Source organism: Oerskovia sp. NPDC056781 (genome assembly GCF_042789955.1).
Taxonomy (GTDB): Bacteria; Actinomycetota; Actinomycetes; order Actinomycetales; family Cellulomonadaceae; genus Oerskovia; species Oerskovia rustica.
This window is the reverse complement of sequence record NZ_JBHUAD010000005.1, coordinates 1-42,996: the sequence shown is the minus strand read 5'-3', so window position 1 is coordinate 42,996 and position 42,996 is coordinate 1. Positions and strand designations below refer to the sequence as shown.

36 protein-coding genes are annotated in these 42,996 nt (G+C 73.4%); 18 read left to right on the top strand and 18 right to left on the bottom strand.

Translation table 11 applies throughout. The features are described from left to right. Positions 1-34: 34 nt before the first annotated feature. The 4 genes from ACFRCR_RS01165 to ACFRCR_RS01150 all read right to left on the bottom strand — a co-directional run bounded on the left by ACFRCR_RS01165 (position 35) and on the right by ACFRCR_RS01150 (position 4,833). Entirely contained in the window at positions 35-955 is a 921-nt protein-coding gene (locus ACFRCR_RS01165) for a glycine betaine ABC transporter substrate-binding protein (RefSeq protein ID WP_377674780.1), read from the bottom strand. A gap of 136 nt (positions 956-1,091) precedes the next feature. Continuing rightward, positions 1,092-1,967 (bottom strand): ABC transporter permease, encoded by an 876-nt coding sequence (locus ACFRCR_RS01160; protein ID WP_377674778.1) that lies wholly within the window; start codon positions 1,965-1,967, stop codon positions 1,092-1,094. After that, a complete protein-coding gene (locus ACFRCR_RS01155) occupies positions 1,964-3,370 on the bottom strand; it encodes a glycine betaine/L-proline ABC transporter ATP-binding protein (RefSeq protein ID WP_377674776.1) in 1,407 nt (468 codons plus the stop codon). Before ACFRCR_RS01155 ends, ACFRCR_RS01160 begins: the two co-directional genes overlap by 4 nt. Before the next feature lie 584 nt (positions 3,371-3,954). Next, a complete protein-coding gene (locus tag ACFRCR_RS01150; protein ID WP_377674774.1) occupies positions 3,955-4,833 on the bottom strand; it encodes a hypothetical protein in 879 nt (292 codons plus the stop codon). Positions 4,834-5,180: 347 nt separating this feature from the next. Between ACFRCR_RS01150 and ahcY the strand changes: the two genes are divergently transcribed. From ahcY to ACFRCR_RS01125, 5 genes are all read left to right on the top strand, one after another. Further along, positions 5,181-6,704 (top strand): adenosylhomocysteinase, encoded by a 1,524-nt coding sequence (gene ahcY, locus ACFRCR_RS01145; RefSeq protein WP_377674772.1) that lies wholly within the window; start codon positions 5,181-5,183, stop codon positions 6,702-6,704. Between the two features lie 253 nt (positions 6,705-6,957). Beyond that, positions 6,958-8,391, top strand: coding sequence for a hypothetical protein (locus ACFRCR_RS01140; protein WP_377674771.1), 1,434 nt, complete (start codon positions 6,958-6,960; stop codon positions 8,389-8,391). A gap of 127 nt (positions 8,392-8,518) precedes the next feature. Then, a complete protein-coding gene (locus tag ACFRCR_RS01135) occupies positions 8,519-9,985 on the top strand; it encodes a sensor histidine kinase (RefSeq protein WP_377674769.1) in 1,467 nt (488 codons plus the stop codon). Between the two features lie 80 nt (positions 9,986-10,065). Beyond that, the gene (locus ACFRCR_RS01130; protein ID WP_377674767.1) at positions 10,066-10,725 is read left to right on the top strand and encodes a response regulator transcription factor; all 660 of its coding nucleotides are present in this window, start codon (positions 10,066-10,068) and stop codon (positions 10,723-10,725) included. Between the two features lie 304 nt (positions 10,726-11,029). Next, the gene (locus ACFRCR_RS01125) at positions 11,030-12,271 is read left to right on the top strand and encodes an acyltransferase family protein (protein ID WP_377674765.1); all 1,242 of its coding nucleotides are present in this window, start codon (positions 11,030-11,032) and stop codon (positions 12,269-12,271) included. Here ACFRCR_RS01125 and ACFRCR_RS01120 read toward each other — a convergent pair. Then, a complete protein-coding gene (locus ACFRCR_RS01120; protein ID WP_377674763.1) occupies positions 12,183-13,004 on the bottom strand; it encodes an RDD family protein in 822 nt (273 codons plus the stop codon). The genes ACFRCR_RS01125 and ACFRCR_RS01120 overlap by 89 nt on opposite strands. A 117-nt stretch (positions 13,005-13,121) precedes the next feature. On the opposite strand from ACFRCR_RS01120, the gene ACFRCR_RS01115 reads away from it, so the two are divergent. After that, positions 13,122-14,111 (top strand): stage II sporulation protein M, encoded by a 990-nt coding sequence (locus ACFRCR_RS01115; RefSeq protein ID WP_377674761.1) that lies wholly within the window; start codon positions 13,122-13,124, stop codon positions 14,109-14,111. 52 nt (positions 14,112-14,163) lie between these two features. On the opposite strand, the gene ACFRCR_RS01110 is transcribed toward ACFRCR_RS01115, so the two are convergent. After that, positions 14,164-15,342: a winged helix DNA-binding domain-containing protein gene (locus tag ACFRCR_RS01110; protein WP_377674759.1), complete on the bottom strand. Its 1,179-nt coding sequence runs from the start codon at positions 15,340-15,342 to the stop codon at positions 14,164-14,166. Between the two features lie 290 nt (positions 15,343-15,632). On the opposite strand from ACFRCR_RS01110, the gene ACFRCR_RS01105 reads away from it, so the two are divergent. Further along, positions 15,633-15,959 (top strand): hypothetical protein, encoded by a 327-nt coding sequence (locus ACFRCR_RS01105; RefSeq protein ID WP_377674757.1) that lies wholly within the window; start codon positions 15,633-15,635, stop codon positions 15,957-15,959. Positions 15,960-16,294: 335 nt separating this feature from the next. Here the strand turns inward: ACFRCR_RS01105 and ACFRCR_RS01100 are convergent, their stop codons facing one another. The 5 genes from ACFRCR_RS01100 to ACFRCR_RS01080 form a co-directional block, all read right to left on the bottom strand. Next, positions 16,295-17,587, bottom strand: a complete 1,293-nt coding sequence (locus ACFRCR_RS01100; RefSeq protein WP_377674755.1) for a DUF58 domain-containing protein — start codon at positions 17,585-17,587, stop codon at positions 16,295-16,297. 24 nt (positions 17,588-17,611) lie between these two features. Then, the gene (locus tag ACFRCR_RS01095) at positions 17,612-18,553 is read right to left on the bottom strand and encodes an AAA family ATPase (RefSeq protein WP_377674784.1); all 942 of its coding nucleotides are present in this window, start codon (positions 18,551-18,553) and stop codon (positions 17,612-17,614) included. A 236-nt stretch (positions 18,554-18,789) separates the two neighbouring features. Beyond that, positions 18,790-20,049 carry a DUF4350 domain-containing protein gene (locus ACFRCR_RS01090; RefSeq protein WP_377674753.1) on the bottom strand — a complete coding sequence of 420 codons (1,260 nt, stop codon included), beginning with the start codon at positions 20,047-20,049 and terminating at the stop codon, positions 18,790-18,792. Next, entirely contained in the window at positions 20,046-20,801 is a 756-nt protein-coding gene (locus tag ACFRCR_RS01085; protein ID WP_377674751.1) for a DUF4129 domain-containing protein, read from the bottom strand. The genes ACFRCR_RS01090 and ACFRCR_RS01085 overlap by 4 nt, the downstream gene beginning before the upstream one ends. Next, the gene (locus ACFRCR_RS01080) at positions 20,798-22,105 is read right to left on the bottom strand and encodes a hypothetical protein (RefSeq protein ID WP_377674749.1); all 1,308 of its coding nucleotides are present in this window, start codon (positions 22,103-22,105) and stop codon (positions 20,798-20,800) included. The genes ACFRCR_RS01085 and ACFRCR_RS01080 overlap by 4 nt, the downstream gene beginning before the upstream one ends. Before the next feature lie 208 nt (positions 22,106-22,313). On the opposite strand from ACFRCR_RS01080, the gene mtrA reads away from it, so the two are divergent. From mtrA to secA, 7 genes are all read left to right on the top strand, one after another. After that, on the top strand, positions 22,314-22,997 hold the full coding sequence (gene mtrA, locus ACFRCR_RS01075; RefSeq protein WP_138823451.1) for an MtrAB system response regulator MtrA: 684 nt from the start codon (positions 22,314-22,316) through the stop codon (positions 22,995-22,997). Continuing rightward, complete coding sequence (mtrB, locus tag ACFRCR_RS01070) at positions 22,994-24,793, top strand: MtrAB system histidine kinase MtrB (protein ID WP_377674747.1); 1,800 nt, start codon at positions 22,994-22,996, stop codon at positions 24,791-24,793. Before mtrA ends, mtrB begins: the two co-directional genes overlap by 4 nt. Beyond that, the gene (locus tag ACFRCR_RS01065) at positions 24,790-26,532 is read left to right on the top strand and encodes an LpqB family beta-propeller domain-containing protein (RefSeq protein WP_377674745.1); all 1,743 of its coding nucleotides are present in this window, start codon (positions 24,790-24,792) and stop codon (positions 26,530-26,532) included. The genes mtrB and ACFRCR_RS01065 overlap by 4 nt, the downstream gene beginning before the upstream one ends. Positions 26,533-26,651: 119 nt before the next feature. Continuing rightward, entirely contained in the window at positions 26,652-27,620 is a 969-nt protein-coding gene (locus tag ACFRCR_RS01060) for a ComF family protein (RefSeq protein WP_377674782.1), read from the top strand. Between the two features lie 97 nt (positions 27,621-27,717). Continuing rightward, complete coding sequence (gene hpf, locus ACFRCR_RS01055) at positions 27,718-28,365, top strand: ribosome hibernation-promoting factor, HPF/YfiA family (RefSeq protein WP_377674743.1); 648 nt, start codon at positions 27,718-27,720, stop codon at positions 28,363-28,365. Positions 28,366-28,470: 105 nt separating this feature from the next. Further along, positions 28,471-29,742, top strand: coding sequence for a winged helix-turn-helix domain-containing protein (locus ACFRCR_RS01050; RefSeq protein WP_377674741.1), 1,272 nt, complete (start codon positions 28,471-28,473; stop codon positions 29,740-29,742). A 186-nt stretch (positions 29,743-29,928) separates the two neighbouring features. Then, complete coding sequence (gene secA / locus ACFRCR_RS01045) at positions 29,929-32,943, top strand: preprotein translocase subunit SecA (RefSeq protein WP_377674739.1); 3,015 nt, start codon at positions 29,929-29,931, stop codon at positions 32,941-32,943. 31 nt (positions 32,944-32,974) lie between these two features. Here the strand turns inward: secA and ACFRCR_RS01040 are convergent, their stop codons facing one another. After that, complete coding sequence (locus ACFRCR_RS01040; RefSeq protein ID WP_377674737.1) at positions 32,975-33,505, bottom strand: Rv3235 family protein; 531 nt, start codon at positions 33,503-33,505, stop codon at positions 32,975-32,977. 91 nt (positions 33,506-33,596) lie between these two features. Beyond that, positions 33,597-34,721, bottom strand: a complete 1,125-nt coding sequence (locus ACFRCR_RS01035) for a hypothetical protein (protein WP_377674735.1) — start codon at positions 34,719-34,721, stop codon at positions 33,597-33,599. Between the two features lie 172 nt (positions 34,722-34,893). Between ACFRCR_RS01035 and ACFRCR_RS01030 the strand changes: the two genes are divergently transcribed. Continuing rightward, positions 34,894-35,418 carry a hypothetical protein gene (locus tag ACFRCR_RS01030; RefSeq protein WP_377674733.1) on the top strand — a complete coding sequence of 175 codons (525 nt, stop codon included), beginning with the start codon at positions 34,894-34,896 and terminating at the stop codon, positions 35,416-35,418. A gap of 91 nt (positions 35,419-35,509) precedes the next feature. Here ACFRCR_RS01030 and ACFRCR_RS01025 read toward each other — a convergent pair whose 3' ends face one another. Then, positions 35,510-35,725, bottom strand: a complete 216-nt coding sequence (locus ACFRCR_RS01025) for a helix-turn-helix domain-containing protein (RefSeq protein ID WP_138823467.1) — start codon at positions 35,723-35,725, stop codon at positions 35,510-35,512. Positions 35,726-35,902: 177 nt separating this feature from the next. Between ACFRCR_RS01025 and ACFRCR_RS01020 the strand changes: the two genes are divergently transcribed. The 3 genes from ACFRCR_RS01020 to ACFRCR_RS01010 are packed head-to-tail and all read left to right on the top strand — an operon-like array spanning position 35,903 to position 38,524. Next, a complete protein-coding gene (locus ACFRCR_RS01020; RefSeq protein WP_377674731.1) occupies positions 35,903-36,589 on the top strand; it encodes a hypothetical protein in 687 nt (228 codons plus the stop codon). Further along, positions 36,586-37,995 (top strand): CpaE family protein, encoded by a 1,410-nt coding sequence (locus ACFRCR_RS01015; RefSeq protein WP_377674729.1) that lies wholly within the window; start codon positions 36,586-36,588, stop codon positions 37,993-37,995. Before ACFRCR_RS01020 ends, ACFRCR_RS01015 begins: the two co-directional genes overlap by 4 nt. 4 nt (positions 37,996-37,999) lie before the next feature. Further along, positions 38,000-38,524 (top strand): DUF6912 family protein, encoded by a 525-nt coding sequence (locus tag ACFRCR_RS01010; protein ID WP_377674727.1) that lies wholly within the window; start codon positions 38,000-38,002, stop codon positions 38,522-38,524. Positions 38,525-38,631: 107 nt separating this feature from the next. On the opposite strand, the gene hisN is transcribed toward ACFRCR_RS01010, so the two are convergent. From hisN to ACFRCR_RS00990, 4 genes are all read right to left on the bottom strand, one after another. Further along, on the bottom strand, positions 38,632-39,411 hold the full coding sequence (gene hisN, locus ACFRCR_RS01005) for a histidinol-phosphatase (RefSeq protein ID WP_191790823.1): 780 nt from the start codon (positions 39,409-39,411) through the stop codon (positions 38,632-38,634). A 3-nt stretch (positions 39,412-39,414) separates the two neighbouring features. Next, positions 39,415-40,578: a ribosome small subunit-dependent GTPase A gene (locus ACFRCR_RS01000; RefSeq protein WP_377674725.1), complete on the bottom strand. Its 1,164-nt coding sequence runs from the start codon at positions 40,576-40,578 to the stop codon at positions 39,415-39,417. After that, positions 40,578-41,921 carry a 3-phosphoshikimate 1-carboxyvinyltransferase gene (aroA, locus tag ACFRCR_RS00995; protein ID WP_377674723.1) on the bottom strand — a complete coding sequence of 448 codons (1,344 nt, stop codon included), beginning with the start codon at positions 41,919-41,921 and terminating at the stop codon, positions 40,578-40,580. The genes ACFRCR_RS01000 and aroA overlap by 1 nt, the downstream gene beginning before the upstream one ends. A gap of 193 nt (positions 41,922-42,114) precedes the next feature. Beyond that, positions 42,115-42,729, bottom strand: a complete 615-nt coding sequence (locus ACFRCR_RS00990) for a DoxX family protein (protein ID WP_377674721.1) — start codon at positions 42,727-42,729, stop codon at positions 42,115-42,117. Positions 42,730-42,996: the final 267 nt, after the last annotated feature.

Genomic DNA, 42,996 nt, shown 5'->3' with positions numbered 1-42,996 from the left:
CCCGTAGGGTGCCGGCCCGTCGCGTCGCGGGGGGTCAGGCCTCCGCAGCGGCCTTGAGGTCGTCGACGAACGTCGGGTTGGCCTCGAGCCACTCGCGCACCGACGCGTCGTTGTCCGCGCCCTCGTTCTCGTTGAACATGATGTTCTCGAGCGAGAAGAGCTGCTCGTCGCTCAGCGTGAGCGCGGAGATCCACGACGCGACGTCGGGGTGGTCCTCGGTGAAGCCGGTGCGGGCGACCGAGTGGATCTTCTCGGCCTCGCCCATGGCACCCTTCGGGTCCTCGAGGTCCTTGACGGGGAAGGCGTCGTAGGCCCAGTGCGGACGCCACAGCGTGACGGCGACGTTCTCGCCCGCGTCCGTCGCGCCCTTGAGCTCGGCGAGCATGGCCGGGGTCGAGGAGATGACGAAGTCCATGCCCTCCAGGCCGTAGGCCGGGATGGCCTCGTCCTGCGTGATGCGGGTCAGGCCCGCACCCGACTCGATGCCCACGATGCGGTTGTCGAACAGGTCGGCGTTCGCGGCGAGCTCGTCGATGCTGTCGATCGGCGCGTCCTCGTTGACCGCGATGGTCAGCTTGGCGTCGTCGTACCAGTAGCCGAGGTCCTCGAGGTCGTCGCCGTACTGCTTCTTGTAGTCGGCGTGCGTGAGAGGCAGCCACATGTCGAAGTTGACGTCGAAGTCGCCTCCGGCCATGCCCGTGTAGACGACGCCGGGGTCGGCCGTCTCGGTGCGGACCGTGTAGCCCTCGTCCTCGAGGATGGCCTTGAAGAGGTGCGACACCGCGATGCCCTCGTCCCAGCCCGAGTGGATCGCGATCGTGATGTCCTTGTCGGCCTCGCCTCCGGAGCCGGCGTCTGTGCCCGAGGCGCAGGCCGAGAGGCCGAGCCCGAGGGCGAGCGACGACGCGACGATCGCGGTGCGACGACGAGCCTGGTGGTGACGTGCGGGAGACATGGTGTCCTTCCTTCGGTGGGCAGGCCGCAGGTGCGGCGGTGCCCGCCTGGGTTGGTGGTGGTACGGGAAAGCGCTTGGGCGTGCAGGCCGCCCGGTGGTGTCGGGGCCGGGCGATGCCGACCCCGACCGGGGTGCCTCAGACCGCGGTGGCCGCCAGGGCCTTGGCGACGGGCGAGCGGGTGCTGAGCGCCGAGGTCACGCGATCGAGGAAGATCGCGAGGATCACGACCGACAGACCCGCCTCGAAGCCGAGCGAGATGTTGACCCGCTGGAGGGCCGCGACGACGTCGCGTCCCAGGCCGGCCGCGCCGACCATGCCGGAGATCACGACCATCGAGAGCGAGAGCATGATGACCTGGTTGACGCCCGCCATGATGGTCGGCATCGCGAGGGGGAGCTGGATCTGGCGCAGGATGCGACCCGGCGTCGAGCCGAACGCGTGCCCGGCCTCGACGACCTCCCGGTCGACCTGGCGGATGCCCAGCTCGGTGAAGCGGACACCCGGGGCGAGCGCGAACACGACGGTCGCGACGATGCCCGGGACGGCGCCCGTGAGGAAGATGATGACCGTGGGGATGAGGTACACGAACGCGGGCATGGTCTGCATGAAGTCGAGCACGGGGCGCAGGACTCGCGAGACGGTGTCGTTGCGCGCGGCCCAGATGCCCAGCGGGATGCCGATCAGCAGTGCGATCGCGCTCGCGACGAGCACGAGCGCCAGGGTGTCCATGGCGTTGTCCCACTGGTCGACGCTCGCGATCACGACGAACCCGACGAGGGCCGTGACGCCCAGCTTCCAGCCCTTGGCGAAGAACGCCAGGGCCGCGAGCACGAGTGCGACGACGAGGAAGGGCGGGCCCTGGAGCACTGCGGCCAGGGCGTCGTAGCAGGTCAGCAGGACGTCCTTGACGACCGCGAAGAACGGCTTGAAGGTCGCGGTCAACCATTCGACGAAGACGGCGACCCAGTCACCGAGGGGCAGGCGGGGGACGAACGTGTCGGTGGTGCTCACGCGTCTGCTCCTTCCGTCGAGGGGGTGTCGTGCGGGGCGGGCACGTCCTGGGTCGTGTCCTCGTCGGGCCCGACGACGTCGGGCTCCTCGAGCGTGGGCGGCACCATGGCCTCGAGCAGGGTCACGCGCGGAATGACCCCGACCAGGCGGTTCTTGTCGTCCGTCACGGCGACTGGCAGGGGTGACTCGGCCGCCGGGGCGAAGAGCTCCGCGAGGGGGGTGTCGACGCTCACGGGAGCGACGCCGTCGTGCACGATCGACTCGATGCTCGTGGCGTGGTCGCCGCTCGACTTGAGCAGCGCGACCGCGTCCGCGTCGCGGACGACGCCGCGCAGGACGCGCTGACGGTCGACGACGTAGGCCGCCGACACCTGCGCCTCGCGCATGGTGCGGCTCGCGACGCGCGGGCCGCCGCCGAGCGGGACGACCGCGGTCGGGCGGACCATGACCGACGCGGCGGTCAGGACGCGGGTGCGGTCGACGTCGGCGACGAACTGCGCGACGTAGTCGTTCGCGGGGTCGGAGAGGATCTCCTCGGCCGTGCCGATCTGGACCGTGCGGCCGTCACGCATGACGGCGATGCGGTCGCCCAGGTGCATGGCCTCGTTGAGGTCGTGCGTGATGAAGATGATGGTCTTGCCGAGCGTCTGCTGCAGGTCGAGGAGCTGCTCCTGCATCTCACGCCGGATGAGCGGGTCGAGCGCGGAGAACGCCTCGTCCATGAGCAGCACGTCGGTGTCCGCGGCGAGCGCACGGGCGAGCCCCACGCGCTGGCGCATGCCGCCCGAGAGCTGCGAGGGCAGCGAGTCCTGCCAGCCGCCCAGGCCCACGAGGTCGAGCGCCTGCTGCGCCTTCTCGCGGCGCTCGGCCCTGCCCATGCCCTGGATCTCGAGCGGGTACGCCGCGTTGTCCAGGACCGTGCGGTGGGGGAGCAGGGCGAAGTGCTGGAACACCATGCTCACGCGGCTGCGTCGCAGGGCCCGCAGCTGCTTGGCGTTCACGGTCGCGAGGTCGTCGTCGCCCAGGAGGACGTGGCCGGCCGTGGGCTTCCACAGGCCGTTGAGCATGCGGATGAGCGTCGACTTGCCCGAGCCCGACAGGCCCATCACGACGAAGATCTCGCCCTGCTTGACGTCGAAGCTCGCGTCGATGACGGCGGCCGTTCCCAGGGACTTGACGTCGGCGCGGCCCGCACCGTCCTTGAGGCGCCGGACGGCCTCCTGCGGGCGGCGGCCGAAGACCTTGTAGACGCCCTGGACGCTCACGGCCACGGGCCGGTCGTCCGGTAGGGGGTCGGTGCCGTGGGCGCCGGGGAAGGGCTCGGTCTCCACGGGGAGGAGGACGGGGGCGGTGCTCGTAGGTGGCTCGGTGCTCGTACTCGTGCTGGTGCTGCTTGCGGTCATGCTGGCGGGTCTCGCCACCTTCCAGGTGTCGTGGCGGGTCCGGAACGCTCCGCGGAGGGCGCCAGGGTGACCTGGCTGCGACCTCCCGGTGCGCTCAGCGCCGCGAGGCGCGTCACGGTCCACCGGATCGAGGCCCGCCGCCGGGGGCCACCCGGGTGGGTGGCCGCCGCGAGGCGCAGCGGGCGCTGACCTGTCGTGGGGCCGGCGCGAGCCGGTCCTGGACAGGTCGATCTGTCTCCAGCACCCTGCCCGATCCCAGGGCGAATTGCTACCGAGTGGCCAGTGTGTATGGCGGTTTCGAGGGAGATGCTTGACCGTACAATCGTTGAAAGCGCGCGGCTTTGACCATTCACGGGATCGTTATCGCTTCGTGACCTTGATATGGTCAAGCAGATTTGTTATCGCGCGCGGGCGCGAACTGTTGATCTGGTGCGGACGCCGAGGGTGACGCTCCTGCCCGCCGAGGGTGACGCTCTGGTGCGCCGACGGTGACGCTCCGGTGCGCCGACGGTGACGTGCTGGTGCGCCGACGGTGACGGTGAGGGACGCCGTCGGGCCGACGGCCGCCGCGCGAGAGCCCACCCTCACCACCGAGGGCGCCGCGCCTGCTCGAACAGCGCGGCCACCGCCGCGAACAGGGCCTCGCGCCGGGCGAACAGCGCGTTGTCCACGACCAGCAGCCCCCACCCGTTCGCACGCACCCGATCACCGCGCGCACGGTCCCTTGCCGCCTGGTCGGGACTGAGGTGATAGGCGCCGTCGTACTCGACGCCGACGCGGAGCTCGGGGTTCGCCAGGTCGAGCCGCGCCACGAACGCCCCGGCCGCGTCGTGGAGCTCGTGCTGCGCGACGAGACGCGGGAAGCCCTCCAGGGCGAGGAGCACCCGCAGCATCGACTCGCGCACCGACTCGGCGCCGGCGTCGACGAGGTCGAACGCGCGGGGAACCATGGTGATCCAGCGGGCTCCCGGGTTGCGTTCGACGACGGGCCAGACGTCGGCGACGCCCAGAGCGGTCGCCCGGACGAGCGCGTCCAGCCGCGGGACCGACCGCAGGAGCACGGGGTCGCGGGCGAGGTCGTACGCCGTACGAGCAGGTGTCGTGACGAGCCCCCAGGGAGACTCCTGCACGTCGTCGGGGTGGAACGAACGGCCCCGAGAGGTGCGGCCGTCGGCGGACCGGACCCGTCTGTCGTGGCGGGCGCCGACCTCGACCGGGTGTGCAGCGCTCGCCTGGTCCACGCCGTGGATCCACGCGGCCGTCGTCCCGCACAGGACGGCGTCCGTCGGCAGCGCGAGCCGGGTCGCGCGGACCCGGTCGCCGTAGGTGAGGGAGTGCCGCGCGGGTGCGACCACGTCTCGTGCGACGCGTCGCAGGAGCGGGCCGCCCAGACGTGCTGGGACGAGGTCTTGGGCGTCGGTCGTGCGCAGGAGGAGGTGTCCGTGGTCATCGATGCTTCGCATGGCTGGATGGTGCCGAACGTGTCGCCGTGGCGTGCGGGACGCGGAGTCGGCCGTGGGCGGTGCTCCGTGGGCGTGGCCTGTGCACGGGGAGGCGCCTACGGGGCGGGGGCACCGCTCGGCGTCCTCTCGCACCCGGCGTCCGGCTCGGGATCGCGCCCGGGGCGTGTCGCCGTCGACGCGGGTGCCGGTCACCGCCGCCGGCGGGGTGCGTCGCCCTCGGCGGCCGCGTCCGTCACCGTCAGCGGCGGTGTGCGTCACCCTGGCGCCCACGGTGGTCACCCTCGGCGCGCGGCGAGCCGCCCCCGGTAGTCTGGAGCGACACCGTCAGAACCGTCGTTCGGAGCACCATGTCTTCTGCCACGCCCGCCGCCCAGGCCTCGTTCGACGAGGTCCCCGGCCGCTACAAGGTCCGAGACCTGTCCCTCGCCGAAGCGGGACGCCACCAGATTCGCCTCGCCGAGCACGAGATGCCCGGCCTCATGGCGCTGCGGGCCGAGTTCGGCGCGTCGCAGCCGCTCGCGGGCGCGCGCATCGCGGGCTCGCTCCACATGACGGTCCAGACGGCCGTCCTCATCGAGACCCTCGTCGCGCTCGGCGCTCAGGTGCGCTGGGCCAGCTGCAACATCTTCTCGACGCAGGACGAGGCCGCTGCGGCGATCGTCGTCGGCCCGCACGGCACGCCCGAGGACCCCCAGGGCGTCCCGGTCTTCGCGTGGAAGGGCGAGAGCCTCGAGGAGTACTGGGACTGCACCGAGCAGATCCTGCTGTGGCCGGGGGAGCAGGGCGCCAACCTCATCCTCGACGACGGCGGCGACGCGACCATGCTCGTCCACCTGGGGCTGCAGTACGAACGCCTGGGCACCGTCCCCCCGGACACCCTGCCGGGCGAGCCCGACCACACGCACGAGATGAACGTCGTGCGCTCGGTCCTGCGCCGGGCGCTCGCGGCCGACCCCCTGCGCTGGACCGGCATCGCGGACCAGCTGCTCGGCGTGACGGAGGAGACGACCACGGGCGTGCACCGCCTGTACCAGCTCGCCGAGTCGGGCGAGCTGCTGTTCCCGGCGATCAACGTCAACGACTCGGTCACCAAGTCGAAGTTCGACAACAAGTACGGCATCCGCCACTCGCTGCCGGACGGCATCAACCGCGCGACGGACGTCCTCATGGGCGGCAAGGTCGCGTTCGTCGCGGGCTACGGCGACGTGGGCAAGGGTGCGGCCGAGGCCTTCCGCGGCCAGGGCGCACGCGTCATCGTGTCCGAGGTCGACCCGATCTGCGCGCTCCAGGCCGCGATGGACGGCTACCAGGTCGCGCGCATCGAGGACGTCCTGGGCGAGGCCGACTTCTTCATCACGACCACGGGCAACAAGGACGTGGTCACGGCCGAGCACATGACGGGGATGAAGAACAAGGCGATCGTCGGGAACATCGGTCACTTCGACAACGAGATCGACATGGCCGGCCTGGCCCAGGTCCCGGGGGTCACGCGCACCGAGATCAAGCCGCAGGTGCACGAGTGGACGTTCCCGGCGGCCGACGGCGAGGAGCCCCGCTCGATCATCGTCCTGTCGGAGGGGCGCCTGCTGAACCTGGGCAACGCGACGGGCCACCCGTCGTTCGTGATGAGCAACTCGTTCTCGAACCAGGTCATCGGCCAGATCGAGCTCTTCGAGGATGCTCAGCGTGCGGAGGACGAGCGTACGTACGAGCGCCAGGTCTACCGTCTGCCCAAGGTCCTCGACGAGAAGGTCGCGCGCCTGCACCTCGACGCGCTGGGCGTGCGCCTGACCGAGCTCTCGAAGAGCCAGGCGGACTACCTCGGCATCCCGGTCGAGGGGCCGTACAAGCCGGAGCACTACCGCTACTGAGCGGTCGCGCACGCCCCTGAGCAGGGGCCCGACGGCGCAGGGCCGGGTTCCAGGAGGAGCCCGGCCTTTCGCGTGCGGTCACCCTGGGCGGGGCGATGCGTCACTCTCGGCGTGGCCACGTCACCCTCGGGGGTCGGGGACGTCTCCCTCGGCGGGTGGGCACGTCACCGTCGGCGGGCGAGCACGCCACCGTGGGCGCTTCCGGCACTCCTGCGCAAGGATGGTCCCAGCAGCGCGCCGACAGGAGAAGACGATGGCGACGACCCCGAGCGAGCCCACGATCAGCGACTCCGAACGAGCAGAGCTCGAGGCGCTGCGTGCGGAGGTCCATCGCCTGCGTGCCGAGCGCGCCGCCCCGCCCTCCGGGGCGGTCGTCGCCGCGGCGCCCCGCCGCGGCGGGTGGCTCCGCTGGACCGCCGTCACGGTGCTCCTGGTGCTCGCGGGCGTCCTCATGCTGGGCTCGGTCGTCGCGCGGTACGTGCGCGGCGAGATCCTCGACACGGACCACTACGTCGCGACCGTGACACCGCTGGGCTCGGACCCCGCGATCCAGGCCGAGATCAGCACCAAGGTCTCGGACGCGATCCTCGAGCGGATCGACCTCGAGACCGTGACGACGCAGGCGCTCGCGACGCTCACGCAGAACGTCGACCAGGTCCCACCTCAGGTTCAGGGCCTGGCGCCGCTCCTCGCGAGCCAGGGCGAGTCGTTCGTCCGCTCGACGGTGGACCGCATGGTCACGTCGCCGAGGTTCGAGGAGCTGTGGATCGTCGCGAACCGCCAGGCTCACAAGAACCTCGTCTCGGTCCTCACGGGCGAGGGCGGCACGGCGGTCACGGCCGACGCGAACGGTCAGGTCACGCTCTCGCTCGGGCCCATGATCGACGAGGTCACTCAGCGGCTGTCGGCGCGGGGCTTCACGTTCGTCGAGAACCTGCCGTCGATCAACCCGCAGTTCGTGCTGTTCACCTCGGACGACGTCGTGACGGCGCAGCGTGTGGTGGCTGCCCTGAGCAAGGCGGCGAACGTCCTGCCGTGGCTCTCGCTCCTGGTCGCGGTCGGTGCGGTGTGGGCGGCCCCGCGCGGTCGGCGTCGCCGGGCCGTGATCCTCGCGGGGGTCACGTACGTCGTCGCGATGGCGATCCTCGCGATCGGGATCACGGTCGGCCGGTCGCTGTACCTGAGCGCCGTGCCGTCGGAGACCCTGTCGCCCGCGGCGGCGACGGCCTTGATCGACGCGGTGCTGGTCCCGCTGCGCACGTCGCTGCGTGCGGTGTTCGCGTTCGGGGTGGTCGTCGTGCTCGCCGCCTACCTCACGGGTCCCAGCCGGTCGGCGGTCGCGGTCCGCCGAGGCTTCAACTGGCTCGTGCGCGCCGCCAGCCGCGGCCATGCCGGGGACAGCGGACGGGCTCCGCACCCCTTCGAGGTCTGGGTCGCCCGGCTGCGCTGGCCGTTGATCGCGCTCGTCCTGGCCGGGGCGCTCGCTGTCCTGGTGTTCTCGCGCTACCCGAGCGGGAGCACGATCCTGGTCATCGCGCTGGTCGCGGCCGTCCTGGTGGTCGCGATCCAGGTGGTGTCCGCGCCGGCCCGCGGTGCAGCCGAGGCGAGCGGACCGCGGGAGCCGGGCGGCGCCGTCGGGCAGGAGGGCTCCGCCGAGCAGGGGGCCGGGACGCCCCTCGCGCGCTGAGCACGCCGCAGAGGGGGGACATCCCCCCTGCACGACGGCGGAGCGCACCCTGGGCGCGCGGGCCACGGTCGGCAAGACTGGTGGTACCGCTCGAACCAGACCCAGGAGTCCTGCCACCATGTCTGCTGTGACATCCCCCCAGCCGCCGCTCGGCGACGCCGCGCCCGACGGCGAGCCCACGCCCGGGTACGCGCCGCCGACCGAGCAGGTCCCGTCCTTCGAGACCGGGCCGGTCGCACCCGCGGGCGACCTGCGGCACGCCCCCGACGGGCTCGACCCGCGCTACGTGGACCTGCGCGAGCCGGTCGGTTTCCTGGCCGCGCCGTTCGCGCGCCAGACCTGGCGCGAGTTCGGCTACCTGTGGCTGTCGCTGTTCGTCGCACCCTTCGCGTTCACGTACGTGATGTTCACCGTGAGCTTCACGGCGGGGATCCTCGTGACGGTCGTGGGGCTCGTGGTCTCGGGCGGCCTGGTCCTCGGGGCGCGCGGCTGGGGCGGCATGTACCGCTCGATGGCGCGCTCGATGCTGTCGGTCGACGTGCTGCCGCCCACGCCGCACACGCCGCGCCGCGGGTTCTGGCGCATGCTCTGGTCGAACCTGTCGGACGGTCCCGGGTGGCGGGCCATGACGTTCATGTTCGTGAGCTTCTTCCTGGCGCTCGTCGCCTTCGTCGTGACCGTGACGTTCTTCTTCGTCTCGCTGGGGGCTGCGACGCACTGGTTCTGGTCGCAGTTCCTGCCCGCGCAGATGGCCGCCGACGGTACGTGGCACCGCGGTGCGCAGATGGGGACCGACTGGTACGTCGACACCCCGCTGCGCCAGTCGGCGCTCGCGGCCGTGGGCATCGCGCTGTGGTGGCTGTGGCCGCAGCTCGTGCGCGGGTTCGCGCAGCTCTTCCGCCTCCTGTCGGTCAACCTGCTCGGCCCCACCCGGGCGAGCCTGCGCGTGGCCGACCTCGAGAAGTCCCGCGGCAAGACCGTCGAGGACGCGGACGCCAAGCTGCGCCGCATCGAGCGCGACCTGCACGACGGCACCCAGGCCCGGCTCGTCGCGGTGGCGATGCAGCTCGGCGAGGCCAAGGAGCAGCTCGCGGCGGGCGGCGACGCGTCCGAGGCGCTCGAGCTCGTCGACAACGCGCACGCGTCGACCAAGGAGGCGCTCGTCGAGCTCCGTGAGCTCGCCCGGGGCATCCACCCGCCCGCGCTCGACAACGGCCTCGCGGTCGCCCTCGAGACGCTCGCGGCAAGGTCCCCGCTGCCCGTGACGGTCGACGTGGACCCGGGCATCGCGCCGTCGCCGGCCGTCGAGACCATCGCGTACTTCTGCGTCGCCGAGCTCGTGACGAACGCCGCCAAGCACGCGCGCGCCTCGGGCGTGTACGTGCTCGTCGAGGAGCAGGGCTCGCGGCTGCGCCTGCGCGTGCGCGACGACGGGCAGGGCGGTGCGCGCATCTCGACGCCCGACGCGCGCGGTCACCGGTCGGGGCTCGCGGGCCTCGAGGAGCGGGTTCGTTCGGTCGACGGCACGTTGGACCTCGTCAGCCCGGTCGGTGGGCCTACCGTGGTCACGGTCGTCCTGCCGAGCAGGGTGTAGCCGGCCCCACCCGCGGAGCGGCCCGGACGTCTCGAACCGAGGCGCCCGGGCCGTCCCATCGACACAGAAGAGGTACCACCGTGCGGCTCGTGATCGCCGAGGACTCCGTCATCCTGCGCGACGGGCTCGTCGCCCTGCTCACCCGTCGTGGCCACGACGTCGTCGCGGCCGTGGGCGACGGCGACGCGCTCGTCGCGGAGGTCGCGCGCCTGGCCACGCTCGGCGAGCTGCCGGACGTCGTCATCATCGACATCCGCATGCCTCCGACGTTCACCGACGAGGGGCTGCGCGCGGCGCTCACCCTGCGCGCCGCGTCGCCGGGGCTGGGGGTGCTGCTGTTCTCGCAGTACGTCGAGACGCGGTTCGTGAGCGAGCTGCTCACGGGCGGCGCCGAGGGGGTCGGGTACCTCCTCAAGGACCGTGTCGCGGACGTGAGCGAGTTCCTCGACGCCCTGACGCGCATCGCCGCGGGGCAGACGGTGCTCGACCCCGAGGTCGTGAGCCAGCTCATGGGCGCCTCACGCTCGGACGACGGCCTGGCGCGCCTCACGCCCCGCGAGCGCGAGGTGCTCGAGCTCATGGCGCAGGGGCGCTCGAACACCGCGATCGCGGAGAACCTGTTCCTGTCCTACGGGGCCGTGGAGAAGAACGTCACGGCGATCTTCGGCAAGCTCGGGCTGCCGCAGGACGCGGGGGACCACCGCCGGGTGCTCGCGGTGCTCAGGTACCTGCGGGACTGAGCACGGCGGTGCCTGCGGGGGACATCCCCCGCGGAGGTGACCGGACCGCCGCCGGGGCCTCGGGGGAGGCTCCCATTCCGGGACGTACCAGGATTTTCGAGACTGGTGGGGAACCTTTTCCCTCCGTCCCGAGGAGCATCCTGTGGCCGTCGTCGACGTCCCTCGTCTTCCCTTCCGGCCCGCTCGGACCCCCCGTCCGTCCCGGCCCGCCGGCTCGTCCTCGCCCGCCACGGCTCTCGCGGCCCGACGCCCGGAGCCGGGGCCCCGGCGCCCCGCCGTCGCCGGTGCCCCCGCCCGTCGAGACGTGTTCGTCGACGCGGTGCGCGCGCTCGCGACCCTCGCGGTCCTGAGCGTCCACTGGCTCATGCCCGAGGTCACGTGGGACGGCGAGCGCCTCGGGATCGGCAACGCCCTGGCCCACGGCGGGGCGTGGACGATCACGTGGGTCCTGCAGGTCCTGCCGCTGCTGTTCTTCGCGGCCGGGGCGTCGGCGGCGTACCAGCTCTGGCGCCCGGGCACGGCGAGCAGGCCCGACGGCGCCGCTCGCCTCCCGGTGGCAGGTCGCCAGGGCGCCGCGCAGGGCCTCGTCGCGGCCGGCTGGGACGTCGTGCGGCGCAGGATGCCGCGCATCTGGAAGCCGGTGGCGGCCTTCGTCGGGGCGTGGGCCGTGGCCGCCGTCGTGCTGGTCGCCGTGGGCGTGCCGCAGACGGCCGTGCTGCAGGTCGCCCGGATCGCGCCGCAGCTCCTGTGGTTCCTCGGGGTGTACCTGCTGCTGCTCGCGGTCACCCCGGCCCTGCTGCGGGCCTACCGGGCGTGGGGCCGGCGCATGGTCGTGGTCGTCGTCGCCGCGCCGTTCGTCGTGGACGTGCTGCGCTTCGCGGCGGGAGTCGAGCACGTGGCGGTCGCGAACGTCCTGCTCGGCTGGGCCGTGCCCTACGTCCTGGGGATCGTCTACGTCGACCTCGTCCGGCGTGGCTCGCTGCCCTCCCGGCGCACGCTCGCCCTCGTGGCCACCGGTGCGCTCGCCGCGATGGTTGGCCTCGTCGTCGTCGGCCCCTACCCGCCGAGCCTCATCGGGATGCCGGGCGACGCGATCTCCAACCTCGGGCCGCCCACGGCCCTCGCCGTGACCCATGCGGTGCTCCAGGTGAGCGTGGCGCTCGCGGTGCGCGACGTCGTCGTGCGCTGGGCGCAGGGGCGCGGAGCGGCCCTCGTGGGGTGGGTCGCGGGGCGGTCCATGACGCTGTACCTGTGGCACCTGACCGCGATGTTCGTGGTGCTCGGGGTGGTCCTGCTGGGGCTCGGCACCCCTCTGCCCGCGTCGTGGAGCGCCGACTGGTGGGCGAGCCGACCCCTGTGGTTCGGTGCGGCCGCGCTCGTGCTCGGTGCGCTCGTGCGGGCGTTCGGTCGCTTCGAGGCGGGGGCTCCGCGCCGCACGGTGGCGCGGGGCGTGCCCGTCAGCTCCGGGGGTCGGGCACCGAGTACGGCAGACGGTGCAGCATCTCGCCCTGCTCCTGCGCGAGCACGCGTCCCCGCTGGGCGCTGACCCAGTCCCGGCTGCGTCGCTCGGCGAGGACCGCGCACAGGAAGTCCTCGGGCGGCGTCCCGGGCGGCGGACCGGGGGCCACGTACTGCTCGATCCGGCCCGCGAGGTCCTGACCGATCCGGACACGCGAGGCCGGGTTGAGCCCGGCGGCGCGCCCGAGGAACTGGCGGACCGCGAGGGCCAGGCCGTCCGGGAGCCTGCGCATGTCGGCGTGCGCGGCCCACCCCGCCAGGTGGGGCGGCATCGCGATCGCCGCGTACGTCGGCTTCCCGCCGCGCACCCGGATCGCGTACGTCCCGGCGAGCATGTCCCCGACCCGCTTGCCCTTGTCGTTCGACAGCGACGCGACGATCGCGACCGAGCCGAACGTCATCCACAGCTCGCCCACCCCCACGAGCGCACGGATGAAGGCGTGCCGGAAGCGGACGGGGCCGCCGTCGTCGCGCACGACCCGGATGCCCGTCGCGAGCTTGCCGAGCGACCGGCCCCGCGAGAGGGTCTCGACAGTCGTCGGGATGCCGACCATGACCAGGACCAGGAGGACGATCCACACCGCGGGCGCGAAGTCGATGCTGACGGCGTTGAGCGCCGCGCCCGCCACCGCGACGAGCACCAGCACGAGGAAGGTCCCGAGCGCGACCAGGTCGATCACGGCCCCCAGGGCGCGTGTCACGAAGGACGCCGGCCGGGCGTCGAGGACCACGCCCTCGCCGGTCAGGATGCCGTCTCGCACGCGTGCTCCTCCAGGGTCGTCGACACAGGTCGAGGGGTCGTCGCCGCTCCCGGACGGTGGCCGGTGACGACGAGGGGGTCCGGCCCACTGTAGGGCAAGGTGTGGCAGGGTAGCCGCGTGGACCTCGATGCCTTCAGCGCCGTGCACAGCGACGAGTGGTCGCGGCTCGCCGAGCTGACCAGGAAGCGCTCGCTCGACGGTGCCGAGGCGGACGAGCTCGTCCGCCTCTACCAGTCGGTCGCGACGCACCTGTCGACGATCCGCTCGTCAGCCCCCGACCCCGTGCTCATCACGCGGCTCTCCGACCTCCTCGGGCGCGCGCGGGGACGTCTCGCGGGGGCGCACGAGCCTGCCTGGCGCGACGTGACACGCTTCGCCACCGTCTCGGTGCCGGCCGCGCTGTACCGGATCCGGTGGTGGACCGTGACGGTCATGGTGCTGTTCCTCCTCGTCGCCGTCGTCGCGGGCTGGTGGGTCGCGACGACTCCCGACGCGCTCGCGTCGATGGGCACGCCCAGCGAGCGCGAGGCCTACGTCAACGAGGCCTTCGCGAGCTACTACGACCCGGGCGCGGACTTCGCGACGGTGGTCTGGACGAACAACGCCTGGATCGCCGCGCAGTGCATCGCCCTGGGGATCTCGGGCGTCTTCCCGGCGTACGTCCTGTTCGCCAACGCCGTGGGCGTCGGGTCCACGGGCGGCATGATGGCGTACTACGGCGAGCTCGACACGTTCCTCACGCTCATCGCCCCGCACGGCCTGCTCGAGCTCACCGCGATCTTCGTCGCAGGGGCCGCGGGGCTGCGCCTGTTCTGGACCATGGTCGACCCGGGGCCGCGGACTCGTCTCCGGGCCCTGGCGGAGGAAGGGCGCGCGCTCTTCACGGTCGCGGTCGGGCTCGTGGTCGTCCTGGGTGTCTCGGGCCTCATCGAGGGGTTCGTCACCGGGTCGGGGATGGCGTGGTGGCTCAAGATCGTCATCGGCGCGATCGCGCTCGCGGCCTTCTGGGCCTACACGATCGTGCTCGGCCGGCGGGCCGTGCGCGCGGGGGAGACGGGCGACCTCTCGGCCGACCACGCGGGGGACGTCGCGCCGGTCGCGGGCTGAGCGGTCCCGGCCCGGTGCGGGCCGCACCACCGGACCGCGTCGTCCGCCCCCGCTACGAGGCCGTGACGGTGACGACGTGCTCCGACGCCTCGGGTGCGACGAACCGCAGCAGGTCGGTGCCGCGCGCGTCGAGGGCGGCTCGCTGGGCGCGCGTGAACGTGCGGCCGAGCGGGGAGACGTCGAGGTGCGCGACGGCGTCGGGCGTCGTGGTCGCCCGCGCCCCGCGGCGCACCTTCCACGTCGCCGCCACGTAGCCGTCCACGAGGACCGTCCCGGGCACCTGCCCGTTGACGGTCGTGATCGCCTTGCGCCGCACGTCGTCGACGACGCGCGTGCGGTCCGCATGGCCCAGCACCAGGTTGTCGAACTCCGCCACGAGCACCAGGGGAGCGGGGGCGTCCGCGCCGGGGCGCGGGGCGTCGGGCAGGTCGAGGTACTCCTTGCCGTCGGGGCCGGTGAAGGTCACGAGCTCGGGCCGCAGCTGCCCGACGGCGTCGCGCAGGCCCGTCAGCCCGGACCACCGCTGGGCGTCCATGACCGTGGCGGGGCCGAACGCCGCGAGGTAGCGGCGGACGAGGCGCACGAGCGCCGCGGAACGCTCGTCGGGGTCGAGGAGCGCGCGGCTCGGCCGTCCGAACCAGGCGTCGGCCGTGGTCCAGGTCGTCGTCGTGCCGGGGCCGTTGGCGCCCCACAGCCCGCGGGGCGTGACCTGGACGAGGGGGAGGAAGCAGCGGGCCGTGTAGGCCAGGTGCTGGGGACGGACGTCGGGCCAGCGCTCGCCGAGCAGACGCCCCAGGTCGCCCGAGGTCAGGGGGGACTCGGTCAGGAGGTCGCGCGCTGCGGCGGCGACGTCGTCGAGGTTCGTCCCCGTCAGCGCCTTGGCGTGCGTGCTGCCCGTCCGCACCCCCGCCTCGAGCAGGGGGCGCAGTACCCCGGGCAGCTCGAGGGCGTCGTCGGCCGTGACGAGGTGGACCGTGCCGCGCATGGCCGCGATGCGGGTGACCGAGCGGTCGAGGAAGCGCTGCGAGAGGTCGTCGGTCCGGAAACCGTCGAGGCGCGACCACAGCCCCGGGTAGGGGCTCGTCGGTGCCTGCGACTGGAGGCCCACGAGGTGGTCGACCTCCGCGACGGGCGTCGAGGAGGCGGGGGAGAGCAGGTGCTGGCGGGCCAGCAGCGCCCGGTTGAGGGCGTCGAGGGTGAGGCTGGGCCCGTGGCGGCCGACGGCGGTCATGGAGTCATCCTGCCGCGAGGAGGGCGACCGTGCCGGGGCTCGACGCCGACGGTGCGGTCGGTCGACGCCGACCGTGGGGTGGGCTCTGGGCAGCGGCCGGGGCACGGGCGACAGGGTTGACCCAGTCTTGACGTTCTGATTCGGTAGGTCGGATGAGAAGCAAAGTTCTGCTTGACCCGTCGCGCGCGCCCCTCGGGCGCCGTGGAGCGTTCTGCGGTGCGGCGGTGGCCGTGGTCCTGGCCGGTGCCCTCGCTGGGTGCAGCCCGACCCCGGGCTGCGCACCGTCACAGGTGTTCGCGACCGCACCGGGGCCGCACGACGCCGTCGGCGCAGGCTCCACGGACGTGACCGTCGACGAGCTCGGTCAGACCCGGCTCCTGCACGCGCAGGACGACCTCTCCGTCTACCTGGCCGAGTGGCCCTCGCAGGACGCGGACGTGTGCGTGTGGGTCGAGCGCGACGGTGACTTCGTCGGCAGCGGGTGCGCCGGCGGGTGGGTGCAGGCGAGCTTCCTGGACGCAGGGGTGAGCGTGCTCTACGACTCCCACGGGGACGTCGCCGAGCGCGCTCCGCGCGGCTGGGCGAGCGTCGGCGAATGCCTCGCGATCGGGCCCTAGCGAGCGAACCGCGAGGTCCCTGGTCGGTTCCCTTCCGGCACCCGTCAGAGTGCCGGAAGGGAACCTGTCAGAAGATGAGGAATCCCAGCGCCGGGATGACGAAGGTCGCGGACAGCGCGAAGATCACGATGATCGCGACCCGTCGGTTGCGGGCTTCACGGTCGCGCGGGGTGGCCGGTCGGGTCACGGTGCTGCTCCTCGGGAGTCGGGGTCTCTGCCACCAGCCTAGGCCGTGGGGTGGAGGCATCTCGCCGGGACCGTGTGACGGTGGGGTGAGAACGGACGAGCCGTCAGGCCGAGAGGACCCGGAGGGCGCGCTCGTCCTGACGGCGTCGTCAGAGGCGTCCCGCGGCCTTGAGCGCGAGGTAGGTGTCGGCGAGCCGCGGGGCGAGCTCCTCGGGCAGCCCTTCGACGACCTCGACCCCCTTGCGGGACAGCACGGTACGCACCGCGGTGCGTTCGAGCTCGACACGCGCGGCGGCCGCGGCGTCGTAGACCTCGGCGCTCGAGTCGCGTGCGTCGCGCAGGGCCGCCACCTCGGGGTCCGCCACCGAGGCGACGACCACCTGGTGCTTGGCCGTGAGCTGACCGACGACGGGCAGCAGGCCCGTCTCGACCGCGGCCGGGTCGAGGGTCGTGAGCAGCACGACGAGCGCGCGCTGCGAGAGCCGCTGGTGCACCGAGCCGACGAGCCCCGGCCAGTCGGTCTCGAGCAGCACGGGCTGGACGGGGGCGAGCGCGTCCGCCAGGGCGGGCATGAGCCGAGGACCGGCCGCGCCCGCGACACGTGCCCGCACGCCGCGGTCGTACGCGAACAGCTCGACCCGGTCGCCCGCGCGCCCTGCGAGGGCCGAGAGCAGCAGCGCCGCCTCGATGCTCGCGTCGAGGCGTGGCTCGTCGCCGATGCGCGCGGCGGACGTCCGGGAGGTGTCGAGGACGATCAGGACGCGGCGGTCGCGTTCGGGACGCCATGTCCGCACGACCATGTCCGCGCGGCGGGCCGAGGCCCGCCAGTCGATCGAGCGGACGTCGTCACCGATCACGTACTCCCGCAACGAGTCGAACTCGGTCCCCTCGCCGCGCACCTGGACGGCCGAGCGGCCGTCCATCTCGCGAAGCCGCGCGAGCCGGCTCGGCAGGTGACGGCGAGAGGCGAACTCGGGCAGCACGCGCAGCCGCCCCGGTACATCGAGCGAGACCTGGCGGGCCGCGAGGCCGAGCGGTCCCGAGGAGCGGATCGTGACGGCCCCCGCCGCACGGTCACCGCGCCGGGTCGGGACGAGCACGGTCGCCAGGCGCGCCGACTCCCCGGGGGGCAGGTCGACGGGGTGCCGGTTGTCGCGCGCGCCGGCGGAAGGGGCCCAGGCGTCGCGCACCACGGCCCGCAACCGCCGCCCGGTCATGTTCGTCACGACGAGCTGCGACGTCGCCCGCCCCGTGAGGCGCACCGAGCCCGGCACGCGCCGTTCGACGGCGACCTGGCGCGGGGAGGCCGCGAGGGTCACGTCGAGGGCGCACAGGGCCACCACGACGAGCGCCCAGAGCAGCACCGTGCCGTACGAGGGCACCACGAGGACCGCCACCACGCCGAGGGCCGCCAGCGCGACGGCGCGCCACGTCAGAGCCATGTCATCCCTTCAGGCACGCGGCGCTCAGCGCGGGACCGGCACGGAGGCCAGCACCGTGTCGAGCACGCTCTCGGCGGTCACACCCTCGAGCTCGGCCTCGGGCCGGAGCTGGACGCGGTGGCGAAGCGTCGGGTGGGCCAAGGCCTTGACGTCGTCGGGCGTGACGTACCCGCGACCGGACAGCCAGGCCCACGCACGAGACGTCGCGAGCAGGGCCGTGGCGCCTCGCGGCGAGACGCCGAGCGACAGCGACGGCGAGTGGCGCGTGGCGCGGCACAGGTCGACGGCGTAGCCGAGGACCTCGCGCGACACCTGCACCCGGGCCACCTCGGCGCGTGCACGGTCCAGGACGTCGCGGCCCGCGACGGGTCGCACGCCCGCCGCGGCCAGGTCGCGCGGGTTAAAACCGGCGGCGTGCCGTGCGAGGACCTCGATCTCCTGGTCACGCTCGGGCAGCGGCAGGACGAGCTTGAGCAGGAAGCGGTCGAGCTGGGCCTCGGGGAGGGGGTAGGTCCCCTCGTACTCGACGGGGTTCTGCGTCGCGATGACGAGGAACGGGTCCGGCAGCGGGCGGGGCGTGCCGTCGACCGAGACCTGGCGCTCCTCCATGGCCTCGAGCAGCGAGGCCTGGGTCTTGGGGGGCGTGCGGTTGATCTCGTCGGCGAGCAGCAGGTTCGTGAAGACGGGGCCCTCGCGGAAGCTGAACTCGGCCGTGCGCGCGTCGTACACGAGCGAGCCCGTGACGTCGCCCGGCATGAGGTCGGGCGTGAACTGGACGCGCTTGGTGTCCAGGTCGAGCGACGCCGCGAGCGTGCGCACGAGCAGCGTCTTGGCCACCCCGGGCACGCCCTCGAGGAGCACGTGGCCCTTGCAGAGCATCGCGATGAGCAGGCTCGTGACCGCGGCGTCCTGGCCGACCACGGCCTTGCCGACCTCGGTCCGCACCGCGGCCAGGGCCGCGCGCAGCTCGTGCGAGGGGCCCGACGGCGCAGCCTGGGCGGGTGCGTCGTCGACGGCGTGCGGGGCGGGGGCAGCGGGCGCCGGAGGGACGGGGGCGCCGTACGCGGGCGGCTGCGCCGGGGGCTCGGCCTGGCCCTGGGGGTGGGTGGGCGCAGGCTGTGCGGGCTGCGGTGGCTGGGCCTGCGGTGGCGCGTAGCGGTCCGCGGGCTGCTGATAGGGGTTCGACCCCTCGGGGTGGTGCGTCACGGGTGGAAGACCTCGCTCTCCAACTGGTCAAGGTGACGTGCGAGCTCGAGCAGCGCTGCGTCGTCGGCGGGTGGTGGGCCGTACAGGAGGTGCGCGACCTGCTCGGCCGGGCGGTGCGTGGCGCGGACGACCGCGTCGATCAGCGCGGGGGCGGCTGCGGACCGGGGCAGGCCCAGGCGTGAGGCCATGCGATCGGCGCTGTGAGCCCGCAGACCTGCTGCGGCGTGGCCGCGTGAGCGGGACCGGCGGTACAGGCGCCCGCGGCCACGTGTCGTCTCCGACGCGCGGACGACGACCGGGAGGTCCTCGGTCACGAGCGGACCGAGGCGGCGCCCGCGCCAGAGCGCCGCGAACAGGGCGACCACGAGGAGCTGGACGAGGACGATCGGCACCCACGGTGGCAGCGTGGCCGCCCCCGCGACGGAGGTGTCCGTGGACGAGGTGTCCAGGAGGTCGGGGACGAACCAGGTCAGGGTCTCGTGCCGGCCGAGCGAGCGCAGCGCGAGGGCCGCGTTGCCGTCCTGGTCGATCCGGGAGTTGGTGATCAGCCCCGCGTCGTCGAGCGCGACGACGCGGCGATCGCCCTCGTGGACCAGGTAGGCGCCGGTGTCGGGCGGGCTGTCGTCGCCGGGGAAGCAGACGACCGACCCGGGGCCGGTCGAGGTGAAGCCGAAGCCCGTGCTGCGGATCTCCTCGGCGGCGGTCGCGTCGGGGTCGGTGCACTGCGGGCTCCGTAGGGCGTCGGGCGACGTCCAGTCGTCGCCCAGGGTCGCGGCCCCGTCGGTCGCGCCCTCGAGCAGGTCGTACCCCGGCTCGAGGAGCACCAGGTCGGCCTCGGTCGCCAGGATCGCGTCGACCTGCTCGGGCAGGAGGTTGAGGTCGGAGGTCACGAGGAGCGTCGTCCCGGCGTCGGCACGGGAGACCGCGTCCGCGGTCGTGGTCACGTGCTCGACGTCGACGCCCTGGTCGCCCAGCACCTGGGCAAGGGCCCGGGCGCCGTTCGGCCCGGCGTTGTCCGGGGCGAACGGGGTGCTCGAGACGGCGGGTCGCGACAGTGCGGCGAGCCCCGCGACGATCGCGATCAGGAGCAGCACGGCGAGCGGCCAGCGCGCGGCCCGCCACCGGCGTGCGGCTCGGGAGCCGGTCGTGGTGCCGTCGCCCATCACGCGCACAGGGACGTAGGCCGTGGTGACGGCCGCAGCCGACGTGTCGGGCGCCGAGACCGGGGGAGGCGGTGAATCGAGACCAGTCGTCACCAGGAGCCTCCGGAGGGGGTGGGCGCCGGCGCGGGGGAGTCGGGCTCCAGGCCGCCGAGCAGGTGGGCGGGCGGCGTCGGCGCCGTGGCGAGGGTCGCGGCGTCGAGCTCCCGCAGCGCCTGGTCGGCGGCAGGGCCGACCGACACCTTGCCGTACCGGACGTCGTCGAACAGGCGTGCGCCGGCCGTGAGCCGGTCGGCGAGCGCCGGGAGGCGCAGGGCGGCGTCGTCCGCGGCCTCGTGGGCCGTGCGACCGGGGCGCGGGTCCAGGATCACGCGCTCCTCGAGCGAGCGCACGACGGCGCGGTAGCGCTCCACGACGGCGGTCGGCCAGTCGCCCGCCGAGGCGGCGGCGTCGGCCGCGGCCCGGAGGTCCTTGGCCGAGCGCTCGTCGTCGTCGAACACCGCGACCGACGAACGGGCCTTGCGGGACAGGCGGACCGGGCCCGTGACCACGTAGGCGACCACCGCCACGACGAGGACGAGCCCGACGATCACGAGCGAGGCCACGACGGGGTTCACGTCGAGGACACGGACGTCGGTGAACAGGCCGGTCAGCCAGTCGACGAAGCGCGACAGGAGCGATGGCTGGTCCACGTACACGGGGTCGAGGAGCTCCTCCTTCAGCCACTGCCGCGCGGTGTCGGCGTCGGGGACGACCGGGACGTCCCACCGGGCACCCTGCGCAAGGCCGAGGTGCGCCGGGGCTGCCGCCTGCCAGGCGGCGAGCGACGCAGGGAGCGCGCCGGTCACGCCGGTCCGTGGCCCGTGTGCTCTTCGGCCGCGGCCGTGAGCTCGACGTCCAGCCCCTCGCGGCGCATGCGGACGTCGATGTAGAGCAGCGAGACGACGCCCGCGAGGAACACCGCGCTGATGACCCCCGTGACGATCGACCCCACGGCCACGATCGCGTACATCGCGAACATGCTCATGAGCGAGACCATGCCGCCGATGATCCCGAACGGCTGCGAGACGAGCCAGGTGATGGTGCCGACCGCGACGGAGGCCAGGAGGTAGATCCCGAGCAGCCGCCAGAACGAGCCGCGAGAGACGGTCCAGCCGCGCTTCACGCCGCTCGCGAAGCCCTGGCCCTCGAGGACCATGGCCGGCGGGACGAGGAGCGTGCGGACGAGGAACCAGCAGCCGAACACGGCAAGACCCAGCAGCCCGAGGAGCGCGACGGCGATGCCGAGGCCGACGTCCGCCGTGAACGCGAGGACCGTGAGGAGCAGGTAGACGAACCAGACGGCCCCGAGGGCGACCGACCAGAGGATCGAGAAGCCCAGCAGGGGGCAGATCTTCGACTTCGCCTGGGCCCAGACCTCGCTCGCGCTCGCCTTGCGACCGATCACGGACTGGCCCACCGAGGTGATGAGCAGGCCGTTGACGACGGGCATCGCGAGGGCGAGCACGACCGACGACACCATCGAGGCGCCGAGGAGGGGGAACATCTCCGTGAGGCCCGTGGCGTCGGCGCCCATCTCGACGCTCAGCTCGGCCTCGATCTGGGCGAGCTGGGGCGAGAAGATCCCGCTGATCAGCACGCCCAGCCCGAGGCCGAGGACCGTCGCGATCGCGATCACGGTCGCGCTCATCCCGAGCATCACCTTGGGGTTGGCGCGGATCGCACCGAACGCGCCGTCGAAGATCTCGCCGAGGCTCAGCGGGCGCAGCGGGATGATGCCGGGCTTGTTCGCGGGCGGGGCGTAGGGCTTGCCCGCGAAGGACGGCGGACCGTAGCCGGGCTGCGGGGGTCCGCCGTACTGCGGTGCGCCGTACTGGCCGGGCTGGCCGTACTGCGGCGCACCGTACTGGCCGGGCTCGCCCGAGGGCTGGCCGTACTGGCCCTGCTGCCCGTACTGCGGCTGCCCCCACGCGTTCGACGTGGGCTGGGCCGGCGCAGGCTGGCCGGGCTGTGCCGGGGGGCCGTACCGACCGGGCTGCGCGGGCGGCCCGCCGACGGGCGGTGTCGGGGCCGCCGGTGGCTGCGGGGCGCGCTGGCCGTACCGCGGGGTGTCGTCCGGTGCTGGCGTGCCGGCGTCGTCGGGCGTCGTCATCTGCTCTGCTGTCCCCGCTCGGTTCTGTCGGGCCCCGAGGGCTCGTCCTGATGAGGCCGTGCACGACGCCACGACGGCGTCCGGCCCGGTAGCGGACCACCCTAGTACGGGGGACCGGCCGACGCGGCGGCCAGGCCGTTCGGGTGAACACCGGCCGCCCCACGGTGGGTCGGACCGACGAGCCCGCGGTCGATGGCAAAATGGGGCCATGAAGGTACGTGTGCTTGTGGTCGACGACGACACCGCTCTCGCCGAGATGATCGGCATCGTGCTGCGGTCCGAGGGGTTCGACCCGGTGTTCTGCGCGGACGGGGACCTCGCTCTGGCCGCGTTCCGCAGCACCCAGCCGGACCTCGTCCTGCTGGACCTCATGCTGCCCGGCAAGGACGGCACCGAGGTGTGCCGTCTGATCCGTGCGGAGTCGGGGGTGCCCATCATCATGCTCACGGCCAAGAGCGACACGGTCGACGTCGTGCTCGGCCTGGAGTCCGGCGCGGACGACTACATCTCCAAGCCGTTCAAGCCCAAGGAGCTCGTCGCGCGGATCCGGGCACGCCTGCGCCGCTCGGACGAGCCCGCCCCCGAGCACCTCGCGATCGGCGACGTCGAGATCGACGTGACCGGGCACCGGGTCACGCGCGACGGCCGCCCCATCGCGCTCACGCCCCTCGAGTTCGACCTCCTGGTCGCGCTCGCCCGCAAGCCCTGGCAGGTCTTCACGCGCGAGGTCCTCCTCGAGAAGGTCTGGGGCTACCGTCACGCGGCGGACACGCGCCTGGTCAACGTCCACGTGCAGCGCCTGCGGTCGAAGGTCGAGCACGACCCGGAGAACCCGGAGATCGTCCTGACCGTGCGCGGCGTCGGGTACAAGGCGGGCGCGGCGCGCGGGTGAGCGCTCCGTCGCTGCGCGTGCGGGTGGGGCGGTCGTTCCGTCGCGCCCGACGGCGCGTGCGGGCCACGGTCGGTCGGCTCACCTGGCGGGCCCGGTCGTCGATGCAGCTCCGCGTGGTCGGGACCGCGCTCGTCGTCGGGGTGATCACGGTCGCGGCCCTCGGCGCGTACCTGTCGAGCACGATGCGCGACGGCCTGTTCGACCAGCGTCTCGAGCAGATCAACGTCGAGAGCGCCAACTCGATCCAGCAGGCCCAGAGCCTGTTCACGGCCTCGGTGTCCAAGACCAAGGACTCCGAGATCCAGACGCTGCTGCTCGACGTGCACAACACGCTGCGCACGAGCGGCAGCCCCGACCGCAAGATCTTCCTCATGCGGCCCGAGGGGGCGCCGTCGCGCCTCAACGACGTGAGCACCGACAACCAGCTCGCGAGCCTGGTCTCGGACGAGCTCCGGGCCGCGGTCATGGAGAGCGACGGCCGCGAGCTCCAGTCGGTCGCGATCCCGCGCGACCCGTCCGACCCGCACTCGCCCGTGGACCCCGGGGTCCTCGTGGGGTCGAAGGTCCAGGTGCCGACCGTCGGTGTCTACGAGCTCTACTTCCTGTACACGCTCGCGCCCGAGCAGGAGACCCTCTCGTTCCTGCAGGGGACCCTGGTCGTCGGTGCGGTGTTCGTCGTGGGCATCCTGGGCCTCATCACCTGGGTCGTGACCCGTCAGGCGGTCCAGCCGGTCCGCAACGCCGCGGGGGTCGCGGAGCGGCTCGCCGACGGGCACCTGAACGAACGTCTCCCCGTCAAGGGCCACGACGAGCTCGCGACGCTCGCCCGGTCGTTCAACGAGATGGCGGAGAGCCTGCAGCTCCAGATCGGCCGGATGGAGGAGCTGTCCCTGCTGCAGCGGCGCTTCGTGTCGGACGTGTCGCACGAGCTGCGCACACCCCTCACGACGATCCGGATGGCGGGCGAGGTCCTGCACGCCTCGCGCGACGACTTCGACCCGGCGTCCAAGCGGTCGGCCGAGCTCCTGCAGACCCAGCTCGACCGGTTCGAGGACCTCCTGGCCGACCTGCTGGAGATCAGCCGGTTCGACGCTGGGGCCGCGCAGCTCGACGCCGAGCGCCGCGACGTGCGGGACGTGGTCAACGCGGCCGTCGAGCTCGCCGCGCCGCTCGCGGAACGCAAGGGCGTGTGGATGTCGGTGCACCTCCCGGACGAGGCCGTGACCGCGGACGTGGACCCTCGTCGGGTCGAGCGGATCGTGCGCAACCTCGTGGTCAACGCGATCGAGCACGCCGAGGAGAAGCCGGTCGAGATCACGGTGGCCCACGACCGGTACGCGGTCGCGGTGGTGGTCCGGGACCACGGCGTCGGGATGACCCAGGACGAGGCGCTGCACGTGTTCGACCGCTTCTGGCGGGCCGACCCGGCGCGCGCCCGCACGACCGGGGGGACGGGGCTCGGCCTCGCGATCTCGCTCGAGGACGCGCACCTGCACGGCGGGTGGCTCGAGGTCTGGGGGCGCCCCGGCCAGGGAGCCGCCTTCCGGCTCACGCTCCCGCTGCGCGCCGGGATCCGGCTCGAGGCGTCGCCGCTTCCCCTGGTGCCGCAGGAGCCGACCCACGGACGCGGTCTGCGCCCGCCGACGGGACAGATCGAGCGTGTCGAGGACCCCACGGAGGGGACCACGAGTCCCTCGGCGCTGCCCGTCCTTCCCGACGAGAACCTCACGTTCGTCCGTCAGGGCGTCGTCACCGAACGACCCGGCACGTCCGTCGACGAGGAGCAGGCACGATGACCGACCGACGACCCGGCAGGCCGGCGAGCGCCCTCGGAGCAGGGCTCGTCGCGGCGGCGCTCGCGCTGTCCGGCTGCGCGTCGATCCCCACCTCGGGTCCGGTGATCCGCGGCAGCGACGTGGTGCAGGGGTTCAACGCACCGGGGCTGCGCGCGCGGGGACCGGTCGCGGGGGACGACCCGGTGCGGATCGTGTCGGGCTTCCTGACAGCGCAGGCGGCCGGCCCCGCCGGTGACTTCGACGTCGCCCAGGAGTTCCTCACGGACGCCGAGGCCTGGAGCTGGGACTCCCAGGTCCTGGTCTTCGACGGCGACCTCGACCTGACGATGGACGAGGAGGCCGTGAAGACGGGGCAGGTGACGGTCACGGGCAGTGCGACGGTCGTCGGGGCCCTGGACAAGCGGGGCGTCTACACCGAGGACGTCCCCGGCGGGGAGGGAGCCGTCCCGGTGTCGTTCGGGCTGGTCCGCCAGGTCGACGGGCAGTGGCGGATCGAGACGGCCGAGGACGGGCTGCTGCTGTCCGAGAGCAGCTTCCAGGCAGCCTTCCGCCAGACCCGCCTGTACTTCCCGTCGGCCGATCGCGAGGTGCTCGTCCCCGACGACCGCTGGTTCCCCAACCGGGGGTGGCAGACGAGCGCCGTGACGGAGATCCTGATCGGGCCGGTCGAGTGGCTGAGGGGCGCGACGGCGCCCGTGGTCCCCGAGGGAACTCGTCTGAGCATCGACGCGGTGCCGAGCGAGGGCGGCGTCACCGAGGTCCGGCTGACGGACACGATCTCGCTCGCGCCACCCGAGGACCGCGCGCTCCTCAAGGCCCAGCTCGCGGCGACGCTCTTCGACGCGTTGCCGCTCACCGTCAACCTCTACCGCGGGGAGGACCTGCTGAGCACCCCCACGGGCGGGACGGTGCCGACGAAGGCGGTGACGGAGGGCAGCGAGGTCGTCGCGGCGGAGGGCGAGGTCAAGGCGCTCGACGGGGGCGCGGACGAGGCGACCTCCTTGTCCCCGGCGGTCTCGCTCGCCGGGACCACCGCCACCGCGCTGGCGCAGGGCAGCAACGCGCGCCCGCTCGTGGTCCGCGACGGCACGGACGGGCTCGTCCGGCTCGCGACCAAGAACCTGCCGCAGGTCCCGCTCCTGACGGGTGAGGACCTGCTCGCACCGAGCGTCGACCGGTTCGGCGGGGTGTGGTCGGGTCCCCGGGCGCAGTCGGGCGCGCTGCAGGTCGTCCGTGCGGACCTCGCGGAGGCGGGTGAACCCGTCACGGTCGCCGCGCCGTGGTTGGCGGGGCGCACCGTGCAGTCGATCCGCGTCGCGCACGACGGCGCCCGGATCGCGGTGGTCAGCTCGGACGGTGCAGGTGCCGGTGCCGGTGCCCGGGTGGACGTCGCCGGGATCGTCCGCGACGAGAAGGACGTCCCGACGGGGCTCTCGGAGCCGTTCCGGGTCGGTGCCCCCATCACCTCGGCCTCGCAGGTCGTCTGGGCCGACGAGACGACGCTCGCGGTCCTGGGCACCGACGACACGGAGGCCGCCCCGACGGTCCATCTCGTCCTGGTCGGTGGCGAGACCACGCGGCTCTCACCGGTGGCGGGTGCGACGGCGATCAGCGCGGGCGACGGCGACCGGACGGTCCAGGTCCTCACCCAGGACGGGACGCTGTTCGGGCGCAGCAGGTCGGGCGCCGTCTGGGAGAAGAGGATCGAGAACGTCGCGCTGCCGGCGTTCCCGGGCTGAGGCCGGGGCGCCTGTGGCGAGGTGACCGGGAGTAGGCCGTTCACAGGCCCGTGCCCGGCGCACCTGTCCACAGGCGCGTGCCCGACGACGAGAACGTTGCCGAGCAGTCCTGCACGATCATGGCCGTGCACCACCGCCCCCAGCAGCCCGAGCCCGCCCGCCTCCCCGGCCCCCTCGCCGCCCTGAACAGGTGGGTGCGCACTCTCTCGCGACTGCTCCTCCCTGTCGAGTGCCCCGGCTGCGGTGCGCTGGACGTCCCGCTCTGCTCGGCGTGCGCCCAGGTCCTGGACCGCCCCCCGACCCGACGCGAGGCCGACGCTCCGCGGCTCGACCGGATGGACGGGACCCCACTGCTGCCGGTGTGGGTTCTCGCACCGTACGCCGGCCCGCTCCGGGGCATCGTGGTGTCGTGGAAGGACAAGGGGCGTCACGACCTCTCGACGGCAGTCGAGAGGGCCGCGTACCGCGCGGGGCGTGCCGTCGCACCCTGGGTGCGCGACGCCGTCGGGCCGGGGGAGAGTGCCCGGTCCGGCGCACCGGTGCGCGTCCTGGTCGTGCCTGCGCCGTCGTCCGCCGCGGCGCGCCGCGCACGCGGCTCCGAGCCCGTCCAGGGGCTCGCCAAGGCGCTCGCCCGCGGCCTCGCGGACGCCGGGGTCGACGCGGTCGCGGCGCCCGTCCTGGCGCAGCGGGGACGGCGGGGGCGGGACCAGGTCGGCCTGGGTTCGAGGAGCCGTGGCGCACGCCTCCGGGGCGTCCGCGTCGCCCGTCGAGCCGCGCGCAGAGGGCTCCCGCCGCCTGGTACCGCCTGCCTCCTGGTGGACGACGTGCTCACCACCGGGGCCACGCTCGCGGCGTGCGAGCGGGCGCTGGAGGACGCCGGAGCCCGGGTCCTCGGCGCGGTCGCGCTCGCTGCGACACCCCCTCCGCGGCGAGGTGACGCGCCACCTGAAGTTCATCTGCCGAAGATGCTGCCTTTACCAACCGGGAGGGTTAACCTAGGGACCAGTCGTCACGGGGAACGGTTGGTAGGGGACCCGTGCGGCCACAGAGCGATCGACCCGAGGCAAGGTCCTCGGGCAGGGAGGTGATAGGTACTCCGGATCCCCCTCGGGGGAGCCAGACCCAGGACCACACGGGACGCTCTGGAAGTACCGAGAGCGTCCGAGACCCTTTGCGGAGGCTCACATGGAGATCGTTGTCGTCGGCAGGCACACGGAAGTGGCTGACCGCTTCCGCCGACACGTGGAAGAAAAGCTCGCGAAGTTCGAGCAGCTCGCACCGACCGCCCAGCGGATCGACGTCGAGGTCACCCACGAGAACAACCCCCGACTGTCCGAGGTGCGCGAGAGGGTCGAGCTGACCGTCCGCGCCAAGGGACCCGTCGTGCGCGCCGAGGCGGCAGCAGACGACCGGTTCGGGGCGCTCGACCTGGCCATGAACAAGCTCCAGGAGAGGCTGCGACGCGTCAGCGACCGTCGCAAGAACCACCGCAACAACAACCCCGCCCCGCCCGTCGACGTCCGGCCGTTCATCCCGGAGGACAAGCACCCCGAGCCCGCGCCGGAGCACCCGGCAGCACCGGGGGACGCGGTCGAGACCCAGCTCGGCGACTCGCCCGTCGTCATCCGTCAGAAGCTCCACTCCGCAGAGCCCATGACGATCGACGACGCCCTCTACGAGATGGAGATGGTGGGCCACGACTTCTACCTCTTCGTCGACGTGGAGACGGCCCGCCCCTCGGTCGCCTACCGGCGCCGGGGATGGAGCTACGGGGTCATCGCGCTCGACACGTCCTGCGCGGGCGGCACCAAGGCCGCATCCGAGGCGGGCTGACCGCCGCCACCAGCTGACCCGACGGGGTGACGTCGCCGACCAGGCGGCGCCACCCCGTCGGTGCGTCCCGGACCGGCAGGGCGGGTGTCGGTGGCGCGCGGCAGGATGGGTCGGGTGAAGACCGAGTCGATGTCGCTCGCCCAGGCCCGCCGGGTCGCCCTCGCCGCGCAGGGCCTGCACGCCCCACGGCCCGACGTCGCCGCGCCCCGGCAGGTCACGCTGCGCCAGGTGCAGCGCACCGTGGACCGGCTCGGGCTCCTCCAGATCGACTCGGTCAACGTCCTGGCCCGGGCCCACCTCGTCCCGCTGTACTCGCGGCTCGGCCCGTACGACGTGTCGCTGCTCGACCGGGCGGCGGGACGCGCACCGCGCCGGCTCGTCGAGTACTGGGCGCACGTCGCGTCCTACGTCCCGCCCGAGACCTACCGGCTCCTGGAGTGGCGCCAACGCGCGTACCGCACCGAGGCCTGGGGGTCGATCAGCGGGGTCGAGGCCTCCCACTCGGCCGTCGTGGAGCACGTCCGGCGGATCGTGGCCGAGCGCGGGCCGGTCACGGCGAGCGAGGTCCACGAGATCCTCGAGGCCCAGGGCATGGGCGAGGCCCGCGGCACGGTCGAGTGGGGCTGGAACTGGTCCCTGGCCAAGCGGGCCCTCGAGCTCCTCTTCTTCACGGGCGAGATCACGGCGGCGCGTCGCAACGCCGCGTTCGAGCGCTGCTACGACCTGACCGAGCGGGTCCTGCCGCCCGCGGTGCTCGCCGCGCCGCCCGTGAGTGACGAGGACGCGATCCGCCGCCTGCTGGAGATCGGGGCGCGGGCGCACGGCGTCGGGACGTTGCGCTGCTTCCAGGACTACTTCCGGCTCAAGGGCCCCGCCCCGCGCCGCGCGCTGGCCGAGCTCGTCGAGGAGGGCGTGCTGCGCCCCGTCGAGGTCCGCGGCTGGGACGAGAGCACGTACCTGCACCGGGACGCCGCCCTCCCGCGTCGCGCCCAGGGGCGCGCGCTGCTCAGCCCCTTCGACCCCCTCGTGTTCGAGCGCACGCGCCTCGAACGGCTCTTCGGCACGTACTACCGCATCGAGATCTACGTGCCCGCGGCCAAGCGGGTCCACGGGTACTACGTGCTGCCGTTCCTCCAGGGCGACCGCATCACCGCGAAGGTCGACCTCAAGGCGGACCGTCGCGCCGGGCTGCTCCGGGTCCTGTCGGCGCACCGCGAGGAGCACGCCGACGCGGGCACCGCGCCGGAGCTCGCGGCCGAGCTCCGCCTCATGGCGACCTGGTTGGGGTTGGCGGACGTCGTCGTCGGGCAGGCGGGGGACCTGGCGCCCGCGCTCGCGGCCGAGGTCGGGCGGGTGGACGCCGGGGCTGCCGGGTAGCTCTCGCGCCCCGGACCGACCGTTTCGCCGGAGAGCGAAACCACAGGTACCGGACAGAAGCCCACCCACGTGCCGGACTCGCCTACGATGGTCTGTGGTGTGATCCAGCCGACTGCCGCCAGGTGGTCGCCTCGCATTCGCCCCGGACCGTCCGGCCCGGGGGCGCGATCGATACGGGAGTACTGCGTGCCTGCGATCCTCGAGAAGGTCCTGCGCTTCGGCGAGGGCCGGATCCTGAAGAAGTTGTCCGGCCTGGCAGAGCAGGTCAACAAGCTGGAGCCCAGCTTCGAGGACCTGACCGACGAGGAGCTGCGCGAGGAGACCGACCGCTTCAAGGAACGGCTCGAGAACGGCGCGACGCTCGACGAGATCCTTCCCGAGGCGTTCGCCGCGGTCCGTGAGGCCGCCCGCCGCACCCTCGGGCAGCGTGCCTACGACGTGCAGCTCATGGGCGGCGCGGCCCTGCACCTGGGGAACATCGCGGAGATGAAGACCGGTGAGGGCAAGACCCTCGTCGGCACCTTCCCCGCGTACCTCAACGCGCTCACGGGCAAGGGCGTGCACGTCGTCACGGTCAACGACTACCTGGCCAAGTACCAGAGCGACCTGATGGGCCGCGTCTTCCGCGCCCTCGGCCTCACGACCGGCTGCATCATCTCTGGCCAGACGCCCGCGGTGCGCCGCGAGCAGTACGCCGCGGACATCACGTACGGGACGAACAACGAGTTCGGCTTCGACTACCTGCGCGACAACATGGCCTGGAGCACCGACGACCTGGTGCAGCGCGGCCACAACTTCGCGATCGTCGACGAGGTCGACTCGATCCTCATCGACGAGGCGCGTACCCCGCTCATCATCTCGGGTCCCGCGTCGGGCGACGCGAACCGCTGGTACGGCGAGTTCGCCAAGGTGGTCCGCCGACTGAGCCCGGAGACCGACTACGAGGTCGACGAGAAGAAGCGCACCATCGGTGTGCTCGAGCCCGGCATCGCGAAGGTCGAGGACTACCTCGGCATCGAGAACCTGTACGAGTCGCTCAACACGCCGCTCATCGGGTTCCTCAACAACGCGATCAAGGCCAAGGAGCTCTTCAAGCGCGACAAGGACTACGTCGTGCTCAACGGCGAGGTCATGATCGTCGACGAGCACACGGGCCGTATCCTCGCGGGCCGCCGCTACAACGAGGGCATGCACCAGGCCATCGAGGCCAAGGAGGGCGTGCAGATCAAGGCGGAGAACCAGACGCTCGCCACGATCACGCTCCAGAACTACTTCCGCCTGTACGACAAGATCTCCGGGATGACCGGTACGGCCGACACCGAGGCCGCCGAGTTCCAGGGCACGTACAAGCTGGGCGTGGTGCCCATCCCCACGAACCGTAAGATGCAGCGCGTGGACCAGCCGGACCTCGTCTACAAGAACGAGGAGGGCAAGTTCGACGCCGTGGTCGCGGACATCGTCGAGCGCCACGCCGAGGGGCAGCCGGTCCTGGTCGGCACCACGAGCGTCGAGAAGTCCGAGCTCCTGTCCTCGAAGCTCAAGAAGCAGGGCGTCCCGCACGAGGTCCTCAACGCCAAGCAGCACGAGCGCGAGGCCGCGATCGTCGCGCAGGCGGGCCGCAAGGGCTCGGTCACGGTCGCGACCAACATGGCCGGCCGTGGTACCGACATCATGCTCGGTGGCAACGCCGAGTTCATGGCGGTCGCCGACCTCGCCGCGCGCGGGCTCGATGCCGCGGAGAACCCCGAGGAGTACGAGGCCGCGTGGCCCGAGGCCGTCGAGCGCGCCAAGGCCGCCGTGGCCGCCGAGCACGACGAGGTCACCGAGCTCGGCGGGCTCTACGTCCTGGGCACCGAGCGCCACGAGTCGCGTCGTATCGACAACCAGCTCCGTGGTCGTTCCGGCCGTCAGGGGGACCCGGGCGAGTCCCGCTTCTACCTGTCGATGCAGGACGACCTGATGCGCCTGTTCAACTCGGGTCTCGCCGAGTCCATGATGAACCGCGCGGGCTTCCCCGACGACGTGCCCCTCGAGTCGAAGATCGTCACGCGCGGCATCGCGAGCGCGCAGGGCCAGGTCGAGGCGCGCAACTTCGAGATCCGCAAGAACGTCCTCAAGTACGACGACGTCCTCTCTCGCCAGCGCACCGTCATCTACGACGAGCGTCGCCGCGTGCTCCAGGGCGAGGACATGCAGGAGCAGGTCCAGCACTTCATCACGGACGTCGTCACGGCCTACGTCGACGGCGCCACGTCCGAGGGCAACCCGGAGCACTGGGACCTCGAGGCGCTGTGGACGGCGCTGCGTGCGGTGTACCCGGTCTCGATCGAGGTCGACGAGGTGCTCGAGCAGGCCGGGGGAGCCACGCGTCTGACGCGTGAGCTGATCCTCGAGGAGATCCTGTCGGACGCCCGCGTGGCCTACCAGGACCGCGAGGCGTCGCTGGGCAGCTCGAACATGCGTCAGCTCGAGCGCCGCGTGGTGCTCTCGGTGCTGGACCGCAAGTGGCGTGAGCACCTCTACGAGATGGACTACCTCAAGGAGGGCATCGGCCTGCGCGCCATGGCGCAGCGCGACCCGCTGGTCGAGTACCAGCGCGAGGGCTTCCAGCTCTTCCAGGCCATGACCGAGGCCATCAAGGAGGAGTCGGTCGGCTTCCTCTTCAACCTCGAGGTCAAGGTGGCCGAGCCCGACGCGTCGCCGGTCAACCCGGTGTCGGCGGCGGCTGCCGCGCAGTCGGTGGCCGGTCAGGCCTTCGGCGGCACCGCCGGTGCGGCGGGGGCCGCTGCGGCGGCCGGGGCCGCGGCGAAGGCTGCGGCGGACGCCAGGGCGGCTGCCGAGGCTGCGCAGGCCCAGGCGGCGGCGCAGGCCGACGCGGTGCAGGACGAGCCTGTCGAGGACGAGCTCGTGGACGCGCCGGTCGCACCGGCGCCCAAGGCCGAGCCGACGCTCATCGCGAAGGGCCTCGACGGCCCGAGCGAGCAGGTGCCGCTGCAGTACTCGGCGCCGTCAGACGACGGTTCGGGTCAGGCCGTGGTCTCCGGCGACGGCTCGCGCCGTGCCCGCCGCGCCCTGCACGGCGAGGCCACCGCGGTCGAGGGTGACGGGCGCACGTTCCCCGGCACGCCCCGCAACGCCAAGTGCCCCTGCGGCTCGGGCAAGAAGTACAAGCTCTGCCACGGGCTGAACGAAGAGGAGTAGCCCTCTCCGAGAGGACACCGACGAGCGGCGGTCAGCCGATCTCGAGGACCACGACGCGCCACACGCCGCGTCGGGCCTCGAGTCGGAGGGCCGCCGCTCGCACCCTGTCCATGTCCTCCAGGACCACCGTGGCCTCGGCCGTGGTCTCGCCGAGGCGCACGAGCCGCGCCCTGCGGACGACGACCGGGCGTGCCGCCACGTCCGGCTCGGTGGACCCCTGCATCAGCAGCGCGCGTCGGCCCAGTGCGTCGAAGACGTCCGGGGCGAGCCACCGCTGGAGCTGCGCAACGGGCCGTTCACCGCGCAGTACCTCGACGGCAGCCCGGACGACCGAGCAGCAGATCGACGTCGGGTCCGGGAGCGCGAGCTCTGTCGTCGACGTGACGGGCCGGCCGTTGTCGGCAAGGTCCTCGGCGACGGGGAACTGCGGTGCACCCCCGAAGGTCAGGACCCGGGGCCCCCGCGGGACGGCTGGGGCGAGCGCGGCCGGCGAGGCGGCGAGGCGGGGGGCCGCACCGGAACGAATCGGGCGGGCGTGGTGGCGAACGGCGGTGATCGGCATGACGTCTCCTGGGGTCGGCAAGGGCCGGTGCGTCGAAGGACGACCGGTGGACGGAGTGCGAGGTCGGCGGTGCTGTGCAGAGGTCGCAGGGTCAGGGAGTTCGGGGTGCCCGGAGGACCTGACCCGGTCTGATGAGGTCGGGGTCCTCGCCGATGACCGCGGTGTTCGCCGCGTACCAGCGCTGCCACTCCGCGGCGACCTCCCCGTCGGTCGCCCCCTCGCCGAGTGCTCGCTCGGCAAGGGACCAGAGGGAGTCGCCGCGCAGGACGACGACCGAGACGGTCGAGGCGTCGTTCCCGTTGCCGGGCGGGGGAACGACGGTCCCGCCCTCTGACCGAGCCGCGCCCGACGACGCCACGGTGAGCGGGTTGTCGGGCTGCGGGGCCGGGACGACGCGCTGCGCCCCGCCCAGGAGCCCGCTGAGCGGGACGTGGCCGGGCCTCGACGCGCCGGTGCTCGAGACCCCGTCGGTCGAGGGTGGCGCGGGGCTACCAGCGCCGTGGTCACCGGGCACGTCGGTCGGCGGCGCGGGGTCCTCCGGCTGCCCCGTGCCCAGGTCCGGGGAGACCGGGCTGCCGGTGTCGACCGTCGGGGTGCCTGTGTCGGTACCCGTCTCGGCGGCGGGAGGCTCGCTGTCGTCGGGGACCAGGGGCACGTTCTGCGGGCTGTCCGCGACGGAGTCGGTAGGAACCCCCGTCGGTCCGGCCGCGGGGAGCGCCGCCTCCGGGGCGACGGTCTGCTCGGAAGACGTGCTCTGCCAGCCGAGATCGACGACCGCGGGTGCGGGGACGGGGGTTGCTGGGTCGACCTCGGCCGCCTGCGCACTCCCTGCGCCCAGGACGAGCCCTGCCCCGACCGACACGGCGACGCTCGTGCTGGCGAGCCGGCGGACGAGGGCGGGCGCGTGCCGACGGACGATCCGTTCGCCGGCCGACCATCGGAGTCCCGCGGCGCGCACCAGGGCGCACGCCACGGCGAGCAAGGAGCTGGTCGCGACCCAGGCGGCGAGCAGGCCTCCCGCTCCGACGAGCGGCAGCTCCAGATAGGTCTCGAAGCGAGGGGTGGGGAGATCGCCCGCGAGCGTCAGGACCCGCAGGGTGAGCAGGGCTGCGGCGGCGCCGGTCGCGGCGGCGAGGGCGAGGAGCGCAGCCAGCCGCGGGCCGTGTCGAGGGTCTCGCCGTGCGGTCGCGTGGTCGGGTCCGGAGTGCTGCGCCATTCTTCCCCCTGAAGATGGACGACGACGTCGGGTCCGTGCTCGGACCGATCATCGCGTTTGATGCAGTTTGATCGTGCTACATCAAACTAGACCACTCTCAAGTTGTCCAGAGGTAGTTCGCAGTTCGGACGCCTCTGGACGAAACCCCCGGGCCGACCGCTACGGTGTGGGCGTGCGCTGGGACCTGCTGTTCGCCGACCTCGAGGCACAGCTCGACGCCGCCGACGTCCAGGCCGACGCCCACGTGCTCGCGGACCTCACCCGTGCCGAGCAGGCCACGATCTCGCTCGCAGACCGCCTGCGGGGGAGCGTCGAGGGTCGGCCGGTCGTGGTCAGGCTCACCGACGGCTCCCGCCTGACCGGTCACGTCCGGGCGGTCGCCGCCGACTGGTTCATGCTCGCGGACGGGAATCGACGGCACGTCGTGCCTCTGCTCGCGACCGCGGTCTTCGACGGGCTCAGCGCGCACGGCGTCCCCGCGCCCTCCGGCACAGGCGCCGGCCGCGGGCTGCCGGCCCTGCTGAGGGCGCTCATGCGCGACCGCGCCGTCGTCCGCGTGCGGACGCTCGCCGGTGAGGTCGACGGACGCGTCGGACGGGTCGGCAGGGACCACCTGGACGTCACGGACACCGGGGGTGGCGCGAGGAGCAGCCGTGTCGTCCCGTTCGCGGCGCTGCTCTGCGTGAGCGAGTCGTAGGCGACGGACCAGGGGGCAGGCGCGGGTGCAGGGGGAGCAGGGGGTGCGTGGCGCGGCGATCGCGTCACGCCGACGGCGACCGCTCGGGAGCTCAGGACTCGAAGTCGCCCGCGTCGATCCGGGTGCGGGTCTGTGCGTACATGCGCTGGATGTAACCCTCGAGCTCGCTGGCCTCGACCCGCCACTGCCCTCGTCCGCCGACCTGGATCGCCGGGAGGTCACCGCTGCGGACCAGCGCGTAGGCCTGTGCCGCAGAGATGTTGAGCTCCTCCGTGACGTCCGCGAGGGTGAGGAAGCGCTGTGACATGGGAACAGTCTTTCACGGAGCCGACACGGGTCCGGGTTGTCCACAGGCGACCGCCCCTTCGGCTCGCGCGGGGCGCGTCGGTCGGCATGATGGCCCCCTGGCCCCCTGATGCTCGCCCCTCGGGGCGTCGCCCCGTCCCCACCCGCACGACATCTCCCGACGACGAAACGGACACTCATGACGAGCTCCCTCGACCCGCTGCCGACGCCCACGGTCGCCCGACTCCGACGGCCCGGTTGGCGGGACCCTCGGCTGCTCCTCGGGCTCGTGCTCGTCGCAGCCTCGGTCGCCCTCGGTTCGTGGGCCGTGTCGTCGGCCGGTCGGACCGTCGCCGTCTACGCCGCGGCTGGTCCGCTCACACCGGGCGAGCCCGTCGACGCGAGCAACCTCCGGGCCGTCGAGGTGCGCCTCGGGTCCGGGGACGGGAAGTACTTCCTCGCGGGGCGACCGCTGCCCGACGACCTGGTGGCGCTCCGTGTGGTGGGTGACGGGGAGCTCGTGGCCCGCTCCGCGGTGGGCGGGTCGGAGGAGCTCGCGGTCCGTGCCGTGGCGATCCCGGTCGCGGGGGCACTGTCCGACAGGGTCACCGACGGTGCCCTCGTGGACGTCTGGTTCGTCCCGACCTCCGGCGACGGGGCCACGGCGGCCGAGCGCAAGGCGGACGAGAAGGACGGGAGCGGGCCCTACACGCTCGCCTCCCAGGTCGTGGTCGCGCAGGTCGCCGAGTCCGGGGGGACGCTCGTGACCGGAGGACCGACCACGCTCCACGTGCTGGTTCCCACGGACGAGCTGCCCGGGGTCCTCGCGGCACTCGCGGCCGAGGGCGAGATCGCTGTCGTGCCCGTCGCGGGCGGCAGCGCATGACCGCCGACGCGACGCTGCCCGTCGCGTCGGTCCTGTGCGCGGTGCGGGGCAGCGGCGAGACCGCGGTCGTGACAGCACTGACGTCCCCCGGGTCCGGCGTCGCCGTGGCGCGCCGGTGTGCGGACCTCACCGAGCTTCTCGCCGCGGCCGGAGCCGGCGCAGGGACGGCCGCGATCATCTCGGCCGACCTGCCCGGGATCGACCGTGAGTCGATCGCGCGCCTGCACGAGTGCGGTGTGCGGGTCGTCGTGCTCGCGGGGCGGCAGGAGTGGCTCGGCGACCGGCTGCGTGCCATCGGTGTCGACGTGGTCCTCGACGAGGACACCCCGAGCGAGGTGCTCGTCGCGACGGTCCGCGACGAGGCCCACGGGCGGGGGCGGCACGGTGGACAGGGAGGACCGCCGTCGGGTGGCCTCCCCGCTGGGCCGGGCGGCGACGGTGCGCACGACCCGGCCCCGCGGGCCGGGAGGGTCGTCGCGGTCTGGGGACCGGCCGGCGCTCCCGGGCGGACGACGCTGGCGGTGCACCTCGCGGCCGAGCTTGCCGGTTCGGACGCCCCCCGGGAGCGGCGAGGTGGGCGACGTCGCCGCCGGGGCCAGGACACGCCGTCGGGCGCGGAGGGCGGGCACCTTGCCGAGGTGCTCCTCGTCGACGCCGACACCTACGCCGCCTCGGTGGCCCAGCACCTCGGCCTGCTCGACGAGTCACCGGGCCTCGCGGCAGCCGCTCGCAGCGCGGGGCAGGGAACCCTCGACCTCGCGGGGCTGGCGCGCCTGGCCCCGGTCGTCGCACCGCGACTGCGTGTCTTGACCGGGATCACGCGTGCCGCGCGCTGGCCAGAGCTCCCGGCGACGTCGCTCGACGTCGTCTGGGGGCTGTCGCGGGCGCTCGCCGACTGGACCGTGATCGACTGCGGGTTCGGGCTCGAGCAGGACGAGCTGCTGTCGTATGACACCCGCGCCCCGCAGCGCAACGGGGCGACGCTCAGCGCGCTCGCCGCCGCGGACGTCGTGCTGGTCGTCGGCGGGTCCGACGCCGTCGGCATCCAACGGCTCGTCCGGGGTCTGGGAGACCTTGCGGACAGCGGTACGACGGGCGGGGCGCTGCGGATCGTGGTCGCGAACCGGGTCCGGTCCTCGGCGGCCGGGCCCCGACCCGAGGCGGCGGTCCGCGACGCGCTCGGTCGGTACGGCGGTGTCACGGACCTGCACGTCCTCCCGGACGATCGGCAGACTCTCGACGCGGTGCTGCTCGCGGGCAGGACCCTCGCCGAGCACGCGCCGCAGAGCCCGGTCCGGCGGGCGGTCGCCGACCTCGCCGAGAGGGTGCGAGGGGCGGTCGGGCCTCCCGTGAGCACGTCCACGCAGGGTGGACCACGCGAACGCGTCCCGGAACCGGCACACTGATCCCATGCGCATCTACGTTCCCGCCACCGTCGACGAGCTCGACGCCGTCACCGTGACCGGCGACGAGGCCGTCTGGTCCCTCGCCCCGCGAGCGGCCCACGCCGTCACGTCCGCCCTCTCCCGCGAGCTGCCCGACGAGGACGAGGAGGGCCTGGAGTTCGCCGCGGCCCTCGAGGCCGCCGACGACTCGCTCGCGCTCATCGCCGGCCGCGTCGGTGCCCCGCGCCAGCGTCTCGTCGTCACGGTCGAGGTGCCCGACGAGATGGTCGCGCTGACCCAGCCCGGCGACGACGAGTCGACCGACGACCTCGCGCCCAGCGCGGTCGACGTCACGGCGTCCATCCCCGAGGTGCGCATCGTGTGCGTCCACGTCGACGAGCCCGAGGCCGCGGCGGACATCGCCGAGGTCTTCGCGGCCGCCGACGAGGACCGCGACGAGGACCTCGACGCCGCGCTCGACCGCGTGAGCGAGCGCGACCTGCTCTGGTACGACTGGTCGGAGCTCAAGAGCGTCCCCCGCGCCAAGTAGCCCGTCGCGCAGCGTCAAGGCGTCGAGAACGGACCTGAGGCCGCCGTCCACCGGATGACGACCTCAGGTCCGTTCTCGTCCGCCGGGCAGCCGGGCCGCCGGCACCGTCAGGACAACCGGCCGAGGATCTCGTCGTGCAGCAGGCCGTTCGTGGCGACGGCGTTGCCGCCCCACGGCCCGGGCGACCCGTCGAGGGACGTGAACGTCCCGCCGGCCTCGGTGACGATGGGGACCAGGGCCGCCATGTCGTAGAGCTCGAGCTCGGGCTCGGCGGCGGCGTCCACGGCCCCCTCGGCCACGAGCATGTAGGACCAGAAGTCGCCGTAGGCCCGCGTGCGCCAGGTCTCACGGGTCAGGTCGAGGAACGCGTCGAGCTTGCCGCGCTCCTCCCACCCGGACAGCGACGAGTAGGACAGCGAGGCGTCGTCCAGCTTGCCGACCTGCGAGACCCGCAGCCTGCTCGCGGCCGCAAGCGAGCGCCCGCTCCACGCGCCCGTGCCCTTGGCGGCCCACCAGCGGCGGCCCAGGGCAGGAGCGGACACGAGCCCGACGACGATCTCGTCGCCGTCGGCCAGCGCGATGAGCGTGGCCCACACCGGGACTCCGCGCACGAAGTTCTTGGTGCCGTCGATCGGGTCGATGATCCAGCGGCGGGCGCCGTGCCCGGTCTCGCCGAACTCCTCACCGACGATCGCGTCGCGTCCGCGGGCTCGCGAGAGGTGGCTGCGGATGATCTCCTCCGCGGCGCGGTCGGCGTCGCTGACCGGGGTGTTGTCCGGCTTGGACTCCACGGACAGGTCGAGGGCCTTGAAGCGGGACATGGTGTGCGAGTCGACCTGGTCGGCGATCACGTGAGCCAGGCGCAGGTCGTCGTCGTAGGTCGGCATGGCTCACACCGTACCGGTGCGCGCCGCCAGCAGACGTCGGAACGACTCGACACGCGCGGTACGCGCCGCCTTCTCGTCCTCGGGGGAGGCCTCGAGCCAGTCGTCGAGCGCGCAGTCGGGCGCGCCGTCGAGGTGCGTGCAGCCTCGCGGGCAGTCGTCGGCGACCACGTCGAGGTCGTCGAACGCCTTGAGGAGGTTCTCGACGTCGACGTGCGCGAGCCCGAACGACCGCACGCCGGGCGTGTCGATGACCCACCCCGCGGGGTTGCCGTCGGCGTCGGGCAGGCGCAGCGCGACGGCCGACGTCGACGTGTGCCGACCACGGCCCGTGACGTCGTTGACGACGCCCGTGGCCCGGTACGCGTCCGGCACGAGGGCGTTGACGAGCGTCGACTTGCCGACGCCCGAGTGGCCCACGAGGACCGACGTGCGACCCTCGAGCTCGGCGCGCACGGCCTCGAGCGGCTCGATGCGCCACGCGTCCTCGGCCGCGTCGGAGGAGTTGTGGCCGGGCTCGTCGCCGTGCCCGCCGTGCCCGCCGTGCCCGCCGTGCCCGTCCTGCCCGGCCCCGTCGCCGGTCCCGGAGGGAGAGTCCTCGTCGTGCACCCGCCGCGTCACGACGACCTTGACCCCGATGGGCTCGTAGAGCTCGCGCAGCGGCGTCGCGTCGGCGAGGTCCGCCTTGGTGAGGCACAGCAGGACCTCCATGCCCGCGTCGTACGCGGCCACGACGCAGCGGTCGATCATGCGGGTGCGGGGCTCGGGCTGGGCGAGGGCCGTGACGATCACGAGCTGGTCGGCGTTGGCGACGATGATGCGCTCGTACGGGTCGGTGTCGTCGGCCGTGCGCCGCAGGGTCGAGGTGCGCTCCTGGATGCGGACGATGCGCGCGAGCGTCCCGTCCTCGCCCGTGGTGTCGCCCACGATGTCGACGCGGTCGCCGCACACCACACGGTTGCGCGTCAGCTCGCGCGCCTTCATCGCGAGGATGGTGCGCTCGGTCGGCTGGTCCTCGTCGAGCAGGAGCGTGTAGCGCCCGCGGTCGACGCCCGTGACGAGCCCGGTCTCGGCGTCCTCGTGCTGGGGACGCTGCTTGGTCCGCGGGCGCGAGTTCTTGTTGCTCGCCCGGTCGCGGAAGTCGGACTCGTCGCGGACGCGCCGCGCCATCAGCTCGCCGATCCCGTGGCGCTCAGCATGCGGTCCCACATGGTGGTGAACCCGGGCAGGGTCTTGGCGGTCGTCTCGACGTCCTCCACGAGCACGCCGGGGACGCGCAGCCCGATCAGGGCGCCCGAGGTCGCCATGCGGTGGTCGTGGTACGTGCGGAACGTGGCGCCGTGCAGCGGGCGCGGGGTGATGACGAGGCCGTCGTGCGTCTGCTCGGCCCGCCCGCCCAGGCGCGTGATCTCGGTCGCGAGCGCGGCCAGGCGGTCGGTCTCGTGCCCGCGCAGGTGCGCGATGCCGCGCAGGCGGCTGGGGGAGTCGGCGATCGCGGCGAGAGCCGCGATGGTCGGGGCGAGCTCGCCGGCCTCGTGGAGGTCGACGTCGATCCCGCGGACCTCGCCCGTTCCGGTCACGGCCATGACGCCGTCCGCCAGCTCGGCGCGACCGCCCATCGCGGTGAGGAGCTCGGCCATCATGGCGCCCGGCTGGGTCGTGACGGCGGGCCAGCCCGGGACGCGCACCGTGCCGCCGACCACGAGGGCTGCGGCGAGGAACGGCCCGGCGTTCGAGAGGTCGGGCTCGACGTAGACGTCGCGCGCGGCGATCGGCCCGGGGGAGACCGTCCAGATCGTGGGGCGCGAGTCGTCGACCTCGACGCCGACCTCGCGCAGGACCTCGACCGTCATGTCGATGTGGGGCACGCTCGGCAGCGTCGGGCCCGTGTGGCGCAGCGTGACGCCCTGCTCGAAGCGCGCGGCGGCGAGCAGCAGGCCCGAGACGAACTGGCTCGACCCCGACGCGTCGACGTCGACGTGCCCGCCGCGCACCGCGCCGCGTCCGGTGATCGTGAACGGCAGGGTGTCCTGGCCCTCGACGGGCACGCCCAGGTCGCGCAGCGCGTCGAGCACGGGTCCCATGGGGCGCACGCGTGCGCCCTCGTCGCCGTCGAACCGCACCGTGCCGTCGGCGAGGGCCGCGACCGCGGGGACGAAGCGCATGACGGTGCCCGCGAGGCCGCAGTCGATCTCGGCGGGGCCGCGCAGCGCGCCGGGCGTCACGTGCAGCTCGCTCGGGTCGTCGCCCTCGGTGATGCCCACGCCCAGGTCGCGCAGCGCCGCGGCCATGAGGTCGGTGTCGCGGCTGCGCAGCGCGCCGCGCAGCACGCCCGGCCCGTCGGCGAGGGCCGCGAGCACGAGGAGGCGGTTGGTGAGCGACTTGGAGCCCGGGACCGCGACGGTCGCGTCGAGCGGGGCACCGGCGGTCGCGCCGGTCCGGCTGGGTGCGGGCCACGCCGGCAGTGCGGGGGTCGTCTCGTCGGGGCGGGCGGCAGGAAGGTCGCTGGTCACATGCCCCAGGTTATGGCACCGGGCCCTCGGAGGGACCTTCCGTCCGGTCCTCGGCCGGGCCCGTCCACCGCCCGACGGCGTCGCTCACCTGCCGTCGTCGGGCCGCGTCGAGCGATCCGTCGGTGAACCGGAGGCGGTCCCGCGAGGAGACCGGTGCAGGCCTCCTCGGTACTGCCGGTGGTGCCATCGGTCCTCAGTGCGAGACGGCGCCCTTGACGGTCCCGGCCGCCGTGCTCGCGGCGCGACGTGCTGTGCGGGTCGCGGTGCGGGCGCTCGCCGTCACGGCGTGCGTGGCCTTGTCGGTCGCGGACTCGACCTTGTGCTTGGCCGCGTCGACCTGGTGCTTGGCGTTCTTGGCCAGGTCGAGGTCCTTGCGGGCGCGGTCGACGCGCCAGCGGACACCGGGGCGGCCCTCGTAGTCGGCCCCGGCGATGAGTGCCGCGCCGATCGCGCCGAGGTTGCCCACGAACTTGCGGGTGCGCACGTCGCGGGGCACGTCGCTCGGGGTGAAGGGCTGGTTGACGACCGCGAGGGGGATGCTCAGGGCCGCGAGCGTGAGGGCGGCGGTCCGGGGCGCCTTGCCGAACGCGAGGAAGAGACCGGCGACCGCGGTCGCCGCGCCGTGAGCCCGGACCAGCGCCGAGACCTGCTTCTCGCTGAGGGGCTCCTCGACGCCGAGCTGCTGACCGACGAGGCTCACGCCCCGTCGGGCGGCGCGCACGTGCTCCGCGGGCTTGAGGGCGGCCTGCACGCCGTCGTAGATGAACCAGGAGGCCAGCATGGGCCTCGCGACGTGACGCAGCAGCATCGGTGGGTCTCCTTCGTCGAACGGGTACCGGTGAGAGCGGCGGACACCGGGACGCCGGTGCCGCCCCCGGTCGACCCAGCCTGTCCCATCGCTGCTCAGCATGCCACCGGGCGTGCACCCTCGGGGCGACGCGCGCCGGGGGAGCGGGGTGATCCAGGAGCGGGCGACGGTGCGCGCCCGGGTGAGAGGCGCCGTCGGGCGGGGAAGGTCCGGAGGGCCGGCACGGGCGCAGGCACGGCGAGGGCGGAGCCGGGACCAGCCCGGCTC

Bases quoted from the DNA above. Each gene is read 5' to 3' on its own strand.
- ACFRCR_RS01165 (WP_377674780.1), bottom strand. From the start codon at position 955: ATGTCTCCCGCACGTCACCACCAGGCTCGTCGTCGCACCGCGATCGTC.
- ACFRCR_RS01155 (WP_377674776.1), bottom strand. From the start codon at position 3,370: ATGACCGCAAGCAGCACCAGCACGAGTACGAGCACCGAGCCACCTACG.
- ACFRCR_RS01150 (WP_377674774.1), bottom strand. From the start codon at position 4,833: ATGCGAAGCATCGATGACCACGGACACCTCCTCCTGCGCACGACCGAC.
- ahcY (WP_377674772.1), top strand. From the start codon at position 5,181: ATGTCTTCTGCCACGCCCGCCGCCCAGGCCTCGTTCGACGAGGTCCCC.
- ACFRCR_RS01140 (WP_377674771.1), top strand. From the start codon at position 6,958: ATGGCGACGACCCCGAGCGAGCCCACGATCAGCGACTCCGAACGAGCA.
- ACFRCR_RS01110 (WP_377674759.1), bottom strand. From the start codon at position 15,342: ATGACCGCCGTCGGCCGCCACGGGCCCAGCCTCACCCTCGACGCCCTC.
- ACFRCR_RS01100 (WP_377674755.1), bottom strand. From the start codon at position 17,587: ATGGCTCTGACGTGGCGCGCCGTCGCGCTGGCGGCCCTCGGCGTGGTG.
- ACFRCR_RS01080 (WP_377674749.1), bottom strand. From the start codon at position 22,105: ATGACGACGCCCGACGACGCCGGCACGCCAGCACCGGACGACACCCCG.
- mtrA (WP_138823451.1), top strand. From the start codon at position 22,314: ATGAAGGTACGTGTGCTTGTGGTCGACGACGACACCGCTCTCGCCGAG.
- ACFRCR_RS01065 (WP_377674745.1), top strand. From the start codon at position 24,790: ATGACCGACCGACGACCCGGCAGGCCGGCGAGCGCCCTCGGAGCAGGG.
- ACFRCR_RS01060 (WP_377674782.1), top strand. From the start codon at position 26,652: ATGGCCGTGCACCACCGCCCCCAGCAGCCCGAGCCCGCCCGCCTCCCC.
- hpf (WP_377674743.1), top strand. From the start codon at position 27,718: ATGGAGATCGTTGTCGTCGGCAGGCACACGGAAGTGGCTGACCGCTTC.
- ACFRCR_RS01050 (WP_377674741.1), top strand. From the start codon at position 28,471: ATGGGTCGGGTGAAGACCGAGTCGATGTCGCTCGCCCAGGCCCGCCGG.
- ACFRCR_RS01040 (WP_377674737.1), bottom strand. From the start codon at position 33,505: ATGCCGATCACCGCCGTTCGCCACCACGCCCGCCCGATTCGTTCCGGT.
- ACFRCR_RS01035 (WP_377674735.1), bottom strand. From the start codon at position 34,721: ATGGCGCAGCACTCCGGACCCGACCACGCGACCGCACGGCGAGACCCT.
- ACFRCR_RS01025 (WP_138823467.1), bottom strand. From the start codon at position 35,725: ATGTCACAGCGCTTCCTCACCCTCGCGGACGTCACGGAGGAGCTCAAC.
- ACFRCR_RS01020 (WP_377674731.1), top strand. From the start codon at position 35,903: ATGACGAGCTCCCTCGACCCGCTGCCGACGCCCACGGTCGCCCGACTC.
- ACFRCR_RS01015 (WP_377674729.1), top strand. From the start codon at position 36,586: ATGACCGCCGACGCGACGCTGCCCGTCGCGTCGGTCCTGTGCGCGGTG.
- ACFRCR_RS01010 (WP_377674727.1), top strand. From the start codon at position 38,000: ATGCGCATCTACGTTCCCGCCACCGTCGACGAGCTCGACGCCGTCACC.
- hisN (WP_191790823.1), bottom strand. From the start codon at position 39,411: ATGCCGACCTACGACGACGACCTGCGCCTGGCTCACGTGATCGCCGAC.
- ACFRCR_RS01000 (WP_377674725.1), bottom strand. From the start codon at position 40,578: ATGGCGCGGCGCGTCCGCGACGAGTCCGACTTCCGCGACCGGGCGAGC.
- ACFRCR_RS00990 (WP_377674721.1), bottom strand. From the start codon at position 42,729: ATGCTGCTGCGTCACGTCGCGAGGCCCATGCTGGCCTCCTGGTTCATC.